The organism is Deinococcus alpinitundrae (assembly GCF_009982895.1).
Taxonomy (GTDB): Bacteria; Deinococcota; Deinococci; order Deinococcales; family Deinococcaceae; genus Deinococcus; species Deinococcus alpinitundrae.
The window spans coordinates 55,284-99,573 of the sequence record NZ_WXZL01000015.1; the positions used below are offsets into that span (position 1 = coordinate 55,284).

Annotated in this window: 46 protein-coding genes (1 of these 46 running past the window's edge); 24 read left to right on the top strand and 22 right to left on the bottom strand. The window is 65.1% G+C overall.

Features of this window, described 5'->3' with window-relative positions; all coding sequences use genetic code 11:
• Window positions 1–1,537, bottom strand: partial view of a pullulanase-type alpha-1,6-glucosidase gene (gene pulA, locus GUI70_RS14280; protein ID WP_161882987.1) — the beginning only. Its footprint begins 1,820 nt before the window's first position; the window shows 1,537 of its 3,357 coding nt (coding positions 1–1,537); its start codon is at window positions 1,535–1,537; its stop codon lies beyond the left edge, outside the window.
• Window positions 1,538–1,611: 74 nt separating this feature from the next.
• On the opposite strand from pulA, the gene GUI70_RS14285 reads away from it, so the two are divergent.
• From GUI70_RS14285 to GUI70_RS26120, 3 genes are all read left to right on the top strand, one after another.
• Window positions 1,612–1,866, top strand: coding sequence for a hypothetical protein (locus GUI70_RS14285; RefSeq protein WP_161882988.1), 255 nt, complete (start codon window positions 1,612–1,614; stop codon window positions 1,864–1,866).
• A gap of 4 nt (window positions 1,867–1,870) precedes the next feature.
• Window positions 1,871–2,314 carry a hypothetical protein gene (locus GUI70_RS14290; protein WP_237724933.1) on the top strand — a complete coding sequence of 148 codons (444 nt, stop codon included), beginning with the start codon at window positions 1,871–1,873 and terminating at the stop codon, window positions 2,312–2,314.
• Between the two features lie 144 nt (window positions 2,315–2,458).
• Complete coding sequence (locus tag GUI70_RS26120; RefSeq protein ID WP_497747269.1) at window positions 2,459–2,785, top strand: DUF4357 domain-containing protein; 327 nt, start codon at window positions 2,459–2,461, stop codon at window positions 2,783–2,785.
• A 129-nt stretch (window positions 2,786–2,914) separates the two neighbouring features.
• Here the strand turns inward: GUI70_RS26120 and GUI70_RS14300 are convergent, their stop codons facing one another.
• The 7 genes from GUI70_RS14300 to GUI70_RS14330 form a co-directional block, all read right to left on the bottom strand.
• Entirely contained in the window at window positions 2,915–4,264 is a 1,350-nt protein-coding gene (locus GUI70_RS14300; protein WP_161882991.1) for an ABC transporter substrate-binding protein, read from the bottom strand.
• Window positions 4,265–4,443: 179 nt separating this feature from the next.
• Window positions 4,444–5,379: a carbohydrate ABC transporter permease gene (locus GUI70_RS14305; RefSeq protein WP_161882992.1), complete on the bottom strand. Its 936-nt coding sequence runs from the start codon at window positions 5,377–5,379 to the stop codon at window positions 4,444–4,446.
• Entirely contained in the window at window positions 5,372–6,538 is a 1,167-nt protein-coding gene (locus tag GUI70_RS14310) for a carbohydrate ABC transporter permease (protein WP_237724934.1), read from the bottom strand. Before GUI70_RS14310 ends, GUI70_RS14305 begins: the two co-directional genes overlap by 8 nt.
• 195 nt (window positions 6,539–6,733) lie before the next feature.
• Window positions 6,734–7,705, bottom strand: a complete 972-nt coding sequence (locus GUI70_RS14315; RefSeq protein ID WP_237724935.1) for an acetyl-CoA carboxylase carboxyltransferase subunit alpha — start codon at window positions 7,703–7,705, stop codon at window positions 6,734–6,736.
• Complete coding sequence (accD, locus tag GUI70_RS14320) at window positions 7,702–8,595, bottom strand: acetyl-CoA carboxylase, carboxyltransferase subunit beta (RefSeq protein ID WP_161882994.1); 894 nt, start codon at window positions 8,593–8,595, stop codon at window positions 7,702–7,704. The genes GUI70_RS14315 and accD overlap by 4 nt, the downstream gene beginning before the upstream one ends.
• Before the next feature lie 108 nt (window positions 8,596–8,703).
• Complete coding sequence (locus tag GUI70_RS14325; RefSeq protein ID WP_161882995.1) at window positions 8,704–9,162, bottom strand: LapA family protein; 459 nt, start codon at window positions 9,160–9,162, stop codon at window positions 8,704–8,706.
• 60 nt (window positions 9,163–9,222) lie between these two features.
• Window positions 9,223–10,542, bottom strand: a complete 1,320-nt coding sequence (locus GUI70_RS14330; RefSeq protein ID WP_161882996.1) for a thymidine phosphorylase — start codon at window positions 10,540–10,542, stop codon at window positions 9,223–9,225.
• A gap of 126 nt (window positions 10,543–10,668) precedes the next feature.
• Here GUI70_RS14330 and GUI70_RS14335 point away from each other — a divergent pair, with 126 nt between their 5' ends.
• Window positions 10,669–11,103 carry a low affinity iron permease family protein gene (locus GUI70_RS14335; RefSeq protein WP_161883040.1) on the top strand — a complete coding sequence of 145 codons (435 nt, stop codon included), beginning with the start codon at window positions 10,669–10,671 and terminating at the stop codon, window positions 11,101–11,103.
• 147 nt (window positions 11,104–11,250) lie between these two features.
• A complete protein-coding gene (rimO, locus tag GUI70_RS14340; protein ID WP_161882997.1) occupies window positions 11,251–12,753 on the top strand; it encodes a 30S ribosomal protein S12 methylthiotransferase RimO in 1,503 nt (500 codons plus the stop codon).
• A gap of 4 nt (window positions 12,754–12,757) precedes the next feature.
• Here rimO and GUI70_RS14345 read toward each other — a convergent pair whose 3' ends face one another.
• The gene (locus GUI70_RS14345; protein WP_161882998.1) at window positions 12,758–13,513 is read right to left on the bottom strand and encodes an SDR family NAD(P)-dependent oxidoreductase; all 756 of its coding nucleotides are present in this window, start codon (window positions 13,511–13,513) and stop codon (window positions 12,758–12,760) included.
• Between the two features lie 62 nt (window positions 13,514–13,575).
• Here GUI70_RS14345 and GUI70_RS14350 point away from each other — a divergent pair, with 62 nt between their 5' ends.
• Together GUI70_RS14350 and GUI70_RS14355 are read left to right on the top strand one after the other, a co-directional pair.
• Complete coding sequence (locus tag GUI70_RS14350) at window positions 13,576–14,250, top strand: N-acetylmannosamine-6-phosphate 2-epimerase (protein WP_161882999.1); 675 nt, start codon at window positions 13,576–13,578, stop codon at window positions 14,248–14,250.
• A 5-nt stretch (window positions 14,251–14,255) separates the two neighbouring features.
• Window positions 14,256–15,050: a GNAT family N-acetyltransferase gene (locus GUI70_RS14355; RefSeq protein ID WP_161883000.1), complete on the top strand. Its 795-nt coding sequence runs from the start codon at window positions 14,256–14,258 to the stop codon at window positions 15,048–15,050.
• On the opposite strand, the gene GUI70_RS14360 is transcribed toward GUI70_RS14355, so the two are convergent.
• Genes GUI70_RS14360 through GUI70_RS14370 form a run of 3 tightly spaced genes read right to left on the bottom strand, consistent with a single transcriptional unit; the run spans window position 15,047 to window position 16,869 of the window.
• On the bottom strand, window positions 15,047–15,736 hold the full coding sequence (locus GUI70_RS14360) for a tRNA (adenine(22)-N(1))-methyltransferase (RefSeq protein ID WP_161883041.1): 690 nt from the start codon (window positions 15,734–15,736) through the stop codon (window positions 15,047–15,049). The two genes, GUI70_RS14355 and GUI70_RS14360, sit on opposite strands and share 4 nt — an antisense overlap.
• Entirely contained in the window at window positions 15,733–16,290 is a 558-nt protein-coding gene (locus GUI70_RS14365) for a YqhA family protein (protein WP_161883001.1), read from the bottom strand. Before GUI70_RS14365 ends, GUI70_RS14360 begins: the two co-directional genes overlap by 4 nt.
• A 6-nt stretch (window positions 16,291–16,296) precedes the next feature.
• Window positions 16,297–16,869, bottom strand: a complete 573-nt coding sequence (locus GUI70_RS14370) for an MOSC domain-containing protein (protein WP_161883002.1) — start codon at window positions 16,867–16,869, stop codon at window positions 16,297–16,299.
• A gap of 163 nt (window positions 16,870–17,032) precedes the next feature.
• Between GUI70_RS14370 and tyrS the strand changes: the two genes are divergently transcribed.
• Window positions 17,033–18,268, top strand: coding sequence for a tyrosine--tRNA ligase (gene tyrS / locus GUI70_RS14375; protein ID WP_161883003.1), 1,236 nt, complete (start codon window positions 17,033–17,035; stop codon window positions 18,266–18,268).
• 226 nt (window positions 18,269–18,494) lie between these two features.
• On the opposite strand, the gene pyk is transcribed toward tyrS, so the two are convergent.
• From pyk to GUI70_RS14400, 5 genes are all read right to left on the bottom strand, one after another.
• Window positions 18,495–19,919: a pyruvate kinase gene (gene pyk, locus GUI70_RS14380; protein ID WP_161883004.1), complete on the bottom strand. Its 1,425-nt coding sequence runs from the start codon at window positions 19,917–19,919 to the stop codon at window positions 18,495–18,497.
• A 131-nt stretch (window positions 19,920–20,050) separates the two neighbouring features.
• The gene (gene eno / locus GUI70_RS14385) at window positions 20,051–21,319 is read right to left on the bottom strand and encodes a phosphopyruvate hydratase (protein ID WP_161883005.1); all 1,269 of its coding nucleotides are present in this window, start codon (window positions 21,317–21,319) and stop codon (window positions 20,051–20,053) included.
• A 207-nt stretch (window positions 21,320–21,526) separates the two neighbouring features.
• Window positions 21,527–22,609: a DNA polymerase III subunit beta gene (dnaN, locus tag GUI70_RS14390; protein WP_161883006.1), complete on the bottom strand. Its 1,083-nt coding sequence runs from the start codon at window positions 22,607–22,609 to the stop codon at window positions 21,527–21,529.
• Between the two features lie 396 nt (window positions 22,610–23,005).
• Entirely contained in the window at window positions 23,006–24,364 is a 1,359-nt protein-coding gene (dnaA, locus tag GUI70_RS14395; RefSeq protein ID WP_237724937.1) for a chromosomal replication initiator protein DnaA, read from the bottom strand.
• 230 nt (window positions 24,365–24,594) lie between these two features.
• The gene (locus GUI70_RS14400) at window positions 24,595–25,923 is read right to left on the bottom strand and encodes a Vgb family protein (RefSeq protein WP_161883007.1); all 1,329 of its coding nucleotides are present in this window, start codon (window positions 25,921–25,923) and stop codon (window positions 24,595–24,597) included.
• 110 nt (window positions 25,924–26,033) lie between these two features.
• Between GUI70_RS14400 and GUI70_RS14405 the strand changes: the two genes are divergently transcribed.
• Window positions 26,034–26,711 (top strand): phosphatase PAP2 family protein, encoded by a 678-nt coding sequence (locus GUI70_RS14405; protein WP_161883008.1) that lies wholly within the window; start codon window positions 26,034–26,036, stop codon window positions 26,709–26,711.
• A 7-nt stretch (window positions 26,712–26,718) separates the two neighbouring features.
• On the opposite strand, the gene GUI70_RS14410 is transcribed toward GUI70_RS14405, so the two are convergent.
• Both GUI70_RS14410 and ypfJ read right to left on the bottom strand, forming a co-directional pair.
• Window positions 26,719–27,423, bottom strand: a complete 705-nt coding sequence (locus GUI70_RS14410; RefSeq protein ID WP_161883009.1) for a M48 family metallopeptidase — start codon at window positions 27,421–27,423, stop codon at window positions 26,719–26,721.
• A 73-nt stretch (window positions 27,424–27,496) separates the two neighbouring features.
• Window positions 27,497–28,399: a KPN_02809 family neutral zinc metallopeptidase gene (gene ypfJ / locus GUI70_RS14415; protein ID WP_161883010.1), complete on the bottom strand. Its 903-nt coding sequence runs from the start codon at window positions 28,397–28,399 to the stop codon at window positions 27,497–27,499.
• Between the two features lie 145 nt (window positions 28,400–28,544).
• On the opposite strand from ypfJ, the gene GUI70_RS14420 reads away from it, so the two are divergent.
• The 4 genes from GUI70_RS14420 to GUI70_RS14435 are packed head-to-tail and all read left to right on the top strand — an operon-like array spanning window position 28,545 to window position 31,372.
• A complete protein-coding gene (locus GUI70_RS14420; protein WP_161883011.1) occupies window positions 28,545–29,198 on the top strand; it encodes a flavin reductase family protein in 654 nt (217 codons plus the stop codon).
• Window positions 29,185–29,709 carry a GNAT family N-acetyltransferase gene (locus GUI70_RS14425; protein ID WP_161883012.1) on the top strand — a complete coding sequence of 175 codons (525 nt, stop codon included), beginning with the start codon at window positions 29,185–29,187 and terminating at the stop codon, window positions 29,707–29,709. The genes GUI70_RS14420 and GUI70_RS14425 overlap by 14 nt, the downstream gene beginning before the upstream one ends.
• 29 nt (window positions 29,710–29,738) lie before the next feature.
• Window positions 29,739–30,902, top strand: coding sequence for an aminotransferase class I/II-fold pyridoxal phosphate-dependent enzyme (locus tag GUI70_RS14430; protein WP_161883013.1), 1,164 nt, complete (start codon window positions 29,739–29,741; stop codon window positions 30,900–30,902).
• Complete coding sequence (locus GUI70_RS14435; RefSeq protein WP_161883014.1) at window positions 30,899–31,372, top strand: arsinothricin resistance N-acetyltransferase ArsN1 family A; 474 nt, start codon at window positions 30,899–30,901, stop codon at window positions 31,370–31,372. The genes GUI70_RS14430 and GUI70_RS14435 overlap by 4 nt, the downstream gene beginning before the upstream one ends.
• 7 nt (window positions 31,373–31,379) lie before the next feature.
• Here GUI70_RS14435 and GUI70_RS14440 read toward each other — a convergent pair whose 3' ends face one another.
• Window positions 31,380–31,763, bottom strand: coding sequence for a hypothetical protein (locus GUI70_RS14440; protein WP_161883015.1), 384 nt, complete (start codon window positions 31,761–31,763; stop codon window positions 31,380–31,382).
• Window positions 31,764–31,896: 133 nt separating this feature from the next.
• Between GUI70_RS14440 and GUI70_RS14445 the strand changes: the two genes are divergently transcribed.
• The 5 genes from GUI70_RS14445 to GUI70_RS14465 all read left to right on the top strand — a co-directional run bounded on the left by GUI70_RS14445 (window position 31,897) and on the right by GUI70_RS14465 (window position 36,383).
• Entirely contained in the window at window positions 31,897–32,544 is a 648-nt protein-coding gene (locus GUI70_RS14445; RefSeq protein WP_161883043.1) for a carbonic anhydrase, read from the top strand.
• A gap of 127 nt (window positions 32,545–32,671) precedes the next feature.
• Window positions 32,672–33,436: a transporter substrate-binding domain-containing protein gene (locus GUI70_RS14450; RefSeq protein WP_161883016.1), complete on the top strand. Its 765-nt coding sequence runs from the start codon at window positions 32,672–32,674 to the stop codon at window positions 33,434–33,436.
• Between the two features lie 102 nt (window positions 33,437–33,538).
• The gene (solA, locus tag GUI70_RS14455; protein WP_161883017.1) at window positions 33,539–34,654 is read left to right on the top strand and encodes an N-methyl-L-tryptophan oxidase; all 1,116 of its coding nucleotides are present in this window, start codon (window positions 33,539–33,541) and stop codon (window positions 34,652–34,654) included.
• A gap of 147 nt (window positions 34,655–34,801) precedes the next feature.
• Window positions 34,802–35,569, top strand: coding sequence for a transporter substrate-binding domain-containing protein (locus tag GUI70_RS14460; RefSeq protein WP_161883018.1), 768 nt, complete (start codon window positions 34,802–34,804; stop codon window positions 35,567–35,569).
• 145 nt (window positions 35,570–35,714) lie between these two features.
• Window positions 35,715–36,383: an amino acid ABC transporter permease gene (locus GUI70_RS14465; RefSeq protein WP_161883019.1), complete on the top strand. Its 669-nt coding sequence runs from the start codon at window positions 35,715–35,717 to the stop codon at window positions 36,381–36,383.
• On the opposite strand, the gene GUI70_RS14470 is transcribed toward GUI70_RS14465, so the two are convergent.
• The gene (locus GUI70_RS14470) at window positions 36,380–37,603 is read right to left on the bottom strand and encodes an MFS transporter (RefSeq protein ID WP_161883020.1); all 1,224 of its coding nucleotides are present in this window, start codon (window positions 37,601–37,603) and stop codon (window positions 36,380–36,382) included. The genes GUI70_RS14465 and GUI70_RS14470 overlap by 4 nt on opposite strands.
• Window positions 37,604–37,633: 30 nt before the next feature.
• On the opposite strand from GUI70_RS14470, the gene GUI70_RS14475 reads away from it, so the two are divergent.
• The 6 genes from GUI70_RS14475 to ruvC all read left to right on the top strand — a co-directional run bounded on the left by GUI70_RS14475 (window position 37,634) and on the right by ruvC (window position 43,372).
• The gene (locus GUI70_RS14475; protein WP_161883021.1) at window positions 37,634–38,299 is read left to right on the top strand and encodes a hypothetical protein; all 666 of its coding nucleotides are present in this window, start codon (window positions 37,634–37,636) and stop codon (window positions 38,297–38,299) included.
• A gap of 69 nt (window positions 38,300–38,368) precedes the next feature.
• Window positions 38,369–38,788: a HesB/IscA family protein gene (locus GUI70_RS14480; RefSeq protein ID WP_161883022.1), complete on the top strand. Its 420-nt coding sequence runs from the start codon at window positions 38,369–38,371 to the stop codon at window positions 38,786–38,788.
• A 192-nt stretch (window positions 38,789–38,980) separates the two neighbouring features.
• A complete protein-coding gene (locus GUI70_RS14485) occupies window positions 38,981–40,759 on the top strand; it encodes a peptide ABC transporter substrate-binding protein (RefSeq protein WP_306468307.1) in 1,779 nt (592 codons plus the stop codon).
• A 96-nt stretch (window positions 40,760–40,855) separates the two neighbouring features.
• The gene (locus GUI70_RS14490; protein WP_161883024.1) at window positions 40,856–41,854 is read left to right on the top strand and encodes an ABC transporter permease; all 999 of its coding nucleotides are present in this window, start codon (window positions 40,856–40,858) and stop codon (window positions 41,852–41,854) included.
• Between the two features lie 11 nt (window positions 41,855–41,865).
• Window positions 41,866–42,795, top strand: coding sequence for an ABC transporter permease (locus tag GUI70_RS14495; protein ID WP_161883025.1), 930 nt, complete (start codon window positions 41,866–41,868; stop codon window positions 42,793–42,795).
• 82 nt (window positions 42,796–42,877) lie between these two features.
• A complete protein-coding gene (gene ruvC, locus GUI70_RS14500) occupies window positions 42,878–43,372 on the top strand; it encodes a crossover junction endodeoxyribonuclease RuvC (RefSeq protein WP_161883026.1) in 495 nt (164 codons plus the stop codon).
• Window positions 43,373–43,397: 25 nt separating this feature from the next.
• On the opposite strand, the gene moaD is transcribed toward ruvC, so the two are convergent.
• Entirely contained in the window at window positions 43,398–44,081 is a 684-nt protein-coding gene (moaD, locus tag GUI70_RS14505; protein ID WP_161883027.1) for a molybdopterin converting factor subunit 1, read from the bottom strand.
• Between the last annotated feature and the right edge of the window lie 209 nt (window positions 44,082–44,290).

Genomic DNA, 44,290 nt, shown 5'->3' on the forward strand with positions numbered 1-44,290 from the left:
AGAAGTTCAGGTCGCCCACCGAGCTGAGCGCGGGCTTCTTGAGGGTGTCCCAGCCCGCCGGTTTCTGCGCGGCGTCATTGAGGTCGGTGACGAGTGATTGCTGGCTGTCGCGGGTCAGGCCGGTGGAGTAAGGATCAGACACGAGGTTGGTTTCGACCTTGCCCGTCGTGGGCGCGTAGACCTTGACTTCGTAGCGGTAGGGCGCATTCTTCCAGGTGGCGTCACCGGTCACGCTCCAGCTGCCCTTCTCGCCCGCCCTCATCGGCATGGTCCTGGTCTGTCCATTCACCGCCACCAGCACCTGAACACTCTGCGCGGTGGGGGCCCAGACGGTCAGGGTAGGAATGGTGCCCGCCCAGGTCACGCCCAGCGGGCCGCTGTAGCTGTAGAGGTCGTCGAGTGCGCCCCAGCGCTGCACACCCGTCGCGTCGATCAGTTTGTCGTCCAGCCCGGTGCTGCTGAGGGCCAGTTGCCCGCGCAGGGCCGCCGCCACCTGACCCGCATCCTCGGGCCTGAGCTTGACCACCGCGTACTTCGCCAGATAGGGGTATTTGGCCTTGAGCGCTGCGCTCAGCTGGTCGCCGTCGTCCGAGCGCACCAGCGGCAGGCTCGCGCCGCCGGTGATGCCCGCTGAGGTCAGCTTGAGGTCGCCCGCCGCGCTGTAATACAGGTTGAGCAGTGCTCCGTTCTCCAGCAGCGCGGGCTTGACGGCGATGGTGTCGCGGGTGAGCCACACCGCCTGCTGCTGCCCCAGATCGCCGATGGGCCGCACGCTGGTATCGGGGCGGGTGGTGTTGACCGCCGGGCTGCCGCTGATGATCCAGGCCTGATTGCCGGAAGCGGCGGGCAGGCTCTGGTCGGGGCCGGGGTCCTTGTCGTCACCCTTGTGAATGATGAAGTTCAATTTGGTCCAGCCTTCCACGGTGAGCACATCCCAGTACACTCCGAACTCATTTTTGCCGGTTTGCGTCAGCGGCTTGGTCCATTCGGTGGGCGTCTTCGCGCCGTCCCAGACGTGAAGGCCCCAGCCGTCGTACTTGCCGTCGGGACGGTAGTAGTTGATGCGGGCATTGCCAGCCGGAATGGCCGGGCCGCTGTCGGCGGCAGGCGCAGCAGGAGCGGGCGCGGCCTGCGCCACCACCGCCTGGGTCGCGTCCACGTTGAACGGCCCAGCCTTGGCGTAGGCCACGTTGGTGGTGCCCGACTTGAGCCACAACTCATGGCCCAGGCCCAGGTTCATGAACAGGTCCTTGTCTGCGTCTTTCTTGTCACCGGAATGGACGATCAGTCCCAACTTGACCGGACTGGGTTTGAGCGGCACGTCCCAGTAGACGCCGTAGTCATCTGTGCCCGAAGCCTTCAGCGGCTTGTCCCAGGTCACGGCGGCGCTGGTGTCTTCCCAGACATGCAAGCCCCAGGCGGCGTACTGGGCGTCGGGGCGTTGGTAGTGAATGCGGGCGGTGTTGGCCGGGAGGGTGGTCTGGGCAGCCGCCGAAATCGCCAGAGCGAACGTGAGGAGCGTCGCAAGTCGTTGCATGGTTGCAGAGAGTGTAAAGGATAAGGCGCTGGACATTGAAAGAAGGCCCGACCCTTCCGCTAAACTTTTGAAACATGCCCGCCGAGCAAACTCCTCTCAGACGTGAGCATGTGACTCAAGTCGTTAAAGTCATCCAACAATGGCTCTCCAGCCAGCCCAGTCCGGGCGAGGCTGTGGTGCGGCAAGCCATCGTGTTGCCGATTCTGCAAGCGGCAGGCTTCGATATCTGGAATCCGGCGCAAGTTATTCCCGAGGAAACCGACAAGGGCGGCTTTCGACCAGATGTGCGCGTCGTGGCGGGCGAGATATCAGTTCGTGCTCGAACTTAAAGGCATGAACGTCGGCCTGCATGACAAGGACTATCAACAAGTCGCCGCTTATGCGGGCAGCAAGGGCATCCGCTGGGCGCTGCTGACCGATGGCCGCGTCTGGGTGGTCATTGATGAGCACATGCAAGGTCCGTATTCGGAGCGCATTGTCTTGAAGCTCGAACTGGTCCAGAACGCTGCCGGGGTGTTTGCGAGTGATCTCGCCGCCGTACTGGACGCGGCAAGCTGGACGAGCGGCATGTTTGAGACTCGACTTTCGGACGTCCAGCAGGCTCAGCAAAAACGGCGTGACGAAGCCCAGATTCACTCGGAAAAGCGCCCGATTGTCGAAGATGTGCAAAGCGAGTATGACATCTCCAGTTTCGAGAAGGCGGCGGCAGCGGCGGTCAGAATGCGTCTGATCACCGAAGCCGAGCGCGACGTACTGCTGGGCGCGGTGCAAAGTTAGTCACCCAGTCCAGCTGTACGGGAACTCAAGAGACCGGAGCATAAAAAGAGCGAGTGGCCGCTCAAAGCGCAACCGACCAAAGCGGACAAGCTGGAGTTCTCAGTACCCACGCCAGATGGGCCGACCCCATCCGCACCCAGCGAAATTGCCTTCCACTATCAGCCTGGAGAAGCGGATGCCCGCGCCGTTTATTTTCCGGCCCTGGGCAAATGGGTCGTTCAAGCGGGAAGTATCGCCAGCGCCGAGGTCAAGGAGTACGCCGCATCTGTGGGCAAACGCCGTCAAACCATGTTGGACGCAGGTGAAGTTGCTTTGCTGGAAGATGGGCGGCTGCGTTACCTCAAAAATGTGGAGTACACGTCGCCGAGCACGGCGGCAGATGATATTTCTGGCGCTTCTAAAAATGGCTGGATGGTCTGGATGGATGAGCAGGGCCGCCCTGCCCAGCATCACCGACCCCACAAGCCGTAAGCCTGATAATTGCTTATCAGTGCGAACCCAGATCAATTTCTGGAATGATCCAGATTGAAACCATTCGGTCTTCTCAGCAATGAGAGAGGGCCGCACCCCAGCGGCGCGGCCCACCCGATGGTCTGCGTCTCAGCGCTTCTTGATCTGCGAGAGCTGGTCGGCCAGGATCTTGTTGGCCTGCACATTGAGGTCGGCCAGCGACGATTTGACGTCCGCACCGCCGACGATGGCGGTCATGGTCTTTTCCATCACGCTGCGAACGGCGTCGTAGCCGGGCACGGCAGGCTCGGCGGTGGCGTTGCGCAGCAGGGCGTAGCCTTTCTTGTACGTGGGGTTGGCCGCGAAGTAGTCGCCGAGTTGACCGGCCACACTCTTGCGGGTGGGAAAGTAGTTACTGCCCTTGGCCCAGGTCGCCTGCACCGTGGGGCTGGCCCAGTACTTGACGAACAGCCAGGCGGCCAGCTCGCGCTTGGCGTCGCCGGTCGCGGGCAGGCTGACGCTCGCGCCGTAGAGATCGACGGTGGGCTGGGCGGTGGTGTGCGGCACCGGGTTGATGCTCCAGGCGAAGGCCGCGCCCTTGTCCACCGCGCTCTTGAAAAAGGTCAGGCCGCTCGACGAACCGATGGAGAACAGCAGCTTGCCGGTGCCGAAGTCGGTCTGATCGCCGAAGTTCTCGGTGACCAGCTTGGCGCAGCCGTCCTTGAACAGGCCCTGCAAGAAAGTCATGGCCTGGGTCGCCGCCGCGCTGCTCAGGGTGAACTTGTTGGTCTTGGCGTCGTAGATGTCGCCGCCGAAGGCGTAGGTCCATGAGGCGAAGCGCGAGGCGTCCACGCTCAGCTCGTAGCCGAGACTGCTGCCCTTGGCCTTGCTGAAGGGCGTCTTGGAGGCCTTGCAGGCCATCGTCTTGAACTGGTCGGGGGTGGTGGGCGGCCCCTTGTAGCCGAGTTCTTTGAGCCAGTCGCTGTTGTAGAACATCACTTCTGCCGAACGCTGCACCGGAAACCCGAGGCGCTGGTTACCGAACACCGGAAACACGTCGGCCTTGTAAATGCCGCTGAAAAAGTCGTTGGCGTCCACCGGACTCAGGCCCCACTTGCGGCTGGCGACCAGTGGATTGAGGTTGAGCAGCGCGTCGCCGAGCTGGTAGGTGGCGGCCTGGTTCTGGTAAGCCACCGTCAGATCCGGCATGGCGGGCGTGCCGAGCACCGGCACCATCTTCTGGTAAATCTGGTCGTAGTTGCCCTGGTACTGGCCCTTCACCGTGATGTTGTAGGGGTTGGATTTGTTGAAGTCGGCGATGATGCCGTCCATGACCTTCGCGTTGTTGCCGGTGAGCTGGTGCCAGAAGGTGACAGTCTGGTTCTTGGAACTCACTGTTTCCCAGTTGACGCTCTGGGCACGGGCGGCACCGGACAGGGCCGCGCCGATCAGCAGGGCGGCAGGCAGCAGGCGAGCGGGGGAGCGCAGTGGGTTTGACATCGGATCTCCTTTTGCAAACGGTAGAACATGATCTGAAGGATGGGGTGAAGTGCCTGGAGGAGCAAGGGACGGTGGGGGAGGGCAACCTGACTCGACTTGCAGCTTCAACCTGCGGCCTGATCGACAGGCCAGGCAGCTCAATTCAACGCGCCGGTGTCAGGCACAGGTCAACTGGCAGCTCAACCTTTCAGGCCGCTGGTGGCCACACCCTCGGTAAACTGGCGCTGAGTGAGCAGGTAGATGATCAGCACCGGCACTACGGCGATGACCGATCCGGCCATCAACAGCTGGGTTTCAGGTCCGGCCTCGCTGATGAAGGTCCACAGCCCCACCGTCAGGGGCCGCCATGTGGGCGTAAACGTCACCAGCAGCGGCCACAGAAACGAATTCCAGGACGCCACGAAGGTCAAGAGGGTCACGGTCAGCAGCGCCGCCCGGCTCAGCGGCACCACGATGGTCACCAGAAAACGCAGGTGGCCAGCGCCATCGAGCTGCGCGGCGTCCCAGAGTTCGCTGGGAATGCGGGCGAAGAACTGGCGCAGCAGAAAAATACTGAAGGCGTTGGCCATGAACGGCACCGTCAGCGCTGCCAGGCTGTCAAGCCACGAGCCGCCCGGCAGCGGCAGGATTCCGCCGCGCACCATCAGGAAATTGGGGATGAAGGTGACGGTCTCGGGAATCATCAGGGTGGCCAGCAGCACCACGAAGAGGGCGTCGCGGCCCGGAAAGGTCATGCGGGCAAAAGCGTAGGCGGCCAGCGCCGAGGTCGTCACCAGCCCCAGGATGGTCAGCGCGCTGATCAGGATGCTGTTGACGAAGTAGCGGTCGAAATTGCCCTGCACCCAGGCCTGGGCATAGTTGCCGAGTCGTGGCTGGTGCGGGAGCCACTGCTTGTTGATGGTCTCGCCCAGCGTCATCAGCGAGGTGGTAAGCATGTACAGAAAGGGCGTCAACGCGAAGATCGCCCCGATCATCAGAAAGAAATAGATCGGCAGGTGCGACCAGTGAAAGACGTAGCTCTCACGCGGCGTGGCAGCGGGGCGCAGTTGTGCCTGCAGCTCCTCTGTCTGAACTGGGCCGCCCTGAATCTGCCTACCCTGGGTCTGCTCAGCCATAAAACACCTTCCTGCCGAAAAAGCGGAATTGAAAGAGGGTCAGCACCAGAATCAGGAAAAACAGCACGAACGACTCGGCGGCGGCCAGGCCGTAATTGTTGGCCTGATAAAAGGTGTCGAAGATGTTGATGCTGGCGGTGTCTACCGTACCCTGGGCCGACGGCACCCGCATCACGTAGAGGTGATTGAAAGCCTGCAAAGTGCCGATCAGCCCGACCAGCGCCACATAAAAAATAACCGGCGAGAGCAGTGGCACGGTGATGGAGAAAAACTGGGCGATGCTGCCTGCGCCGTCGATCTCGGCGGCCTCGTAGAGGTCTCTGGGGATGCCCGTCAGGCCAGCCAGAAAAATAACCACGTTGTAGCCCACATAAGTCCAGACCCCGAACAGCACGATGGTGGCGAGCGCCATGCTCGGCCCGGCCCACACCCCCGGCCACTGAAAGCCGAACAGCACCTGACTGAGCGGGCGCGGATCGAACAACCACTGTTGCGGCGCGAAGTGCAGCCAGCCGAGCACGGTGTTGGCCAGGCTGCTCTCGCGCGGGCTGAAGATGATCCGGAAGACGGCGGCGGTGGCGACCACCGGGATCACGTAGGGCAGAAAATACACCGCCCGGAAAAACCCCTGTCCCTTGATCTTGCCGTAGAGCAGCGCGGCCAGCACGAGCGCCAGCACGATCTGGAGCGGCACACTCAGCACCGCGTAGTACATGGTCACGATCACCGATTGCAAAAAGGCCGCGTCGCCGTGGGTGGTAATCACGCCCCAACTCAGGGCAATCGCCACGCCCGCGCCCAGCAGGGCCAGCGCGGCGGGCAAGCGCCACCAGCGCCGGGCGCTCAGCTCCGCAAAGGCCCCGGTCCACAGCCAGTGCGCCGTCAGAATCAGCACCAGGCCCAGCACGAAGGTCGCCGGGCCGCCCCACGACCCCAGAAGCTGGTGGTAGTTGGCCAGGCCCACGAAATCGCCCTGCCGCACCCGCCAGTTGTAGACACTCATATAGAGCGAGTAGAGAATGGGAAACAGCCCGAACACGCCAATCAGCAGCAGCGCCGGAAGCAAAAAGAGGTAGGCCAGCCAAGCTTCCTGGCGGCGGGCGCGGCGGCGCGGCTGAACCGGGGACTGCTGCACTTGGCGCTGCGGCGGCGCGGTCAAGGGATGTTCCGACAGCGGGGAGGGGTGTGCCGGTTCGTTGACCGCTCGTTCGCGGGCCGAATGGGCGCGGCGCTCAGGGTGTCCATCGTTGCCACCATACAGCCCTGACCCTACGGCGCGGATGTCAGGGCAGAATGTAGCGGGCCGGGTGCAGCGGGAAGGGAGCTAGAGATTACGAGTCGAACCGCTCTTGCTTCAGCTCTCGCGGTACGCGCCCAGCTTGCGAAAGCGCTCGGCCCGCCCGCTGACCCACTCTTCCGGTGATTGCCCGGCCAGCTCGTCGAGGTGGCGGCTGACCGCCTCACCGAGTGCGGCGGCGGCAGCGTCCACGTCGAGGTGTGCGCCGCCGGTGGGTTCGGCAATGACTTCCTCCACGATGCCGAGTTCCAGCAGGTCGGGGGCGGTCAGCTTGAGGGCCTCGGCCGCCTCGGGGGCCTTGGCGCTGTCCTTCCAGATGATGCTGGCCGCCCCCTCCGGCGAGATCACCGAGTACCAGGCGTTTTCCATGATCAGCACCCGGTTGCCGATGCCGATGGCCAGCGCGCCGCCGCTGCCACCCTCGCCGATCACGGCGCAGACGGCAGGCACGCGCAGGCGGCTCATGCGCTGGATGCTCTCGGCAATCGCCCAGCCCTGCCCGCGCTCCTCGGCTTCCAGGCCCGGATACGCGCCCTGGGTATCGATCAATGCCACCACCGGCAAACCGAACTTGTCGGCCAGGTCCATCAAGCGCACGGCCTTGCGGTAGCCCTCGGGGTTGGCACTGCCGAAGCGCCGCTTGATCTTGTCCTTGGTGTCGCGGCCCTTTTGCTGCATCAGGAGCATCACCCGGCGGCCCTGCCAGAGCGCCGGACCGCCGATCAGGGCCTGGTCGTCGCCAAAAGCGCGGTCGCCGTGAAGTTCCACGAAATCCTCGGTCAGGCGCTCGACATACTCCAGTGCGGTGGGCCGCCCGGCGATGCGGGCCAGTTGCACCCGCTCCCAGCGCGTCATGCTGACCTGCTGGCGCAGCCGGGTGAGCTGGGCGCGCAGCGGGGTCAGGGCGCTGTCTAAATCTTGCCCGGTGCTGACGGCAGTGCTTTCCAGATCGCGGATGCGGGCTTCGAGTTCACGCAGGGTCTGGACTGTCGGTGTCTGGGTGGTGCGGGTCTGGTTGGGCCGAGTCACGGGGCCTGCTCCGACTGAACAGAAGCCGGTGCAGCAACGCCCACTGAGGCAGGGTGCAGCAACCGCAGCAGCTTGGCGAGTTCTCCACGCTGCTGGCGACGGTCCACGATCATGTCCACCATGCCGTGTTCGAGCAGAAACTCGGCGCGCTGAAAGCCGTCCGGCAAGCTCTGGCGAATGGTCTGCTGAATGACCCTCGGCCCGGCGAAGCCGATCAAGGCCCCCGGCTCGGCCACGATCACGTCGGCGATGGTGGCAAAGGAAGCGGTGACGCCGCCGGTGGTGGGGTCGGTCAGGATGCTGATATACGGCAGGCCACGCTTTGAGAGGGCTTCAAGCGCCACCGTCGTCTTGGCCATCTGCATCAGCGACAACGCACTTTCCTGCATCCTGGCGCCGCCGGACGCCGCCACCAGGATCAGCGGCAGGCCCTCCTCACCGGCCCGCTCGGCAGCGCGGGCGATTTCCTCGCCCACCACGCTGCCCATGCTGCCGCCGGAGAACTCGAAGTCCATGATGGCGGCGGCCACGCTGAGATTCTCAATCTGGCCGCGTCCGGTCAGAATGGCGTCGGGACGACCCGTCTTGGCCTGCGCGCGCGCCAGGCGCTCCGGATAACTCTCGGTGTCGCGGAAATTCAGGGCGTCCACCGGATGCACCCGCCCCGACCAGATCTCGATCGGCCCGTCGAGCAGTACCTCGGCTCGTTTGGTAGCACCCAGGCGGTGGTGAAAGCCGCAGTTGGGGCACACGTAGGCGTTCAGCGCCAGATCGCGCAGATAGACGTTTTCCTTGCACTGGGGGCATTTGCCCCACAGATCGGGGGTGTCGGCTTCGCTGGGCGGGTTGACCTGCGGGCGACGCCTGCGAAAAAACTTGTCGAGGGCCAAGGCGATGCTCCTTTATGTCGTCATTCTAGCGGTGCGGCGCGCCGCAACATGACCTGTGGCCTGAATGAACCCGGTTCAATTTCCTGATCCGCGCGGCCCGGAGCACCCTCAGTCGCCCAGTTTGCGGCGCAGGTAGGCGTTGAGCGCACTCATTTCCTGGCTGAGCTGGGCCGACGTGACCGCATCGTCCTTGCCCAGATTCACGGCGCTGCTGGGCAGGGCGCGGCCCTGGGTGAGCTGGGCATCCAGGCCAATGAAGCGCTTGTCGAGCGAGGCCTGCAACTGCGCGAAGCGGCTGGCTTCCTGGCTGTCCAAGCTCTGGCGCACCGAGTCGAGGTCGCGCAGCAGCTTGGCAGTGTCGGCCTCACGCCTGAGGGTGCTGAAGCTGGCGGCCACGTAGGCCAGCACCGCGACCAGCGCGCTGGTGATCAGCAGAATGAGGCCCAGCGGCCCGGTGTAGACGGCAAATCCCAGATTGATGTCGTGGACGGCCAGCAGCGAGGCGATATTGAGCAGGCCGAACACCAGGTGCAGCACCAACACGATGATCAGCAAGATGAGACGCATGACTCAAGGGTAACAGAGCTGGGGGAAACAGGGTTGTCCTGCCGAGTGGCCGCCCAGCAGCTACTCCACCCGCCCCAGAATCAAAGCGGGCACTTCCGGCTGAGCTGCCCCCACGCGAATACCGCCGCGCAGCAGCCCGAGCGCCGTGTCCAGCCCGCGCCCGTCACGGTGGAAGAGGCGGGCCAGCACCTCGCCTGCCTGGACAGCCTCGCCCGGTTTCTTGACCAGCTCCACGCCGACGCCGTGATCGATGGCCTCGTTCTTGCGCTCGCGCCCGCCGCCCAGCACCAGCACCGCCTGGCCTACCGAGAAGGCGTCCACCGACTCCACGAAGCCGCCCGTTTCAGCCAGCACCTCGGTGCGCCCAAAGGCCACGTCCAGCTTGTCGGGATCGTCGACGTAGCTGGGGTCGCCGCCCTGGGCGGCCACGAAGGCGCGGAACCTGGCCAGCGCCGAGCCGTCCGAGAGGGTCTGGCGGGCACGCGCCTCAGCCTCCTGCGGGGCCTCGCCGTGCGCACCCAGCGCTTCGACGGCCAGCGCCACGCACAGCTCGGTCAGGTCGTGGGGGCCGTGACCGTTGAGGGTGGCCATCGCCTCCTGCACCTCCAGGCTGTTTCCGGCCAGGTGACCCAGCGGGGCCTCCATGTCGGTCAGCACCGCCCGCACCTTGCGGCCCGCGTGCGTGCCGATGTCCACCATGGCGCGGGCCAGTTCGCGCCCGTCGACGAGCGTCTTCATGAACGCGCCCGCACCCACCTTCACGTCCAGCACGATGGTCTGCGCGCCGCTGGCGAGCTTCTTGGACATGATGCTGCTGGCGATCAGGGGCAGGCAGGCGACGGTGGCGGTCACGTCGCGCAGGGCGTACAAGAGGCCGTCGGCGGGCGCGAGGTCTTTGCTTTGGCCCACCAGCGCCAGCCCAGTCTCGCGCGCCTGCTTGAGAAAGGCCGCGTCCGTGAGTTCGCCGCTCCAGCCGGGAATGCTCTCCAGCTTGTCGATGGTGCCGCCGGTGTGCGCCAGGCCGCGCCCGCTCATCTTGGCGACCGTCAGGCCGAGCGCGGCCAGCATCGGCGTCAGGATCAGGCTGGTCTTGTCGCCCACACCGCCGGTCGAGTGCTTGTCCACGGTGTTGCTCAGGCTGCTCAGATCGAACTGCTCACCGCTTGCAGCCATCACCAGCGTCAAATCGGCCACCTCGCGGGCGCTCATGCCGCGCAGGTACACCGCCATCAGCCAAGCGCTGATCTGGTAGTCCGGCACCTCGCCGCGCACGTAGCCCATGATCAGCGTCTCGAGTTCAGCGCGGGAATGCTCTAGGCCGTCACGCTTACGAGCGATCAGGTCGGGAATGTGAACAGCAGTCTCGGTGTGGGCAGTCATGTGTCCCAGCCTAGCGTCCACCTGAGGGCCCGGCGGCGGGATGCTTCAAGTGAGGCTTAGGCGCAGGGCGCACTCTGCCTGGGGCCTGCTGGCGTGGGCCTGCGCGCCGGGAGATGAAACGTGGATATGCCACGCTGGAATGCCGTTTCCAAACTCATCAGGGCCGCCGCACCTCAGCCCAGGTCGGGTCAGCCCGGACGCCGCCCTCCCAGCCTGGAAGCCAGATTCCAGACCTTCTCGCGCCGCAGCGCGGATTTCACCAGCAAGTCGACCGCCTTTACCCTGGCGCTCACCAGTCTTCTCGTCTGGGCCGTTAGCGGGCCGCTGTTTCACTTTTCCGACGGCTGGCACCTGGTCATCAATACCGGCACCACCATCGTCACCTTCCTGATAATGTTTCTGATCCAGAATGCCGAGAACGAGGACACCCGCGAACTGCACGCCAAACTCGACGCTGTGATAAAGGCGCTGCGGGCCGAGCGCAACATGATTCACGACCCCGAACTGCTGCAACCGACCTCCAATGAGATCGGGGAGGAAATGCGGCTGGGCGAGGACTGAAGGCCGCCCAGCCCGTCATTTTTATGACTGATACTTGACAGGAAGTCAGCAGTCATCACCTTTCCCGCTGCGCCGCGCCCTTATACTGAGCGGTTGATGTGCGGCATCCCACCTCTGGGCCAAGCCGCCCTGAGGAGAGAACGCCACATGACTGCACTATTAGAACCGGGCACCGAATTGACCGCGCCCAGCACCAAAAATAAAGTGGGCTTCATCAGCCTGGGCTGTCCCAAAGCGCTGGTCGATTCCGAGCGCATCCTGACCCAGCTCCGCGCCGAGGGTTACCGGATCGCCGACAATTACGGTGACGCCGACACGGTGATCGTCAACACCTGCGGTTTCATTACGCCCGCCGTGGAGGAGAGCTTATCGGCCATCGGCGAGGCGCTCGACGCGACTGGCAAGGTCATTGTGACCGGCTGCCTGGGCGAGCGGCCCGACAAGATCCTGGCGCGGCATCCCAAGGTGGCCGCCATTACCGGCTCGGAAGCGGTGGACGACGTGATGCGGCACGTGCGTGAGCTGCTGCCGATGGAGCAGCACCCCTTCACGGACCTGCTGCCCACCGCCGCGCCCGGGGCACGCCAGAACGCCCTGCCGGTCAAGGAGAACACCCGCCACGGCGACGTGTTCGCGCCGAGTGTGAAGCTCACCCCGCGCCATTTTGCCTACCTCAAGATCGCCGAGGGCTGCAACCACACCTGCTCGTTTTGCATCATTCCCAAGCTGCGCGGCAAGCAGGTCAGCCGCGACGCCGCAGCGGTGCTCTACGAGGCCTACCGGCTCATTGCGGGCGGCACCAAGGAACTGGTCGTCATCTCGCAGGACACCAGCGCTTACGGCGTAGACATCCGGTACAGGGAAAGCGAATTTCAGGAGACCCAGGTACGCGCCCACCTGACCGATCTGGCCGTCAAGCTCGGCGAAATGGGAGCCTGGGTGCGGATGCACTACGTCTACCCATATCCGCACGTGGAAAAGGTCGTGGAACTGATGGCGGCGGGCAAGATCTTGCCGTACCTCGACGTGCCGCTTCAGCACGCCAGCCCCCGGATGCTCAAACTGATGCGCCGCCCCGGTGCGGGCAAGCAGCTCGACACCATCAAGCGCTGGCGCGAAATCTGCCCCGACCTCACCATCCGCAGCACTTTCATCGTGGGCTTTCCCGGCGAAACAGAGGCCGACTTTCAGGAGCTGCTGACTTTTCTGGAAGAAGCCCGCCTCGACCGGGTGGGGGCCTTTCCGTACTCGGACGTGGAGGAGGCCGACGCCAACGCGCTGCCTGGTTCGGTGGCCGAGGATGTGAAAGCCGAGCGGTTGGCCCGTTTCATGGAAGTGGCCCAGCGCATCAGCGCCGAGAAGCTGGCCGAGAAGGTGGGCCGCATCATGCCGATCATCATCGACGAGTTCAACGACGATGATGACGATGCGCCGGGCACCCGCTTGATCGGGCGCACCCAGGGCGACGCGCCGGGCATCGACGGCCAGGTGTATCTGTTTGCGGGCGAGTTCGCCGGGCACATCAAGATCGGCGACATCGTGGAGGCCCGCATCGAGGAGAGTGACGAGTACGACCTCTTCGGAGAAGTGGTGGCCCGGCCCGAGTGGAGGCCGAACGTGCCGCAGCTGGGCCACTTCGGCATGCACTGACGCCTTAAACGGGCCGCCCCGCCATCATGAAACTGGCGGTCATGCCGCCGTCGATGGGCACCGTCACCCCAGTGATGAAGGCAGCGGCGGGCGAGGCCAGGAAGGACACCAGTTCGGCCACCTCCTGCGGCGTGCCGAGGCGGCGCAGGGCGTGGAGGTCTTCGTAGTCGCGCCGGGTCTGCTCGGGGTTGCTGCTTTCGCCCACCGATTTAAGCAGGTCCTCGGTGGCGATCGCTCCCGGCGCGACGGCGTTCACGCGGATGCCCCTCGGCGCGAGGTCGAGGCACATCGAGCGGGTCAGGTTGATCAACCCGGCCTTGCTCGACGTGTAGGCGACGTTGTTCTGCTCGGCGAACAGGCCCTGCACGCTGGCGACATTGACGACGGCGCTGCCCGGCGGCATCAGCGGCACGCAGGCCCGCGAGAGGCGCAGCGGAGCCGTCAGGTTCACGTCGAGCGCGCGCTGCCAGCCGTCGTCGGGCACGTCCATCAGCGAGCCGCTGGCCCCTTGGTAGGCGGCGTTGTTGACCAGCACGTCCAGCCCGCCCCACTGCTCTCCGGCGGTCTGCACGGCTCGCCCGATATCGGCGGCACTCGTCACGTCGCCTTGCAGGCACAGGGCCTTCTCCAGCGGCGCGGGCAAGTTGAGGTCGAGCAGCAGGGTCCGTGCGCCGCGAGAGGCGAACAGTTCGGCGATGGCCCGGCCAATGCCCTGCGCCGCGCCGGTCACGAGAACCCTGGGGGTCCAATCGGTGGTCATGCGCGCAGCATGCCACGACTCGCCCGGCGCTGAATAGCTCGGAAACCGGCCATACTCTGCACATGTCTTCCATCCTTGAACGTCTGGCCGGACAGCTCATCGTCAGCGTGCAGGCCGACGAGGGTAGTCCGCTGCGAGATACGGCGCATATCCTGGCGCTGTGCCGCGCGGCCCTGCTCGGCGGCGCGGGCGGATTGCGGCTGCGCTCAGCCTCCGATGTCGCTGCCGTGCGCGCCATTACCGGCGTGCCGATCATCGGGCTGACCAAGCAGGTGCAGCCCGGCAGCCCGGTGTACATCACCGCCACGCCCGGCGAGGCCCGCGACATCGCCGCAGCGGGCGCAGACGTGGTGGCCTTCGATGCCACCGACTCGCCGCGCCCCTTCAGCGTGGCCGAACTCACCCAGGCCATCCACGGAGCAGGCGCACTGGCAATGGCCGACGTCAGCACGCTGGAGGAAGCGCAGGCCGCCTACGCCGCCGGGGCCGATATCGTCAGCACGACCATGAGCGGCTACACGCCTCACAGTCCCCGTCAAGACGCGCCAGACTTCGAGCTGATGGTGCAGCTGCGGGCGGCGGGCCTGGCATTTGTCGCAGAGGGGCGGCTCAACACGCCGGAACTGGCGGCACTGGCCCGGCAGCTCGGCGCGCACGCGGTGGTGGTCGGCAGCGCCATCACCCGGCCCGATGTCGTCACCGGCTGGTTTTTACAAGCCCTCCAAGCGGAGCGCTGAGAAAGGTGACCGACACCGCCAGCGCACTGCTTGAGGCTTACGACGCCCAGCTGCGCGAGGAGGCCGAGGTGCTGTCCGCCGACCACATTGACCGGCTCGGTCCGCTGTGGCTGGGCACCTTCGGGGACTTAGGCTTCGTGTCGTACCGTTCGCTGGACGGGATCGCCGACGCTGCCCTGGACAGTCTGATTGCCGAGACCATCGCCCACTTCGGTACTGATCCTCACATCCAAGAATTCGAGTGGAAGACGCGCGGTCACGACGCGCCCGCCGATTTGCCGCAGCGGTTGACCGCCCAGGGCTTTCAGGCCGAGGATCCCGAAACGGTCATGCTGGGAGAGGCGCTGGCGCTGGCCCGGCCCGTGGAGCTGCCCGGCGGCGTGACACTTCGGCGCATCGATAACCAGGCCGACCCCTATCCAGATCTGCTGCAGGCGGCCACAGCACAGGTGCTGGCGTTCGGCGCTCCCTCCAGCGCGGACGATCTGCTGCGCCGCATCGAAAAGGGCGCGGGCCAGGTCGAGGTCTGGGTGGCCGAAACTGAGCGGGAGATGCTCTGCGTAGGCCGCCTGGAGATCATTCCCGGCACCGCGTTCGCCGGGCTGTGGGGCGGCGGTACCCTGCCGGAGTGGCGGGGCCGGGGGCTCTACCGCGCCCTGACGGCAGCCCGCGCCCGGTCGGCACTCAGCCGGGGGGTACGGTATCTGCACAGCGACTGCACCGAAGATTCGCGGCCGATTCTAGAGCGCGGCGGGATGACGCCGGTCACGACGACCACCCCGTATCTGTGGCGACGTTAGCGAGAGGGGACTGGAACTTCTGGTAGGAACGCCAGCGCGTCCTGCACCACCCGCAGCTCGGCCAGCACCTGGGGTCGCCCGTGCGCCGCCAGCTTCGAGAGCCGCTGTACCTGGGCGTTCAGCTCGGCGTGCAGGTGAGGATCAGCCGATTTCAGCAGGTGCGGGCCGTAGCGGAGTGCTGCCGCCCGGGGCAGCCCTGCGTAGGCCGGATCGGGGCCGGGAGATTGCTCGAATTTCAGCACCGGGTAGCGCCAGAAACCGGCAACCAGCGCCTCGGCAGTGAGGTGATAGCCGTGAGACTGCGCCCAGCCCCGCAGCACTTCCGGCTCGGCGTTGGGCTGCAATACCATCTGGGGCGGCAGCCAGGAAGCCCGCGTGAGAATAGCCCGTATGGTGCGCGCGCCCATGCCGGTCAGGCTGGCACTCTGAACCTCATCCGGCGCAATCGGCACGAAGCCGTCGCCCTGGCGCACCTCGATCTGCTGACTCAGGCCCGCCCGCATCACCGCCATTTGAGCGAGTCTCAGCGGACCGGGATGAAGTTCGGCGGCGATGACCCGGCCACACCTGCCCGCTTCGATCAGTGCCAGCGGCAGTGCGGCGTGGTCGGTGCCGATGTCGGCGTGCGTCTCGGCGCGGATGAGGGCCAGCACGGCGCTCAGGCGGGCGTCCAGTTTTGTGTTCAGTGCCCTGCCTCATCCGGCGACGCGTCGCCCTCACCCTGCTGCGGGTGCGCCCCAAGGCGGGCCAGGATGAAGCTGTACGCACCGATGGCCAGCATCACAGCGGCCACACCCAGCCCGAAAGTCAGGATGTCCTGGCTCGACCCGTTCTCCCACTTGATCGCCACGCTGAAAAACTTGACGGCGAGGGCGACCACCACGATGCCCAGCAGTTTCTGCTTGAGGTCGTCGAAGGTGCGGATGTGCAGCCAGGCCGGAAGGTTCATGACCCGCCCCACGAACAGCGACTGCAAGCCTAAGCTGATGATCAGCAGGGCGGTGGCGACCAGCAGATTGTCGGTCTGCTCGATGGCGGCGACCAGCAGGTCCTTGCTGGTCCCGGCCTCGGAAAAGTTCGGCAGCGCTTCCCAGATGACGGTGACGGTCCGGACCGTGCCGTTGACAAACAGCACCAGCGAGAACAGGAAGCTCGACAGCACCCCGAATTCCACGATCAAGCGGGTAAAGCCAAAGAGGGCGTTACCGGACGTGCGGTGAGAAGTTCTGGGCGCGGCCATGGCTGCTCAGGATAGCGGGGCCAGGTCGGTGGGCACCAGGGTGTCGCCCAGCCGGATCACGCCGCCGCGCACCACCCGTGCTGTCAGGCCGCCGTGCCCGCGCACCGCGTTGTAGCCGCCTGCGCCCAGATTTTCCTCCATCCGCGAGCAGGGGTGGCACTCGCCGGTCGCTTCCAGAACGACCTCGCCCACCTGAAAGCGCCGGTCCTTGAGTGAGAGTAGCGAGATGCCCGAGACGACGATGTTGCGCCGGAGCATCTGCGGGGTGACCTCATCCAGCCCCGCCAGGGCCGCCATCACCAGGAAGTGCTCGGCCTGAATCAGCGTGACCTGGCGCTTGCCGGGACCGCCGGGAACCGGCCGGGCGGGCGGCTGGACACTGTTCTCGCCGGGCTGCCCCACCAGCGTCCGCAGGCGCGGCACGCTCTTTTTGCCGTGGTCACCCACGACGCCGAGATTCTCCAGCACCTCCAGTTCGCTCACGCTGATCAGCTCGGCGCGGCGCTGGGGCCGGATGCCCAGCCACTCCACCCGTCCGGGGCGCGGGAAGGTGCTTCTCAGTTCCTGCATGGTTTGCATCCGCGCATGCTAGGGCCTGCTAGACTCGGCGCATGAGGCGTTTGACCCGACGTTCCTATTCATCCTGCCGCTGAGGTCAGGGTCAGGTCAACCACAGCCCGAATACCCCCAACGCGGCGCACTTTCCTGAGCCTGGAAGTGCGCCGCCGCTGTCTGGAGACATATGAACGAAATTCGCCGCAATCTGCCCATCGACGAACAGATCAACCTCCTCAAACGCGGCGTCGTGGACCTGGTGTCGGAAGACGACCTGCGGCGCAAACTAGAGCGGAGCATCGAGACCGGCACGCCGCTGCGGGTCAAGCTGGGGGCCGACCCGACCCGGCCCGATCTGCACCTAGGCCACGCGGTGATTTTGCGCAAGATGCGGCAGTTTCAGGACCTGGGCCACAAAGTCATCATGCTGATCGGAGATTTCACGGCCATCATCGGCGACCCCACTGGCAAGTCCAAGACCCGCCCGCCGCTGACGCTGGAAGAGACCCGTGCCAACGCCCAGAGTTACCTTGAGCAGTGCAAGCTGATTTTGCGCCAGGAGCCGGGAGTGCTGGAGCTGCGCTACAACGCCGAGTGGCTCGAACCGATGGGCTACGCCGACGTGATCCGGTTGGCCAGCCGCTACACCGTGGCCCGCATTCTGGAACGTGACGACTTCACCAAGCGCCTCGCTGGCGGCGTGCCGATTGCCTTGCACGAGCTGCTCTACCCGCTGACCCAGGGTTACGACTCGGTGGCCCTGCACGCCGACGTGGAGCTGGGCGGCACCGATCAGCTGTTCAACAATTTGGTGGGCCGTGCCCTGCAACGCGACTACGACCAGGAACCGCAGGTGGTCATGACCCTCCCGCTGCTGGTCGGCCTGGACGGCACTGAGAAGATGTCCAAGAGTCTGGACAACTACATTGGCCTGACCGACGCGCCGCACGAGATGTTCGCCAAGCTGATGAAGGTGCCGGACAATCTGCTGGACAATTACTTCACGCTGCTGACCGACTTGCCCGCCGAGCGGATTCGGTCGCTGCTGGCCGGGCATCCGGTAGAAGCGCACCGGGAACTGGCCCGCCACGTCACCCGCGACTTTCATCCCGATGCCGATCTGGACGCGGCCCAGGCGCGGTTTCAGTCTGTCGCCAGGGGCGGCATCCCCGAGAACATTCCCAGCTTCAGCGTCCCCAGAACCGACGCCAGCGCCGAGGGCAGCTATCCTGCTGCCCGCTTGATGGTCATCGCGGGCCTGGAAGCCTCCCTGGGGGCCGCGCGGCGCACCATCACGGGAAAGGGCCTCAAGGTGGACGGCCAGCCCTTCCTGGAGCCCCTAGGAGCCTTGACGCTTCCTGAAGGTGGCCTGGTAATTCAGAAAGGCAAGGACAAGTTCGCCCGGATGCTGCCGGAAGGCTGAGCGGGCGCGTTCGACCCACTCAAAAGGGAAACGGCCTCAACACCGTTTCCCTTAACTTTTCCTTGAAACTACGGTCAAAACCAAAAGTTATCCACAGGAGGGTGTGGATAAAACCCCGTGCCTGTGGATAAAAACCGCTGATCTGTGTGCTGACGCCGCGCTGACACGGCCTTTTTAGAGTGAGAGACTTTGCGCTTCGTGCCAGCGCTCACTTTTTGCTGTCGGCTCAGCGCCGCAGGGTTTCGACGCGCACCATGTTGGTGGTGCCCTGTACGCCGAACGGCACGCCCGCCGTGATCACGTAGCGGTCGCCGTCGTCAGCCAGCTTGCTCTTGCGCAGTTCCGTGTTGGCGATACGCACCATGTCGTCGGTGTCACGGGGATCCTCGCTGAGCATCGGCACCACGCCCCACGAGAGGGCCAGCTGGCAGCGGGTCTGCTCGTTGGGGGTCAGGGCCAGCACCGCCAGATGCGGGCGGTTCTTGGCGACCCGCATCGCCGCGCCGCCGGTCTTAGTGAAGCTGACGATGGCCGCTGCGCCCAGGCGCTCACCGATGTTGCAGGCCGACAGGGCAATGGCGTCTTGCGGCAAGCTGGTATCCATGCTGTTGGCGCGCATCACGTTGTAGGCCTCGCTGCTCTCGGCCTCGCGGGCGATACGGTCCATCATGGCCACCGACTCCACCGGGTAGAGGCCCGCCGCCGACTCGGCCGAGAGCATCACCGCGTCGGTGCCGTCGTAGATGGCGTTGGCCACGTCGCTGGCCTCGGCGCGGGTGGGGCGCGGCAGGCTGATCATGCTTTCTAACATCTGGGTGGCCGTGATGACCGGCTTGCCCGCTTCGCGGCATAGCCGGATGAGGCGCTTTTGGATGGTCGGCACCTGCTCGGGGCGCATTTCCACGCCCAGATCGCCGCGCGCCACCATGATGCCGTCCACTTCCTTGAGGATGTCGTCGAAGCGGTCGACCGCCTGGGGCTTCTCGATCTTGGCCATCAGCTTGGCCTTGGAGCCGAAGCGCGCCAGATAGTGCCGGGCCAGCAGCAGATCGTCGCGGCTGCGCACGAAGCTCAGCGCCACCCAGTCCACACCGAGTTCCGCGCCGAACTCCATGTCCTCCACGTCCTTGTCCGACAGCGCGGGCACGGCCAGATCGGCCTCCGGCACGTTGATGCCCTTGTTGTTCTTGAGGACACCGCCGACCACCACCGTCGTGTGAACGTCGTTGCCGCTCACACCCTCAACGCGCAGGGCCATGTTGCCGTCGTCAAGCAGCAGATTCATGCCCGGCTTCACGTCACCGATCAGGCCCTTGTAAGTGGTGCCCACGCGGGTCTCGTCGCCCTCCACGTCGTCCATGCTGATGATGAACGGATCGCCTGCGTGCAGCGTCACCGCACCTTCCTTGAAGCGGGCCACCCGGATCTTGGGACCTTGCAGATCCTGCAAGATGCCGATGGCCACGTTCTTGCGCTTGGCGAGTTCACGCACCATGTTGTAGGTTTCGCGGTGGTCTTCCTTGCTACCGTGGCTGAAATTCATGCGAACGACGTTCAGTCCAGCGTCGATCATCTTCTCCAGCACTTCGGGGCTGCGGCTGGCGGGACCGATGGTGGCAACGATCTTGGTGGCACGGTCAAAATGTTTCATGGCTCTCCAGTATTGTTTTGGAATCACTTCCAGAAAGAAAATTCAGTGACGAGAAGATTGACTCTGATTCAAGCGTAAACCGCCAGCACTCAGCCAAGAAGCAGCTGAATACTGGCGGTCAGTTGAGATCGTTAGCGTAACGCCTTGCGGCCCAGAAACTGCGCCGCGCCGCCGAGTTCGTCTTCGATTCTCAGCAACTGGTTGTACTTGGCGATGCGGTCGCTGCGGCTGGCCGAGCCGGTCTTGATCTGCCCGGCGTTGGTCGCCACCGCCAGATCGGCGATGAAGGCGTCCTCGGATTCGCCGGAGCGGTGGCTGATGATGGTGCCGTAGCGGTTGCGCTTGGCCAGCTCAATGGCGTCGAGCGACTCGGTGAGGGTGCCGATCTGGTTGACCTTCACCAGAATGGCGTTGCCGACGTTGGTGTCGATGCCGCGCTGAAGGCGCTCGGGGTTGGTCACGAACAGATCGTCGCCGACGAGCTGCACACTGCTGCCGATGCGCTGGGTCAGCAGCTGCCAGCCGTCCCAGTCGTCTTCGGCCAAGCCGTCCTCGATGCTGACAATCGGGTAGCGGCTGGCCCAGTCCTGCCAGAAGTCCACCATCTGCTCGCTGCTCAGCACCCGCCCCTCGGATTCGAGGTGGTACTGGCCGTCCTTGAACAGTTCGGTCACGGCAGGGTCGAGCGCGATGGCCACATCCTTGCCCGGCTCGTACCCGGCCTTCTCGATGGCTTCGAGCAGCACCTGCAGGGCTTCCTCGTTGCTCTTGAGGTCGGGAGCGAAGCCGCCCTCGTCGCCGACGTTGGTGTTGTAGCCGCGCCCAGAGAGCACTTTCTTGAGGTTATGGAAGATCTCGGCTCCGTAGCGCAGCGCCTCGCGGAAGCTGGGCGCGCCCACCGGCATCACCATGAACTCCTGAAAGTCCACCGAGTTGTCGGCGTGTGCCCCACCGTTGATCAGGTTCATCATCGGCAGTGGCAGGGTGCGCGCGTTGGCTCCGCCGAGGTAGCGGTAGAGCGGCACGTCGAGTTCGGCGGCAGCAGCGCGGGCTGTGGCCAGGCTGACCGCCAGGATGGCGTTGCCGCCCAGCGCGCTCTTGTTGGGGGTCCCGTCGAGGGACAGCATGGCCGCGTCAATTACGCCCTGCTGGCTGGCGTCCATGCCTTCGAGCGCCGGGGCAATCTTGTCGTTGACGTTGGCGACGGCCTTTTGCACGCCCTTGCCCATGTAGCGTCCGCCGCCGTCACGCAGCTCCAGCGCCTCGTGGCTGCCGGTGCTGGCCCCCGAGGGCACGATGGCACGGCCCATGTACCCGCTCTCCAAGTACACTTCGGCTTCGACCGTCGGGTTTCCGCGTGAGTCCAGCACTTCACGCGCTTTGATGGTTTCGATGTTCATGACATTCCTCCGGTGGGGTGACTCCTGGGGCGGGCAGCGCTGCGGTCTTGATGATCGCTCGCCTGTGTCAGAGCAGCGTTTTGGAATACAAAACCGCCTGACTCAGAAAAGCGTACTTCCGACACTATACCGCGCTTTGCCGGGCGAAGCATGGCACCCGGTCTAGCGTGCCGGGCCACTCGCGGCAGCGCAGCCCCAGACCCGTCATCAGACCCGCAACGGCACGACCACAGCCAGGTAGCCGCCGTCGCCGCTGGCCCTGAACATGGCGGGGCTGGTGGGGCCGGAGAACCGCATCTCGGCGTCGCCCTCGATGGGACCGAGCGCGTCGAGCACATATTTGGCGTTGAACCCCAGGCTCATGGCCGGCTCTGTACCCTCCTGCTGCACGTCCAGGGTGTCCTGACCGCGCCCGTAGTCGCCCTCGGCGGCCAGCCGCAGCTTGCCCTCGCTGACCTGAAACTCGACCCGGTTGTTGGCATTCTTGTCGGCCAGCACGGCCACCCGCGAGACGGCCTCCTTGAGGGCGGCGGCACTCAGCGTCACGGTGAGCTTGATGTCGCGCGGGATGACCCGCTCATAGTCGGGAAAGTCGCCATCGAGCAGCTTGACGTTCATGCGGACCCGGTCGGTCTGGATGCCGAGCAGACCCTCGCCGTAGCTCAGCTGCACCTCGCCGTCGCGCAGCACCCGCACCAGTTCGTCGGCGCTGCGGGCGGGGATGATCATGTTTCTGGCCTCACCTGGCGCGCTGAATTCGCGCAGGGCCAGTCGGAAGCCGTCGGAGGCCACGACGCGCGCCGTCTGGCCGTTTTGCTCAACCTTGATGCCCCGGAAAACCGCCTGAAACGCCTCGTTGCTGGCGGCGTAGCGCACGCTGGAGAGCGAGCGGGCCAGTTCGGCCGCGCTGAGGGTGGCGTCGGCGCGTGAGGAGAACACCAGTTCGGGGTAGGCGTCGAGGTCGCCGGTTTGCAGCTTGAATTCCGAGCCACTGGCCCGCACCGAGAGTTCCGAGCCGCTGAGTTCGAGTTCGACGAGTTCGCCGCCCAGGTTGCGAACGATCTGCGCCAGCAGGTGCGCCGGCACCACCAACGAAGCGGGCTGCTGAATTTCCGCCGGAACCACGCAACTGAGATCGATTTCGAGGTTGGTGCCGCTGAGCGTCAACCCGCGCTCACTGGCTTCGATTTTCAGTGCCGTGAGCAGGGGATTGCTGCTGCGGCTGGGAATGACCCGTTCGAGCAGACCCAGACCTTCGCTGAGGGTTTTCTTGGTGACGTGTGCTTGCATCTGGCTCCCATTCTGACAGCTTTTGACTCATGGAGGTTTTCGGCTACTGGCCTCACCCTGAAACGGAGCCGAGAGGCAAAACCTAAAAACCCTATCTTTAACCGATCTGTTTAACTAATAAAACTAGTAGTAGTAGTAATAGGGCTTGTGGATACTGTGGATAAGTGCTCTCAAGCTGCGCTGGGCGCGTAAAAGTTTTCCACAGGGGGGGTGTGGATAAGTGCCAAAACCTGTGGATAACCTGTGGATAACTCGGGCACTTATCCACAGGCCTAACTGACCCAGGGTTATCCACAAAGTTATCCACAGAAAAAAGGCACTTATCCACAGGTTATCCACAGGGTTATCCACAGAAAGTGAAACTCAGCACCACCAGACTAGACAATCTCTCACAATTCAGAATCGGGTGTCCTGTACGTCGTTTTCAGGGTCATCCAGGCCGCTGAGCTGCCGTTTGAGGTCGTCAATGACCAAAGTCAGTTCGGCGTCTTTTTGGATGTTGTCGGTGACCTTCGAAATGGCATGCATGACCGTCGAATGATCGCGGTCGAAGAAGCTGCCGATCTCAGGCAGCGAATGGCTGGTGAGGTCGCGAATGAGGTACATGGCAATCTGGCGCGGCACCACCACCTCACGCATGCGCCCCGAGCCGCGCAGCAGTTCGGCCCCGAGACCGTAGCGCGCCGCCACGGTGCGCAGCACGTCTTTCATCTCCACCTTGATCTCCAAGGGCGTGAAGACGTGCGAGAGCGCCTTGGCTGCTACCGCCCGCGAGAACGGCACGTTGTTGAGGCTGGCGTAAGCCACCACCCGCATCATCGCGCCCTCCAGCTCACGGATGTTGGCCGTGACTTGCCGGGCGATGAGTTCGAGCACGTCCTGGGGAATGTCGATGCGATTGTGCTCGGCGTTCATCTTGAGAATCGCCACGCGTGTCTCGAATTCAGGCGACTGGATGTCGGTGATGAGTCCCCACTCGAAGCGGCTCCTCAGTCGGCCTTCCAGCGTCTGGATCTCGCGCGGCGGCCGGTCGGAACTCAGGATGATCTGCTTGTGGTTTTCGTAGAGCGCGTTGAAGGTGTGAAAGAACTCCTCCTGGGTGCGCTCCTTTCCGGCCAGAAACTGAATGTCGTCGACCAGGAGCAGATCCACGCTGCGGTAGCGGTTGCGAAACTGCGCCATCTTGTCGTCGCGGATGGCGTTGATGAGGTCGTTGGTAAACGACTCGGTGGAGACGTATTCGACCCGCTTGCCGGGGAATCTCTCGGTCATGTAATGGCCGACCGCATGCATCAGGTGGGTCTTGCCCAGGCCCACGTCGCCGTAGATAAACAGCGGGTTGTAGGCCTTGCCGGGCGACTCGGCCACCGCCAGCGCCGCCGCGTGGGCCAGGTTGTTGTTGGGGCCCACCACAAAATTCTCGAAGATGTATTTGGGATTGAGATTCGGTGCGGGCACCGGGGCCACCGGCGCGGCCCGTGGACTCGGGCGCGGCGCGGCGGGCGGTGGTGCGCTCAACATCAGGGTGTCCTGTGCGGCCGGCAGCACCTGAAAGCTGACCTGCGGATTCTGCGCGCCCAGTGACCTCAGCGCGTCTTCGAGCAGTTCGAGGTAGTGCTTACGAAACCACTCCTGCGCGAAGCTGTTGCGCACGCCCAGGATGAGCGCGCCCTGCTCCACGCCGATGGCCCGCACCGGGGCGAACCAGGTGTGGTATTCGACTTCCGAGATGTTTTTGCGGACGTATGCTTGCACGTCCGACCAGATTTCCTGCGAGATACGCCTACCTCCTGAGCGGGCCGAGACCAACCTGCTCTCCGAGCAAGCCGCCTCCCACGGCCCGGATGCTGTGGTGTGGGGCGTCTCGCCGACCTGTGGGGCGCATCATAGCACCCGCTTTTCGTCCGTGCCGGAGCGCGGCTGGACCGCAGAAAACCGGCTTCCAGACGCTGCGCCGCGCCGCCGTGAGACAGAGGGGAGTGAGATCAGGGGCTGAGGTGGTAGAGCGCGCCGCTACTCTCGAACCAAACTTGCGAGGCCGCGTCCAGGCCTAGGGCGCGGGGGCCGTCGCCGGGGACGTTGACGGCCTGGGCGTCGAGCTGACCGGGTAGCCAGCGGTAGAGCGCGTGGCGGGAGAGGTCGGCGGCCCACAGTGTGCCGTCGGGGGCCGCGCTGAGGGCAGCGATGCTGGCCCCGGCAGGCAGATTCACGTCGCTGACCTGGCCGGAAGCGGTGTCGAGGCGGCCCACCTTGCGGCTCCAGGCGTCCATGAACCAAACCAAGCTGCCGCTGCTGGTCAGCAGGCGCGGATAGCTCTTGCCGCTTACTCCCACCGGGAACGCCTGGGTCTGCTGGGTGGAAGGATCGAAACGGATGATCGCCGGAGCGGTGTAGAAGCGCGAGAAGTACAGCGGCCCGCTGGCTGAGGCGATCAGGTCTTCGGCGTTGTCCTGCACAGGATGAGCCTGCTGCGTGCCGGAGAGTGGGTCGAGTTCGAGCAGGGCGTCCTGACGGTACTGCAAGGCCCACAGCCGCCCATCGCTGCTGCGGGTCAGGCTGTTGAGGGTGTCGCCAGGGGTGCCCAGCGGCAGGTGCCTGAGCGCTGCGCCGGGTTTGGCGGCCCCGACCCAGTTGCCCGCGACGTTTTGCACCAGCAGGTAGCGGGTGCCGTCGGGCGCGATCACCTGCGATGTCAGGCCCTCGGTGTCGCTGAGCGGCAGTTCTTCGGCCTGGGCCGCGCCGCTGGCCGCGTCCACCGTGATGACGGTGTGGCGCTGCGGATCGGGGGCATTGACCGGCGGCAGCAGATACACCTTTCCGCCAGTGGCCCGCAGACTGCTGGCCTGGTATCCCGCAACCGGCAGTGGCCGCCGCTCAAGGGCTAGCACCGGCAGATCAACGCTGCGCGTGGGGCCGCCTGCCCGGACGCTGAGCCGCACCGACAGGCCCTGACCTGCCTGACCGCTGACCGTAATCGGCACCCGTACCCCACTGCCGTCGGCCACCGCCGCGCCGACCTCGATGGTCAGCCCCGGCACGCTCTGGGCCGTGACGCTGACCTGACTGGGCGACGCCGACGCCACCCAGACACTGCCGGGCATGGGCACGGGGCCGCTGAGCGCCGCCGTGACGATCAGGCGGCTGACGGCGCTGGTGCCGGTGTTGCCTGACGAACTGGCCGCCGCGCTGCTCTGGGCCGGGCCGGGTGCAGGCAGATTGCCGCAAGCGCCCAGCAGCACGCCCAGGGTGAGGAGGCCGGGGGTCAGCAGGCCGTAGCGCCAACCGGCCCGGCGGGGAAGAGCAGTCAGGGTCATAGGTCTATGACACTCCCGGACCTGGCACCAAGCTCTTACAGCCCTGCCTTAAGGAACGCCGTGTGCCCCCCTATGAACTCCGGGCGAGGTCGCCGGATAGGATGACTTCCATGCTGCTCTGGACCCGCCAGCACTGGCGATCGCTCCTTACCCTGGCCGTGCTGATCGTGCTGCCGCTCTTCTTGCTGGGCAATCTGGCCGACGACATCCGCGAGCGCGAGGTCTTTTCCTTCGATGCGCCAGTTACATTGTGGCTGCGCGCCAATGCCCCGGCCTGGTTTCGGCAGGTGGCGCTGGCCCTGAGTGCTTTCGGCAGCGCCACCTGGATGACCCCGGTGAGTGCCGTGTTGCTGGTGGTCTTCTGGCGCAAGTCCGCTGCGATGGGCCGCTACTTCCTGTTCTCGCTGGGCGGCGTGATGCTGCTCAACATCCTGCTCAAGGCGCTGATCGGCCGGGTGCGTCCGCAGATCGTGGACTGGCTGTGGCAGGAGGGCGACAAGAGTTTCCCGAGTGGTCACGCGACGATGGCTGCTGCCCTGACCGTGACGCTCGTCGCCCTGCTGTGGCGCACCGGCTGGCGCTGGCCGCTGATCGTGGTCGGCACCCTCTACACCCTGCTGATGGGTGCGGCGCGGGTCTACGTGGGGGTGCATTACCCCACCGACGTGCTGGGCGGCTGGGCGCTGGGCACCCTCTGGGCAGCGGGCACGGCGATGGTGCTGTGGCCTCGGCTGCGGCAGGCTCAGCAGCACGCCGAGCAGCCGGGCACAGTGGCGCACGCCGACTGAAACCTGCTCAGCGCCAGGGCTGCATCAGGGCCGCGCCGTGCTCCTTGAGCCAGCGCTCTGCGGTCCGGTACTCGGGAACGAGCCGCGCGACCTCAGCCCAGTAACGCGGCGAGTGGTTGAGTTCGGCCAAGTGGGCGATCTCGTGGGCCGCCACATAATTCAGAATCTCTGGCGGGGCCAGCAGCAGCTTCCAGTGCAGCCGCACCACCCCCGCCGCCGTGCAACTGCCCCAGCGGCCAGCGGCGTTGGTGATCCGGGTGGCAGTCAGTGGGCGGCCCCGATTCAGCTGGACGGCGTAGTGCTGGGTGATGGGCGCAAAAAGCCTCAGCGCCTCGGCCCTGTACCAGGCCTCCAGGGCGGTGCTGAGCGCTTCTGGCGGTGCGTAGAGTTCTGTGCCGACCCGCTGGGCCCGCCGCAGGCCCGGTACGGCCCGCAGGGTCAGCGCCTGGCCCAGATACGGCAGGGCGAATCCATCGATGAGCGGTAAAGCGTCCGGCTGATGCTGCTGAAGCTGCTGCAGATGCCGCTCGGCCCAGGCCCGCTTGTCTTCCACGAATCGGCGCAACCGGGCTTCCTCGGTGCGCTCAGGCGCGTAGACGGTCAGCCCCTGGGCCGTGACGCGCAGGCCCACCGTGCGGCGATTGCTGCGGCGCAGCTGGACTGGCAGGCCACCTACCGAGAGACCGGGCAGCACGGGCAGGGGAGGGGCCATGTCTGTAGTCTAGAAGCGCAGACCGGCCAGCAAAAAGCGCCCGAGTTACCCCGGACGCCCATAAACCCTGGATTCAGAGGCTGCTGTACGCGCCCTTAAAGGTGTCACACTGGTTGGGGTCGCCGCCTTTGAGGCCGGTGGTAAACCACTTGGTGCGCTGGGCGGCGGTTCCGTGCGTGAACGAATCCGGCACGGCGTAGCCCCGGCCCTGCTTTTGCAGGTTGTCGTCGCCAATGGCGCTGGCAGTGCTGAGGGCCTGCTGCACGTCCGTCTGGGTGATCTTGGTGTACTGGGCGGTCTTGTTGCCCCACACCCCGGCAAAGCAGTCGGCTTGCAGCTCCAGGCGCACGCTGACCTGATTGGCCGCCGCCTCGCTCTGGGCGCTGCGCTGGGCGCGCTCGGCCTGATCCGAGATGCCCAGTTCGTTTTGCACATGGTGGCCGATCTCGTGGGCGATGACGTAGGCGTAGGCGAAGTCGCCGCCGCCGCCGAGCTGACTTTTCATTTCGTTGAAAAAATTGGTATCGAGGTACACCTTGCTGTCGAGCGGGCAGTAGAACGGCCCAACCGCGCTGTTGGCCGTGCCGCAGCCGCCCGAGGTTCTACCGGAGTAGAGCACCAGTGTCGGCTCGGTGTACTGCTTGCCCGCCGCCTGAAAGACCTTGCCCCAGACATCGTTGGTGCTGCCCAGAATCTTTTCCACGAACTGCCCTGTGGTGTCGGCGGGTGTGCTGTCGGTCTGACCCTGGCTCTGGGATGATTGCGGCTGTGTCTGGGGCTGCGACTGCGTCACCGAGCCGCCCGAATCGCCGCCGCCCAGGATGCTGCTGGGGTCAACGCCGAAGAACATGGCGATCAGGGCAATGATGACGGCCCCGATGCCGCCCGCGGCCACCCCGCCGCCGGGAATGCCGCCGCCCCCACCGCCGCGCCGATCTTCGATGTTGCCGCTGCCCGGCAGGTTTTTCCAGTCCATGTTGGTGTCTCCTTGAAGTTCGGTAACAGAAATTTGATGACAGGCGTTCTTGCCTTCATTCTAGGCGGCTGCACCTGACGAGGCGTTCAGGAATCGTTGCGCCTTCCTAGAGAGTGGCCTGGGTTGTCAGGGGTAGGCTGAAGGCATGACCGATTCGCGCCTGACCTTTGATTTCTCGGTGCTCAGCGCCGCTGAGCGCTACAAGCTCGTCACCGGGGTGGTCGTGCCGCGCCCGATTGCCTGGGTGAGTACCCTTAACCCTGACGGCAGCGTCAATCTCGCGCCGTACAGCTTTTTCGGGCTGATGGGGTCGGATCCGGCGGTCGTGGCCTTCTCGCCGGGTGACCGCGCGGCGGGGGTGCCCAAGGACACGGCCCGCAACATCGGCGCGGGTGGCGAGTTCGTGGTCAATCTGGTGAGTTACGGCGCGGCGCAGGTGATGAACCTCAGCGCCACCGATTTTCCGCCGGATCACGCCGAACCCGAGCATTTGGGCATCGCGCTCTCGGCGTCGAGTCGGGTGAAGGTGCCGCGCGTGTCGCTCAGCCCGGCCAGCCTGGAATGCCGCGAGTTCCAGACCGTCACGCTGGGCCACACCCGCATCGTGCTGGGCGAGGTGCTGGCCCTCAGCATCGCTGCCGAGCACATGCAGGACGCCGAGAAGCACTACGTGGACACCCCCTCGCTCGACCTGATCGGGCGCATGGGCGGGCGCGGCGGCTACGCGACCACCCGCGACGCCTTCGAGATTCCGCGCCTGACGTATCAGCAGTGGCTGGCCGAACGTGACGACATCTGACCTTCGCCGCGCTGTGCCAGACGACGCCCCCGCCCTGGCCCGCGTCCACGTGACAAGCTGGAGCGAAACGTACCAGGGGTTGATGCCTGACGGGTTTCTGGCGGCGATGACAGGGAAGGCCCGGCGCGAACGCCGCCAGATCATGTGGCGGCAACTCCTTGAAACGCAGCAGCAAGACGTGTTGGTGGCTTTAGCGGGCGGCGAGGTGGTGGGGTTCGTCTCTGGCGGCCTGACAAGTTTCACCGGATATGACGCCGAACTGTTGACCCTCTACGTGCTCAGATCAGCCCAGGGCGTCGGCTTGGGGCGGGCATTGGTGGCTGGGTTGGCTCAGGTTCTCGCCACACGCGGCCACCGTTCGATGATGCTGTGGGTGCTGGACACCAACCCCACGCGGGCCTTCTACGAACACCTGGGCGGCCTGATGATCGCTGAGAAGACCGAGGTCGTGCTGGGCGGCGAACTGCGCGAGGTGGCCTACGGCTGGGCAGAGCTTGGAACGCTGCTCTGAATTTCCCCCGAAGTGTTAGCCTCAGAGCCATGACTGTGAGTGCTTCCCGCGCCCGCTGGACTTCCGAGCGCGCCCGCAAGGTGCCCGAGAGCGTCTTCGCTTTGATGGACGCCGCCAAGATGCGGGGCCGCGCCAGTGGCCGGAGCATCATCGACCTCAGCATCGGCTCCTCGGACCTCGCGCCGCCGGACGCCGCCCTGGAAGCGCTGCGGCAGGCCACCTTCGACCCGCACACCTACCAGTACCCGCTGTTCTCGCACACGGCTCCGTTGCGGCGAGCGGCGGCGGCTTACCTGGCGCGGCGCTACGGCCTGAGTCTCGATGCCGACACCGAGATTCTGCCGCTGATCGGCGCTCAGGAAGGGCTGGCCCACCTGCTGCTGGGTGTGACCGATCCTGGCGACACACTGCTGCTGCCCGACCCCTGCTACCCGCCCTACTACGGCGCAGCGGCGGTGGCGGGCCTGCGCACCTGGCCACTGCCGCTGACCGCCGAGCGCGGCTTTTTGCCGGATCTGGACGCCGTGCCGCAGAGCGTCTCGGCCCGCGTCCTGCTACTCAACTACCCCAACAACCCGACCTCGGCCACCGTGCCGGACGGCTTTTTCGAGCGGGTGCGGGCCTGGTGCGCCGAGCGCGGCACGCTGCTCATTCACGACCATCCCTACGCCGAGCTGACCTTCGGCGGCTACCGCGCTCCCAGCGCCCTGGCCGGTGGCACGGCAGGTGTGGTGGAGCTGCACAGCTTGTCGAAAACGCACCACATGGGCGGCTTCCGGGTGGGCTTCGCGGCGGGCGATCCGGATGCGCTCTCGGCGCTCGCGCGGGTCAAGGGCGCGGTGGACTTTCACCCATACCTGGGTATTCAGGCGGCGGCGGTGGCGGCGCTCGGCACGCCCGCCAGCGGCCTGGAGGTTTTTCAAGCCCGGCGAGACGCCCTTGTTCCGGCGCTGCACGCGCTCGGCTGGGCGGCCGAGTGGCCGCAGGCCAGCATGTATGTCTGGGCACGGCCCCCCGGCCTGACGGGGAGCGTCTCCTACGCCGTGCGCGCCGCCGAGCAGACCGGCGTGGCGCTGGCTCCGGGCCGGGCCTTCGGAGAGCAGGGCGAGGGCTACCTGAGATTCGCCCTGGTGCAGCCGCCGGAAGTGCTGCGGGAAGCGGCGGCGCGGCTGGCCGGGGTGGCCGTTTCTTGATTCGGCCTGCCGTTGCCGCCGACCTGCCTGCCCTGGCCCGCATCTACAACGCCGGAATCCTGGGCCGCAATGCCACCTTCGAGACGCGCCTGCGAACGCCGGACGATCTGCGCGACTGGCTGACCGGCCCCGGCCCCTGCCTGGTGCTGGATGAGGGCGGCACGGTCATGGGCTTCGCACGCGGCAGCCAGTACAGCAGCCGGGCATGCTACGCGGGCATTCTCGACCATGGCGTGTACGTGGCCCGCGAAGCGCAGGGCCGGGGATACGGCGCGACGCTGCTGCTGGCCCTCGCAGACGCCGCCCGCCAGGCTGGATTTCATAAGCTGACCAGCCGGGTGTTCGTGCGCAACGCGGCCAGCCGTGCTGTTCACCGCAAGGCCGGGTTTCGGGAAGTCGGCGTGCATCTTCGGCATGCCCAACTCGGCGGCGAGTGGCTGGACGTGGTGACAGTCGAAATCAGTCTCTGAAAAGCGGTCAGCCGCCCTTGGCCGTCAGCACCAGCGCCTGAATTTCCTTGACCGTGGCGATCTCGCGGAGTTTCTCGGCGTCGAGGTCTCCGGCGCGGGCCAGGGCCTCGGCTTTTTTCTTGTCGATGCTGGCGACTTCCAGCGTGGCGGCGTCGCCGAACACCTCGCGGAAGCGCTCGGGCGGGTATTCCAGCCGCCGCTGCACCTTGACGCTGGAGCGGTAGAGGTCGGTCTCGGCCTTTTCCCCGCGCAAGAGAGCGGCCTTGATGACCTCACCCAGCTCCGCTTTCTCGGCTTCCAGGCCCAGCAAAGTGTCGCGCAGGGTGGCGTAGCGCTCCAGCAATTCGCTGAGGGTCGGCGGCGTCTCGGGATCAAGGGGGCCGTCAGTCATGCTGACTATCCTAAACGCCCAGGTCACCCGGCGGCGCACTCTAGACTGCGGGGCGTGAGTGATCCCCGTGACTGAACTAGACCCCCGCGAAGTCGAGCGCCGCCTGCTGGACGCCATCCGGCGCGGCCCCAGCATGCAGGAGATCGCCAAACTCAAGCACGCCGACGTGCAGACACCCAGCGCCGCCATTCGAGCACTGCAAGACGGCAACGCCCGCTTCTTTTCCGGTCAGGCCTCGCGCCCGGAACTGGGAGCCAACGAACGTCGCGCCCAGATCATGGGCCAGACGCCGTTCGCCGCGATTCTGGCGTGCTCCGACAGCCGGGTGCCGGTGGAACTGGTGTTCGACCAGGGCTTCGGCAATTTGTTCGTGGTGCGGGTGGCGGGCAACGTGATGGGCGCAACCGGCCTCGCCACCCTGGAATACGCCATTTTGCACCTCGACATTCACCTGCTGGTGGTTATGGGCCACGAGGGCTGCGGGGCCGTCACCGCCGCGCTGCTGCCGGAAGAAGACATTCTGGCCGAGCCGCCCGCCTTGCAAGCCCTGATCCGCAGCATTCAGCCGAGCTTGCAGGGTTTGCCGCCGATTCGCGACAAGAAGGCCCGGATGCGGGAAGCGGTCATCAACAACGTGCGCTATCAGGTGGCGGCCCTGCGCGAGCAGGCCGTGATCGCCGAGGCCGAGAAACGCGGCCAGATTCAGGTGATCGGCGGCTTTTACGAGATCGGCTCCGGCGCGGTGGACCTGCTGGTTGACGAGGAAGATTTGCGCATCTGATCGCCGAATAGGTGCAGCCTAAACGCTTTGCCAAGCCTACCAGTTTACAAAACAGGTCAACAGGTGTAGAGTGAACACTATCTCAACGCTGACAGGTTGTCAGGGTTCACTCACCAGGAGACTTCACATGCGTTCACTGACTGTTCTCGCCGCCGCACTGCTGGCTGCCAGCTTCACGGCCCAGGCTGCCGCGCCCAAAACTATCACCTCCGGTACCCTCTCCATCGGTATGGAAGGCACGTACGCGCCCTTTACTTACAAAGATGCCCAGGGCAATCTGACCGGCTTCGATGTGGATATTGCCAAGGCATTGGCGGCCAAGCTGGGCCTCAAGCCGCAGTTTGTGCTGACCGAATGGAGCGGCATTCTGGCAGGCCTGCAGGCGGGCAAGTACGACGTGATCGTCAATCAGGTAGGCATCACGGCCGAGCGCCAAAAAAGCATCGGGTTCAGCGCGCCTTACGCTTACAGCAATCCGCAGATCATCGTGAAGAAGGTGGGCAGCTTTGCCCCCAAGACGTTGGCCGACCTGAAAGGCAAGCGGGTGGGCGTGGGCCTGGGCAGCAACTTTGAAAAGCAGCTGCGCGACGCGGGCGGCATCGACGTGGTGACCTACCCCGGCGCACCCGAATACCTGGCTGACCTGGCGAGTGGGCGCCTGGACGCGGCCTTCAACGACCGCCTGCTGGTGGGCTACCTGATCAAGTCGCAGAACCTGCCTGTGAAGGGCGCGGGTGTGATCGGGCAATCGGAGCCGGTGGGTATCGCGCTGCAAAAGACCAACACGACGCTCAAGGCCGCCATCGACAAAGCGCTCATTCAGCTCAAGGCCGACGGCACCTACGCCAAGATCAGCCGCCAGTGGTTCGGGCAGGACGTCAGCAAACCCTGATGCCCTGAGTTTGCGGAAAACGGCACTGCTCCGAATGGATGGGCGGTGCCGTTTCGCCTGGGTTCACTCAAGCCAGTCAGGTCAGCCTTTAGACTCAGGACTGTGAAGCATGTTCAGCATCTCGTTATCGGCGCGGGCGCGGCAGGCAGCGCGGCGGCCTATCAGCTGGCGCGGCGCGGTCAGGAGGTCATGCTGATCGAACAGTTCAGCCTCGGCCACGACAAAGGCTCGAGTTTCGGGCCGTCGCGGATTTTCCGGCTGGCCTACCCCGAACCGGACTACGCCGGGCTGGCCCAAGCGGCGCTGGCGTCGTGGCAGCTGCTGGAACGCGCCTCAGGCCAGCCGCTGTACTGGCGCACCGGGGGCCTCGACCTCGGCCCCGCCGGAACGCCGAGCCTGGAGGAAGTTTATAGCTCGCTCAGTGCCCTCGGCGCAGCTCCCGAGCGGCTGGGCCACCGTGCACTCTCGCGGCGCTTTCCCCAGTGGCGGCTGCCGCCCGACTGGGAAGCGGTGTACTCACCGGAAGCGGGCATCGTCAGCCCTCAGTTGACCCTCAGGGTGCTGGCCGAGTTGGCCCGCAGCCACGGTGCACAGATCCTGGAAGGCGTGGTCGCCCTGGAAATCGAGCCGGGACAGCGGCCAGCCGTGAACACCAGCGCCGGGACCATCACCTGCGACCACCTGATCGTGGCGGCGGGCGCGTGGCTGCCGCGTCTGGTGCCTGAACTGGCGTCGCTGCTCAGCGTGACGCTGGCCGCCTCGAGTTTTTACCGCCCAACCGATTCGGCCCCCTTCCAGCCGCAGAACTTCCCGGTGTTCATCACCCATGACGAGTTTCAGGCCTACGGTTTTCCCGCGTTCGGCGTTCCCGAAGTGAAAGTCGGCGTGGATGTGCTGCGCCCCGTGACCAGTGGCGACGGTCGCTCCTTTGAAGTTCCCGAGCAGGTGGCTCAGGCCTCCGACACCTTCATGCGCCGATTTCTGCCGCAGATCGGCGAGGCCACGGCGCGCAGCACCTGCCTGATTACCCGCGCTCCCGGCGGCGACTTCGTGATCGCGGCGCACCCGGCCTGCGAGCAGATCACGCTGGCCTCGCCGTGTTCGGGTCACGGCTTCAAGTTCACGCCGCTATTGGGCGAACTGCTGGCGGCCCAAGCGCTGGGCGAGCGCCACCCCTGGCAACTGCCACGTTTTGCCTTGCCCGCACAGGCAACCTGAGCGGCAACCGCAAAGATGACAGGGCCGGGCCAGCGGCGTACAGTAAGGCCGTTCCCCTTCCGGCCCACCTGTGGCCGCCGCAGAGCACATCCCTCTCCCTCCGTATACCCACGGCGGCACTGTGCTGACCGTCTTCAAGGAGAAGTTATGCGTGTCCTTCCCACCGCTTTGATCATCAGCATGACCGTCTTCTCGTTTGCCCAGGCGCTCAGCCCGCCGCCGACCCTCAGCAAGGGCGTGCTCAAGATCGCGGTGGAAGGCACCTACGCGCCGTTTACCTTCAAGGACGCCCAGGGCAACCTAACCGGCTTTGACGTGGATGTGGCGCGGGCACTGGCGGCCAAGCTGGGTCTTCAGCCCGAATTCGTGCTGACCGAGTGGAGCGGCATTCTGGCGGGTCTGCAGGCCAACAAGTACGACGTGATCATCAACCAGGTGGGCATCACCGCCGAGCGGCAAAAGAGCATCGGGTTCAGCGATCCGTATGTCTACAGCCGTCCGCAGATCGCCGTTCACAGCACCAAGGGCCAGGACTACGCCACGCTGGCCGACCTGAAGGGCAAGCGGGTGGGCGTCGGCCTCGGCACCGTCTTTGAAAAGGATCTGCGCGACGCGGGGGGCATCAACGTCGTGACCTATCCCGGCACCCCCGAATACCTGGCCGATCTGGGCAGCGGTCGCCTGGACGCCATTTACAACGACCGCCTCTTGATCGGTTACCTCGCCAAGTCTCAAGGCCTGCCGATCAAGGGCGTGGGTGCAGCTGGGTCGGTGGACAGCATGGGTGTGGCGATGAAGAAGACCAATGTGCTGCTCAAGCTCGCCGTCAACGCGGCCCTCAAGGGGATGAAGAGCGACGGCACGATGGCCAAAATTGGTCAGCAGTGGTTCGGGCAAGACGTCAGCAAGCCCTGATCGTCACGCTGTCGGCAGGAAAGGGTCCATTCGGCCCGCCCCGCTCTTTGAGGTTTGGCGCTGAAAAAGGTGTGTGGGTCTAGGGGCATGCTCACGCTGGCCGCTGACGGCTGCTAGGCTGGGCGGGTTTGGCCTGGAGTCTTCGATGGAAAACCTGACCTTGATCCTGCAAAGTGCCTGGGCCTCACTGCCCACCCTGCTCGTCGGCACCCGGCTGACCATCGGCTTCGCGCTGGCGGCCATGGTGCTGGGCCTGCCGCTGGGCCTGATCGTGGCGCTGCTGCGGCTCTACGCGCTCGGCTGGCTGCGCTGGCTGGCGACGCTGTATGTCTCGTTCATTCGCGGCACGCCGCTGCTGGTGCAGATCTTCGTGATCTATTACGGCCTGCCGAGTTTCGGCATCACCCTCAGCCCGGTGGTGGGCGGGGTGCTGGCGCTGACCTTCAACGCCGCCGCCTACCTCTCGGAAACGATCCGCGCCGCGATTCTCAGTATTCCCAAAGGTCAGCATGAAGCGGCCTACAGCGTGGGCCTCAGCCGCCTGGAAACCATGCAGCTGATCGTCTTGCCGCAGGCGGCGCGGGTGGCGCTGCCTTCCTTGGGCAACAGCCTCATCGGGCTGGTCAAGGACACCTCGCTGGTGTCAGTCATCACCGTGGTCGAGTTGCTGCGCAGCGCCCAGCTCGTGATCGCCCGCACCTTCGAGCCGTTCGGGCCGTATCTGGCAGCGGCAATGGTCTACTGGGCCGTCAGCAGTTTGCTGGAACTGGTGCAGCGGCGGCTGGAAGTGCGGCTCTCTCGCGGCGCGGCCTAGCGCCCGGCCCGCTGCACCGCCAGCGGCCACAGGGCCGCCAGCAATGCCAGCCCCCCGGTCAGGCCCAGCATCAGCAGCGGGGTGGCAATGCTGCGGGCGGCCAGTCCCGCGCCGAGGGTCAGCCCCAGCGCGTTGAAGGCCATCACGCTGCCGATGACCCGCCCACGCATCTCGGCGGAAATCAGCCCCTGAATACGGGTGGTGGCGACCACTTCCAGCAGGCCCAGCCCCAGCCCGAAGACGCCCGCCGCCGTCCACCAGGGCCACACACCGCCGGCAATGAAGCCCGCCGTGCCGAGCACCAGAATGAAGCGCCCAGTGCCGATCAAGCGGTCCGGCGAGAACCGCGCCGAGAGCGGCCCGACCAGCGCGATGCCCAGTAACACTCCGCCGGAGAGCAGCATTTCGAAGACGGCGTAGTCGGCTGCGCCTCGCCCGGCCGCCAGCATGTGCAGCGGCGCGCGGACATTGGTGACATTCGAAATGAAACTGAGCGCGAAATTCATGGCGAACAGTGCGCCGAGCAGCGGCGTGCTGCGCAGCACGCCGAAACTCAGCCGCAGATCACTCAGCACGTTGAGCGCGCCGCTGGCCGCGCCGGGCATGGGCGGCAGGGCCAGGGTGCCGAGCAGCAGCAGGGCGCTGAGTGCCGCGCCGCTCAGCAGCGTTGCCCCCACGCCCCAGTGGGCCACCCCGAAACCGCCCAGTCCGTAGCCGATGAGCGGCGCGCCCATCATGGCGACGCTGGTCAGGCTGTTGGCGCGCTGCCACTGCCGGGACGGCACCAGGCGCGGCACCATCGCGCTCTGGGCCGTGGCGCTGAGGGTAGCGAGCAGGCCCAGCCCAAATGCCAGCCCCACCACCGCATTCAGGTTGAGCGTGCCGCGCAGGGCCAGCAGTCCCGTGCCGACCACGCCCAGCGTTCTCAGTACGGCGCTGAGGCTCAGCAGGGTGCGCGGCGGCCAGCGGTCGGCCAGCCCGCCCAGCAGCACCGCAAAGAAGCGCGGCAAGCTGAGGGCCAGCACCACCGAGCCGACGGCGGCGGCGCTCCGGGTGCTGGAGGGATGAAGGGTGGCGAGCGCCAGGAAGGGAAGGGCCACATACACCACTGCCTCACCCAGCGCCGAGGCCAGCAGCCCCAGCCAGTAGGTCCAGAACGAGCGGGGCAAACGAAGAGCAGCCGGGTCGGTCACGGCGAGGTCAATTACAGTATCGGGCATGGCCCCAGCTTTGGCGCTAGGCTACCGAAAATGCCGCACACCATTTTGGGAAGCTATGCGGGCGAGTGGTTCACTGCTGCCACGCCCCAGCAAGCGCGGCTCCTGAGTGACCGGGCGGCGCTGCGGCATCTGGAGCCGTTCGTGGGCCGTACGCTGGGCGCGGCGCAGGCGGCCCGCGAGGCCGGGGTCAGCACCGAGCGAATACTCTACCGGATACGGCAATTTCTGGCGGCGGGACTTGTATTCTTGGCGAGCGAGCAGCGGCGGGGCGGGCGCGCCATCAAGCTCTACAGCGCGCCGGGCGGCTTCCGGGTGCCGTTTCACCTGACGCCCTTCAAGGATGCTGAGGCGGAAATCGCGGCCCAGTTTCAGTTTGTCGACCGGTTGCGGCGGCGGGCGCTGGCCCGCAGGCTGACACGGCGTGGTCTGGGTGGGCGGCTGATCTACCGCGACGCGCGCGGCGAGATCAATTTCGAGTACGACGTCCTCGGTGCCCAGGACCGGCAAGCGCTGACTCGGCTCGGCAGCGATTTGACGGGCGTGCAGTGGCTGACCCCGGCGCAGGCCGAGGCCGTCAGGACCAAGTTGGACGAGGTGTGGACGCTGCTGCTGAAGGCGTCCCGCGAACCGGGCACCCAGCCCTACCTGATTCAGACGACCCTGCTTCAACTGGAGGAGGACGATGTGCCCAACTAAGGAAACGAGCAACGCTCCGCCTGTGCGCTCCGCACTATTTTGTAAAGCACAGAAGCGTATCCTGTGTGTATGACTCAGACCCTTGAATCCACGACGCCGCCGATCAACGGCGGACCAATCGGCATCAGCGAGGTCGGCGCGGCCCGCGCCCTGTCGGTCATCGGCAGCAGCGGCAAGGAGAACGCGGGCGTGCGCCTGTTTATCAAGAGCGGCGGGTGCAGCGGCTACCAGTACGGCATGGCGATCGACGACCGTGAACTCGAAGGCGACACCATCCTGTTCGACCGGGGCGTCAAGCTGATCGTCGACCGCATGAGCCTGCCGCTGGTGCAGGGCGCGGAGATCGATTACGTCGAGAACATGATGGGCGGCGGCTTCACCGTCAACAACCCCAACGCCACCTCGGCCTGCGGTTGTGGCAGCTCGTTTCGCACCGACGGCTCGGCAGCCCAGGACGGCGAGGGTTCGTCGGGCTGCGGCAGTCACTGAGCGCTCCACAAGAGACACGCGCACCACACGACACCCAGAGGCTTCGGCCTCTTTTTTTGTGGCAAGGCCATCTGCCGGAATCGTGATCGGCTTGACGGAGTAAAGATTTCTCCATAGTCTTGCCGAATTAACTGTGTGTCGGCGCGTAAAGCGTTGTGGAGGCTTATGAAGAACAGGAAAAATTGGCTCGCTGTGTCCGCCCTGCTGGTCGGCTCGACCCTCCTGAACACGGCCCAGGCCGGGCAGGCCAACAACTCGCTGGTGATCGGCACCTCGCAGGAACCGCCGAACATCAATGACCCCTGGCGCACCAACAATCTGGTGATCGCCACCGAGATCACCTGGTTTATGGAAGCCCACCTGATCGGCAAGGACGACAACGGCGACCTGTATCCGGAAATCGCCACCCGCGTGCCGAGCCTCGCCAACGGTGATTACAAGATCGTCAAGGACGCCAAGGGCAATGTGATTCGCAATAGCGTGACCTTCAGCATCCGCAAGGACGCCAAGTGGAGCGACGGCACGGCCATCACGCCCAAGGATTTCCAGTTCTGGCTCAAGGTCGAGCAAGACGACCGGGTGCCGGTGCCGACCCGCGAACCCTGGGACAAGGCCAAAATCACGGTGCAGGACGCCGATACCTTCACCATCACCTTCGACCCGCCTTACCTGTTCGCCGATCAGATTACCTCGGCGGTCGGCCTCAACCCGGCTCCCAGCGCGGCGATGGAAAAAGCCTGGAGTGCTTTTGACGCGGCCACCAAGAACCTCGATTCCAAGACCGGGGCCAAGCAGATCACCGACGAGTGGAACAAGTTCATCGCCCAGTTCACCACCTCGCGTGGTTTGCCCAAGGTAGTGTCGGGACCGTTCAAGCCGACGAGTTGGCGGGCCGGAAACAGCCTCGTGCTGACCCGCAACCCCAATTACTGGATCACCCCCAAGGGCGGGGCCGACAAGTACCTCCAGACGGTGCAGTACCGCTTCATTGCCGATACCAACACCCTGAAAGTCAATATGTTGTCGGGCCAGCTCGACGCACTGTCGTATGTGGGTCTCACCTTCGATCAGGCGATCGAGGCGCAGCGCAGCGAGCGCGGCAAGTACAAGACCTATTTCGTGCCTGGAGCCACCTGGGAGCATGTGGACATCGCCAACGCCGGAGCGCGTGCCCAGAGCCTGGGCCTGACCGACAAGCGGGTGCGCCAGGCGCTGCTGTACTCGATTGACCGCGACGCGCTGGTCAAGGCGCTGTTCCAGGGCAAGCAGCCGGTCTCCAACACCTGGGTCAGCCCCATCGGCAAGCTCTACAAGAAAGACGCCAAGGACTACAACTTCGACGCTGCCAAGGCCAAGGCACTGTTTGCCGCCGCCGGTTGGAAGCCCGGCCCCGACGGCATCCTGGCCAAAGACGGCAAGAAGATGTCGCTCAACTTCGCCACCACCGCCGGAAACAAACTGCGCGAGCGTGTGCAGCAGATCTTGCAGGCGCAGTGGAAGGCCGTGGGGGTGGACGTCAACATCCAGAACTTCCCGTCCACGGTGGTGTTTTCCAACGACTTCGCGCCGCGCAGCGCCGAGGGCAAGTGGGACCTGTTCATGTATGCCTGGAGCAACGACCCCAGCGTGGAGCGCGGCGATCTGTGGGCCTCGCAGTTCGTGCCCAGCAAGGACAACGCCTACGCGGGCCAGAACTACCCCAACTTCAAAGATGCCGATTACGACAAGCTCTGGAACGACGCCAAGACCGAGTTCGATCTGAGCGCCCGCGTCAAGCTGTTCGACAAGATGCAGGCCATCTGGACCGACGAGGTGCCTTCCTTGCCGCTGTACTTCCGTGCCAACCCCTACACCAAGGTGCCGGGACTGGTCAACTACACCTACACCGCCTACAGCCTCTACCCCTCGTGGAACGCCGCCCAGATGGGCTGGGCCTCGCGCGGAGCTGCCGAAACCTACCCCCAAAAGTAACGGCGGAGCCAGCCAATGGAAAGTGGGGGAGACGGAGTGTGCCGCTCCCCCACTTTTCAGGTTCCCGCGCCGCCCCTTGCCTGACCGGGAGACGCCATGTTCAACTACGCGCTTCGGCGCATCCTGCAAATGATTCCGCTGCTGCTGGTCATCAGCTTGGTCATCTTCACGCTCACCGCCCTGCAACCCGGCGACCCGGTCGATCAGCTGGTGCTGGGCAACTCACAGATCACGCCCGAGGACATCGCGCGCCTGCGGGCCGCCTACGGCCTGGACCAGCCGATCAGTCTGCGCTACTGGTTCTGGCTCACCCATGCCCTCCAGGGCGATTTCGGTTGGTCGCGGACCTTCAGCGCGCCCGCCGCCGCCTACGTCTTCGAGGAGCGGCTGCCCAACACGCTGCTGCTGACCCTGCCCGCGCTCGTGCTCTCTACCCTGATCGCCGTGCCGCTGGGCATCTTCTCGGCGGTGCGCCAGTACAGCATCCTCGATTATGTGCTGACCTTCTTCAGCTTCGTGTCGTTCAGCGCGCCCATCTTCTGGATCGGGGCGATGGCGCTGTGGTTGTTTGCCATCTATGTTCCGCAACTCACGGGCGGGCTGATCTCGCTGCCGCCCGGCGGCCTCGGCAGCCCCGACCTGGCTCCAGACGCGGGGTTCTGGGCGGTGGTCGCCGACAAACTCAGGTACCTGATCTTGCCGCTCTCCATCCTGATGCTGCGCGAGATTGCGGTGATTCTGCGCTTTCTGCGGGCCAGCATGCTGGAAGTGCTGAACCAGGATTTCGTCCGCACGGCGCGGGCCAAGGGCCTGTCCAACCGCAACGTCCTGTACCGCCACGCCCTCAGAAATGCGGTGCTGCCCATCGTGACCTTGTTGGGCCTCTCGATTCCGGGCCTGTTCGGCGGCGCGGTGCTGACTGAAACGGTTTTCTCGTGGCCGGGCATGGGCCGGGTCATCGTGGAAGCGCTGACCAGCAAGGACTTCAATGTGGTGATGGTGGCCCTGACCTTCATCTCGGTGCTGACGGTGGTGTTCCAGCTGCTCACCGACCTCGCCTACGCCGCCGTCGATCCGCGCATTCGCTACAACTAAGGAGCCACAAGATGACCACCCTCGCCTCGGCTCCGGCCCCTCTCAAGAGCCGCTCCACCTTTCAAATCGCCCTCAAGCGCCTGCGCCGTCACAAGCTGGCAATGCTCAGCCTGACCGTGATCGTGCTGCTGGTCCTGATGGCCCTGTTTGCCGGTTGGATCGCGCCGCACGATCCCAATGCCCAGAGCATTTTCGAAATCTACGCGCCACCGAGTGCCAAGTACTGGCTGGGCCAGGACGAACTGGGTCGTGATCTGCTCTCACGCGTCATCTACGGCAGCCGGGTGAGCTTACTGGTGGGCTTCAGCGTGGCCTTTCTCAGCATCCTGGTCGGCACCCTGCTGGGCCTGCTGGCGGGCTTTTTCGGCGGCTGGATCGACATCGCCATCAGCCGCTTTATCGAGTTTATGCTGTCGTTTCCCACCCTGGCCCTGCAACTCGTCCTCAGTGGGCTGTTCGCCTCCAGTGATGCGGCCCCGATCGTGGCGCTGCGGTCTTCACTCGGCGCGAGCGCCAACATCCTGATCGTGGTGGGGGTCTTTTCGCTGTTCGGCTGGATGGGCACCGCTCGGCTGGTGCGCGGCGAGGTGCTCAAGCTCAAGAATCTCGAATACACCGACGCCGCCCGCGCCCTGGGGGCCAGCAGCGTCCGCATCATGCTGCGCCACCTGCTGCCCAACCTGTTTGCCATCGTGATCGTGCAAGCGACCCTCGACGTGGGCACCGCCATTCTCAGTGAGGCGGCCCTGTCGTTTCTGGGCTTCGGCATCCAGCCGCCGGTCTCCACCTGGGGCAACATGCTCAGCAATGCCAACGAGGTGGTGTTGCAGTACCCCTGGATTCCGCTGTATCCGGGCCTGATGATCCTGATCACGGTGCTGTCGTTCAACTTTCTGGGCGACGGTCTGCGCGACGCTTTCGACCCGCGCAGCCGCCTGTAAATTTCGCCTGTTCAACTTACCCCCCGTTGCCGGAGCGCCGGGGGTTTTTTCTGCTCCGCACCTAAAGCGCTATCCTCTCCCCATGATCGTTCTCGGCATCGACCCCGGCCTCGCCAACCTCGGCATTGGCCTCGTCGACGGTACGGCCCGCAAGGCTAGCCATATCCACCACGTCTGCCTCGTGACCGAATCGGCCTGGATCATGCCCCGGCGCTTGCAGTACATCCACACCGAAGTGACCCGCCTGATCGCCGAGTACCAACCCGAAGCAGTGGCCATCGAAGACCAGATTCTGCGCAAGCAGGCCGATGTGGCCTTCAAGGTGGGCCAGGCGTTCGGCGTGGTGCAGCTCGCCTGCGCCCAGGCCGGCCTGCCGGTTCACAGCTACGGTCCGATGCAGGTCAAGCAGACGCTGGTGGGCACTGGACGCGCCGACAAGGAGCAGGTCATCTACATGGTCAAAGCCAGTCTGGGTATCCGCGAGGTCTTCAACAACCATGCTGCCGATGCGCTGGCTCTGGCCCTGACCCATCTGGCCCACCAGGGCGTGCAGCGGGCGCTGGCGGGGCGGCGCTAAAGAGAGCAGGTTTAACAGGGTCAGCTCAGAGCGTTTCGTGCCCTGCCGTGCCGTCCACCCAGTGCTGGCCGTCCTCGTCGCCTTCGTGCTTCCAGATCGGCAGCTCTCTCTTCAGTTCCTCAATCAAATCGTCGCAGGCTTCCAGCGCCACCCGGCGGTGCGGACTGCCCACCCCGATGATCAAGCTGGCCTCGCCGGGACGCAGTTTGCCGGTGCGGTGCTGAATGAAGGCGCTCAGCCGCCCGTGCTTTTGCCGCGCCCGCTCGGCGGCTTCCCGCATGACCTTCTCAGCCATTGGCGCGTAACCTTCGTACTCGATAAATTCCACGACCTTGCCCTGGTTGGGCGAGCGCACCGTGCCCACGAAGTATGCCTGCGCGCCGTACTGCGGCTGTACCAGATGGTTGTCGGCGTCCGAGAGTTTCAGGACTTCCGGCGTCACCTGGCAAAGATCAGTGGGATCCTGTTCACCGCTTCCCCCAGCCACCGGCGGTAAAAAAGCCAGCTCGTCGCCCTCCTGCAAGATGTGCGCCGGGTCGGCGTACGTTTCATTGACGGCTGCCATACACCCCTTCAGCGAAACAGGATAGTCCGACTCGATTTGCGCGGCGGCCTCGCGCACGGTGGCCCTGTCCGGCAGGGTCAGGGTCAGGCTGGCATGCCCGATCTCACGTTTGAGGCGGGCAAAAAAGACGGCTTCGACATTCATATTTCCAAGCTAACACGTGGGTCGTCTGTTCACTACATACGTCTTGCCTACTGTCCTGAACGGCATTTTCTGGATTGCCGCTAAGTCTTTCAAACTTGTTCGAAGGGTCAGGGGTTGACAGCTGGGGGATGGGGATGTATTGTTTCTGAGCCTCAAACGAGGCGGGCTGCATGACAATTTCTGATGACGCGAGTAAAGAACATCTATTA

Coding starts and splice junctions, on each gene's coding strand:
- GUI70_RS14330 (WP_161882996.1), bottom strand. CDS start 10,542: ATGACTGCCCACACCGAGACTGCTGTTCACATTCCCGACCTGATCGCT.
- ypfJ (WP_161883010.1), bottom strand. CDS start 28,399: ATGGACTGGAAAAACCTGCCGGGCAGCGGCAACATCGAAGATCGGCGC.
- ruvC (WP_161883026.1), top strand. CDS start 42,878: ATGATCGTTCTCGGCATCGACCCCGGCCTCGCCAACCTCGGCATTGGC.
- GUI70_RS14285 (WP_161882988.1), top strand. CDS start 1,612: ATGCCCGCCGAGCAAACTCCTCTCAGACGTGAGCATGTGACTCAAGTC.
- GUI70_RS14365 (WP_161883001.1), bottom strand. CDS start 16,290: ATGGCCGCGCCCAGAACTTCTCACCGCACGTCCGGTAACGCCCTCTTT.
- GUI70_RS14420 (WP_161883011.1), top strand. CDS start 28,545: ATGACCGATTCGCGCCTGACCTTTGATTTCTCGGTGCTCAGCGCCGCT.
- eno (WP_161883005.1), bottom strand. CDS start 21,319: ATGAACATCGAAACCATCAAAGCGCGTGAAGTGCTGGACTCACGCGGA.
- rimO (WP_161882997.1), top strand. CDS start 11,251: ATGACTGCACTATTAGAACCGGGCACCGAATTGACCGCGCCCAGCACC.
- dnaN (WP_161883006.1), bottom strand. CDS start 22,609: ATGCAAGCACACGTCACCAAGAAAACCCTCAGCGAAGGTCTGGGTCTG.
- GUI70_RS14470 (WP_161883020.1), bottom strand. CDS start 37,603: ATGCCCGATACTGTAATTGACCTCGCCGTGACCGACCCGGCTGCTCTT.
- GUI70_RS14410 (WP_161883009.1), bottom strand. CDS start 27,423: ATGGCCCCTCCCCTGCCCGTGCTGCCCGGTCTCTCGGTAGGTGGCCTG.
- GUI70_RS14490 (WP_161883024.1), top strand. CDS start 40,856: ATGTTCAACTACGCGCTTCGGCGCATCCTGCAAATGATTCCGCTGCTG.
- GUI70_RS14445 (WP_161883043.1), top strand. CDS start 31,897: ATGCAGGAGATCGCCAAACTCAAGCACGCCGACGTGCAGACACCCAGC.
- GUI70_RS14300 (WP_161882991.1), bottom strand. CDS start 4,264: ATGTCAAACCCACTGCGCTCCCCCGCTCGCCTGCTGCCTGCCGCCCTG.
- pyk (WP_161883004.1), bottom strand. CDS start 19,919: ATGAAACATTTTGACCGTGCCACCAAGATCGTTGCCACCATCGGTCCC.
- GUI70_RS14430 (WP_161883013.1), top strand. CDS start 29,739: ATGACTGTGAGTGCTTCCCGCGCCCGCTGGACTTCCGAGCGCGCCCGC.
- GUI70_RS14335 (WP_161883040.1), top strand. CDS start 10,669: ATGCCACGCTGGAATGCCGTTTCCAAACTCATCAGGGCCGCCGCACCT.
- GUI70_RS14370 (WP_161883002.1), bottom strand. CDS start 16,869: ATGCAAACCATGCAGGAACTGAGAAGCACCTTCCCGCGCCCCGGACGG.
- moaD (WP_161883027.1), bottom strand. CDS start 44,081: ATGAATGTCGAAGCCGTCTTTTTTGCCCGCCTCAAACGTGAGATCGGG.
- GUI70_RS14480 (WP_161883022.1), top strand. CDS start 38,369: ATGACTCAGACCCTTGAATCCACGACGCCGCCGATCAACGGCGGACCA.
- GUI70_RS14325 (WP_161882995.1), bottom strand. CDS start 9,162: ATGCGTCTCATCTTGCTGATCATCGTGTTGGTGCTGCACCTGGTGTTC.
- GUI70_RS14400 (WP_161883007.1), bottom strand. CDS start 25,923: ATGACCCTGACTGCTCTTCCCCGCCGGGCCGGTTGGCGCTACGGCCTG.
- GUI70_RS14290 (WP_237724933.1), top strand. CDS start 1,871: ATGAACGTCGGCCTGCATGACAAGGACTATCAACAAGTCGCCGCTTAT.
- GUI70_RS14440 (WP_161883015.1), bottom strand. CDS start 31,763: ATGACTGACGGCCCCCTTGATCCCGAGACGCCGCCGACCCTCAGCGAA.
- GUI70_RS14475 (WP_161883021.1), top strand. CDS start 37,634: ATGCCGCACACCATTTTGGGAAGCTATGCGGGCGAGTGGTTCACTGCT.
- GUI70_RS14460 (WP_161883018.1), top strand. CDS start 34,802: ATGCGTGTCCTTCCCACCGCTTTGATCATCAGCATGACCGTCTTCTCG.
- GUI70_RS14495 (WP_161883025.1), top strand. CDS start 41,866: ATGACCACCCTCGCCTCGGCTCCGGCCCCTCTCAAGAGCCGCTCCACC.
- GUI70_RS14450 (WP_161883016.1), top strand. CDS start 32,672: ATGCGTTCACTGACTGTTCTCGCCGCCGCACTGCTGGCTGCCAGCTTC.
- GUI70_RS14465 (WP_161883019.1), top strand. CDS start 35,715: ATGGAAAACCTGACCTTGATCCTGCAAAGTGCCTGGGCCTCACTGCCC.
- GUI70_RS14350 (WP_161882999.1), top strand. CDS start 13,576: ATGTCTTCCATCCTTGAACGTCTGGCCGGACAGCTCATCGTCAGCGTG.
- tyrS (WP_161883003.1), top strand. CDS start 17,033: ATGAACGAAATTCGCCGCAATCTGCCCATCGACGAACAGATCAACCTC.
- GUI70_RS14345 (WP_161882998.1), bottom strand. CDS start 13,513: ATGACCACCGATTGGACCCCCAGGGTTCTCGTGACCGGCGCGGCGCAG.
- GUI70_RS14305 (WP_161882992.1), bottom strand. CDS start 5,379: ATGGCTGAGCAGACCCAGGGTAGGCAGATTCAGGGCGGCCCAGTTCAG.
- GUI70_RS14405 (WP_161883008.1), top strand. CDS start 26,034: ATGCTGCTCTGGACCCGCCAGCACTGGCGATCGCTCCTTACCCTGGCC.